Annotated in this window: 49 protein-coding genes, 2 tRNA genes and 1 riboswitch; of the genes, 13 read left to right on the forward strand and 38 right to left on the reverse strand. The window is 44.2% G+C overall.

The features are described 5' to 3' along the window. Positions 1-938: 938 nt before the first annotated feature. The 4 genes from HL061_RS07865 to sdhC form a co-directional block, all read right to left on the reverse strand. Positions 939-1,649 (reverse strand): succinate dehydrogenase iron-sulfur subunit, encoded by a 711-nt coding sequence (locus HL061_RS07865; RefSeq protein ID WP_058023969.1) that lies wholly within the window; start codon positions 1,647-1,649, stop codon positions 939-941. 206 nt (positions 1,650-1,855) lie between these two features. Further along, positions 1,856-3,706, reverse strand: a complete 1,851-nt coding sequence (sdhA, locus tag HL061_RS07870) for a succinate dehydrogenase flavoprotein subunit (protein WP_071002571.1) — start codon at positions 3,704-3,706, stop codon at positions 1,856-1,858. Positions 3,707-4,060: 354 nt separating this feature from the next. Next, positions 4,061-4,447 carry a succinate dehydrogenase, hydrophobic membrane anchor protein gene (sdhD, locus tag HL061_RS07875; RefSeq protein ID WP_227511562.1) on the reverse strand — a complete coding sequence of 129 codons (387 nt, stop codon included), beginning with the start codon at positions 4,445-4,447 and terminating at the stop codon, positions 4,061-4,063. 20 nt (positions 4,448-4,467) lie between these two features. Further along, positions 4,468-4,854, reverse strand: a complete 387-nt coding sequence (gene sdhC, locus HL061_RS07880; protein WP_083328899.1) for a succinate dehydrogenase, cytochrome b556 subunit — start codon at positions 4,852-4,854, stop codon at positions 4,468-4,470. A gap of 1,029 nt (positions 4,855-5,883) precedes the next feature. Between sdhC and gltA the strand changes: the two genes are divergently transcribed. After that, positions 5,884-7,164, forward strand: a complete 1,281-nt coding sequence (gltA, locus tag HL061_RS07885; protein WP_071002573.1) for a citrate synthase — start codon at positions 5,884-5,886, stop codon at positions 7,162-7,164. Positions 7,165-7,298: 134 nt separating this feature from the next. Here the strand turns inward: gltA and HL061_RS07890 are convergent, their stop codons facing one another. Both HL061_RS07890 and HL061_RS07895 read right to left on the reverse strand, forming a co-directional pair. Beyond that, on the reverse strand, positions 7,299-8,195 hold the full coding sequence (locus HL061_RS07890; RefSeq protein ID WP_071002574.1) for a hypothetical protein: 897 nt from the start codon (positions 8,193-8,195) through the stop codon (positions 7,299-7,301). Between the two features lie 84 nt (positions 8,196-8,279). After that, positions 8,280-8,813: a type IV secretion protein Rhs gene (locus HL061_RS07895; RefSeq protein ID WP_071002575.1), complete on the reverse strand. Its 534-nt coding sequence runs from the start codon at positions 8,811-8,813 to the stop codon at positions 8,280-8,282. A gap of 415 nt (positions 8,814-9,228) precedes the next feature. Here HL061_RS07895 and HL061_RS07900 point away from each other — a divergent pair, with 415 nt between their 5' ends. Together HL061_RS07900 and ribBA are read left to right on the forward strand one after the other, a co-directional pair. Further along, a complete protein-coding gene (locus HL061_RS07900; protein WP_071002576.1) occupies positions 9,229-10,518 on the forward strand; it encodes a replication-associated recombination protein A in 1,290 nt (429 codons plus the stop codon). Between the two features lie 310 nt (positions 10,519-10,828). Beyond that, positions 10,829-11,941, forward strand: coding sequence for a bifunctional 3,4-dihydroxy-2-butanone-4-phosphate synthase/GTP cyclohydrolase II (ribBA, locus tag HL061_RS07905; protein ID WP_071002577.1), 1,113 nt, complete (start codon positions 10,829-10,831; stop codon positions 11,939-11,941). Positions 11,942-12,073: 132 nt separating this feature from the next. On the opposite strand, the gene HL061_RS07910 is transcribed toward ribBA, so the two are convergent. From HL061_RS07910 to HL061_RS07935, 6 genes are all read right to left on the reverse strand, one after another. Continuing rightward, positions 12,074-12,553 carry a thioesterase family protein gene (locus tag HL061_RS07910; RefSeq protein WP_156771010.1) on the reverse strand — a complete coding sequence of 160 codons (480 nt, stop codon included), beginning with the start codon at positions 12,551-12,553 and terminating at the stop codon, positions 12,074-12,076. Positions 12,554-12,615: 62 nt separating this feature from the next. Further along, entirely contained in the window at positions 12,616-13,653 is a 1,038-nt protein-coding gene (locus tag HL061_RS07915) for a hypothetical protein (RefSeq protein ID WP_186475291.1), read from the reverse strand. 168 nt (positions 13,654-13,821) lie between these two features. Beyond that, a complete protein-coding gene (locus tag HL061_RS07920) occupies positions 13,822-14,811 on the reverse strand; it encodes a uroporphyrinogen-III synthase (protein ID WP_252962701.1) in 990 nt (329 codons plus the stop codon). Between the two features lie 95 nt (positions 14,812-14,906). After that, on the reverse strand, positions 14,907-15,950 hold the full coding sequence (gene hemC / locus HL061_RS07925; RefSeq protein ID WP_071002580.1) for a hydroxymethylbilane synthase: 1,044 nt from the start codon (positions 15,948-15,950) through the stop codon (positions 14,907-14,909). Between the two features lie 204 nt (positions 15,951-16,154). Beyond that, complete coding sequence (locus tag HL061_RS07930; RefSeq protein ID WP_252962702.1) at positions 16,155-16,892, reverse strand: LytTR family DNA-binding domain-containing protein; 738 nt, start codon at positions 16,890-16,892, stop codon at positions 16,155-16,157. A 274-nt stretch (positions 16,893-17,166) separates the two neighbouring features. Continuing rightward, positions 17,167-18,318 (reverse strand): sensor histidine kinase, encoded by a 1,152-nt coding sequence (locus HL061_RS07935; RefSeq protein WP_252962703.1) that lies wholly within the window; start codon positions 18,316-18,318, stop codon positions 17,167-17,169. Positions 18,319-18,431: 113 nt separating this feature from the next. On the opposite strand from HL061_RS07935, the gene argH reads away from it, so the two are divergent. Both argH and HL061_RS07945 read left to right on the forward strand, forming a co-directional pair. After that, positions 18,432-19,805, forward strand: coding sequence for an argininosuccinate lyase (gene argH / locus HL061_RS07940; RefSeq protein WP_252962711.1), 1,374 nt, complete (start codon positions 18,432-18,434; stop codon positions 19,803-19,805). 573 nt (positions 19,806-20,378) lie between these two features. Next, positions 20,379-20,669: an oxidative damage protection protein gene (locus tag HL061_RS07945; RefSeq protein ID WP_071002583.1), complete on the forward strand. Its 291-nt coding sequence runs from the start codon at positions 20,379-20,381 to the stop codon at positions 20,667-20,669. An 83-nt stretch (positions 20,670-20,752) separates the two neighbouring features. Here HL061_RS07945 and phoU read toward each other — a convergent pair whose 3' ends face one another. From phoU to pstS, 5 genes are all read right to left on the reverse strand, one after another. Beyond that, a complete protein-coding gene (phoU, locus tag HL061_RS07950) occupies positions 20,753-21,535 on the reverse strand; it encodes a phosphate signaling complex protein PhoU (RefSeq protein ID WP_058023580.1) in 783 nt (260 codons plus the stop codon). A 100-nt stretch (positions 21,536-21,635) separates the two neighbouring features. Next, entirely contained in the window at positions 21,636-22,406 is a 771-nt protein-coding gene (gene pstB / locus HL061_RS07955) for a phosphate ABC transporter ATP-binding protein PstB (RefSeq protein ID WP_227517206.1), read from the reverse strand. Between the two features lie 227 nt (positions 22,407-22,633). Beyond that, positions 22,634-23,509: a phosphate ABC transporter permease PstA gene (gene pstA / locus HL061_RS07960; protein WP_071003721.1), complete on the reverse strand. Its 876-nt coding sequence runs from the start codon at positions 23,507-23,509 to the stop codon at positions 22,634-22,636. A 90-nt stretch (positions 23,510-23,599) separates the two neighbouring features. Further along, the gene (pstC, locus tag HL061_RS07965; RefSeq protein ID WP_071002585.1) at positions 23,600-24,553 is read right to left on the reverse strand and encodes a phosphate ABC transporter permease subunit PstC; all 954 of its coding nucleotides are present in this window, start codon (positions 24,551-24,553) and stop codon (positions 23,600-23,602) included. A 209-nt stretch (positions 24,554-24,762) separates the two neighbouring features. Next, a complete protein-coding gene (gene pstS / locus HL061_RS07970) occupies positions 24,763-25,935 on the reverse strand; it encodes a phosphate ABC transporter substrate-binding protein PstS (protein WP_071002586.1) in 1,173 nt (390 codons plus the stop codon). Between the two features lie 292 nt (positions 25,936-26,227). Further along, positions 26,228-26,383, forward strand: a riboswitch (TPP riboswitch). A gap of 246 nt (positions 26,384-26,629) precedes the next feature. Here pstS and thiC point away from each other — a divergent pair. Beyond that, positions 26,630-28,756 (forward strand): phosphomethylpyrimidine synthase ThiC, encoded by a 2,127-nt coding sequence (gene thiC, locus HL061_RS07975; protein WP_227517128.1) that lies wholly within the window; start codon positions 26,630-26,632, stop codon positions 28,754-28,756. A 74-nt stretch (positions 28,757-28,830) separates the two neighbouring features. Here thiC and HL061_RS07980 read toward each other — a convergent pair whose 3' ends face one another. Beyond that, positions 28,831-29,721 carry a fructose bisphosphate aldolase gene (locus HL061_RS07980; protein WP_058023584.1) on the reverse strand — a complete coding sequence of 297 codons (891 nt, stop codon included), beginning with the start codon at positions 29,719-29,721 and terminating at the stop codon, positions 28,831-28,833. A 177-nt stretch (positions 29,722-29,898) separates the two neighbouring features. Then, positions 29,899-30,747, reverse strand: a complete 849-nt coding sequence (locus HL061_RS07985) for a hypothetical protein (protein ID WP_071002587.1) — start codon at positions 30,745-30,747, stop codon at positions 29,899-29,901. Between the two features lie 361 nt (positions 30,748-31,108). Here HL061_RS07985 and HL061_RS07990 point away from each other — a divergent pair, with 361 nt between their 5' ends. The 3 genes from HL061_RS07990 to HL061_RS08000 are packed head-to-tail and all read left to right on the forward strand — an operon-like array spanning position 31,109 to position 34,588. Then, positions 31,109-33,022: an ABC transporter ATP-binding protein gene (locus tag HL061_RS07990; protein ID WP_071002588.1), complete on the forward strand. Its 1,914-nt coding sequence runs from the start codon at positions 31,109-31,111 to the stop codon at positions 33,020-33,022. A 37-nt stretch (positions 33,023-33,059) separates the two neighbouring features. Beyond that, positions 33,060-33,950: an alpha/beta hydrolase gene (locus HL061_RS07995; RefSeq protein ID WP_071002589.1), complete on the forward strand. Its 891-nt coding sequence runs from the start codon at positions 33,060-33,062 to the stop codon at positions 33,948-33,950. Positions 33,951-33,970: 20 nt separating this feature from the next. After that, positions 33,971-34,588 carry an alpha-ketoglutarate-dependent dioxygenase AlkB gene (locus tag HL061_RS08000; RefSeq protein ID WP_252962704.1) on the forward strand — a complete coding sequence of 206 codons (618 nt, stop codon included), beginning with the start codon at positions 33,971-33,973 and terminating at the stop codon, positions 34,586-34,588. Between the two features lie 32 nt (positions 34,589-34,620). Here HL061_RS08000 and HL061_RS08005 read toward each other — a convergent pair whose 3' ends face one another. The 5 genes from HL061_RS08005 to HL061_RS08025 form a co-directional block, all read right to left on the reverse strand. Further along, a complete protein-coding gene (locus HL061_RS08005; RefSeq protein ID WP_083328900.1) occupies positions 34,621-35,109 on the reverse strand; it encodes an EcsC family protein in 489 nt (162 codons plus the stop codon). A gap of 6 nt (positions 35,110-35,115) precedes the next feature. Further along, positions 35,116-35,442 (reverse strand): hypothetical protein, encoded by a 327-nt coding sequence (locus HL061_RS08010; RefSeq protein WP_071002592.1) that lies wholly within the window; start codon positions 35,440-35,442, stop codon positions 35,116-35,118. A gap of 226 nt (positions 35,443-35,668) precedes the next feature. Continuing rightward, positions 35,669-36,694, reverse strand: a complete 1,026-nt coding sequence (locus tag HL061_RS08015; protein WP_071002593.1) for an NADP-dependent oxidoreductase — start codon at positions 36,692-36,694, stop codon at positions 35,669-35,671. A 178-nt stretch (positions 36,695-36,872) separates the two neighbouring features. Continuing rightward, positions 36,873-37,628: an endonuclease/exonuclease/phosphatase family protein gene (locus tag HL061_RS08020; protein ID WP_071002594.1), complete on the reverse strand. Its 756-nt coding sequence runs from the start codon at positions 37,626-37,628 to the stop codon at positions 36,873-36,875. A 204-nt stretch (positions 37,629-37,832) separates the two neighbouring features. Continuing rightward, positions 37,833-38,945 (reverse strand): hypothetical protein, encoded by a 1,113-nt coding sequence (locus tag HL061_RS08025; RefSeq protein WP_058023597.1) that lies wholly within the window; start codon positions 38,943-38,945, stop codon positions 37,833-37,835. A 704-nt stretch (positions 38,946-39,649) separates the two neighbouring features. Between HL061_RS08025 and HL061_RS08030 the strand changes: the two genes are divergently transcribed. From HL061_RS08030 to HL061_RS08045, 4 genes are all read left to right on the forward strand, one after another. Continuing rightward, positions 39,650-41,851 carry a M3 family metallopeptidase gene (locus tag HL061_RS08030; RefSeq protein ID WP_071002595.1) on the forward strand — a complete coding sequence of 734 codons (2,202 nt, stop codon included), beginning with the start codon at positions 39,650-39,652 and terminating at the stop codon, positions 41,849-41,851. Then, positions 41,852-42,109, forward strand: coding sequence for a YheV family putative metal-binding protein (locus HL061_RS08035; RefSeq protein WP_071002596.1), 258 nt, complete (start codon positions 41,852-41,854; stop codon positions 42,107-42,109). Between the two features lie 142 nt (positions 42,110-42,251). Continuing rightward, complete coding sequence (locus HL061_RS08040) at positions 42,252-42,800, forward strand: hypothetical protein (RefSeq protein ID WP_071002597.1); 549 nt, start codon at positions 42,252-42,254, stop codon at positions 42,798-42,800. Positions 42,801-42,828: 28 nt separating this feature from the next. Next, positions 42,829-43,392 carry a hypothetical protein gene (locus HL061_RS08045; RefSeq protein WP_071002598.1) on the forward strand — a complete coding sequence of 188 codons (564 nt, stop codon included), beginning with the start codon at positions 42,829-42,831 and terminating at the stop codon, positions 43,390-43,392. Between the two features lie 113 nt (positions 43,393-43,505). Here the strand turns inward: HL061_RS08045 and pnp are convergent, their stop codons facing one another. From pnp to tpiA, 14 genes are all read right to left on the reverse strand, one after another. Continuing rightward, positions 43,506-45,608: a polyribonucleotide nucleotidyltransferase gene (pnp, locus tag HL061_RS08050; RefSeq protein WP_071002599.1), complete on the reverse strand. Its 2,103-nt coding sequence runs from the start codon at positions 45,606-45,608 to the stop codon at positions 43,506-43,508. A gap of 723 nt (positions 45,609-46,331) precedes the next feature. Next, positions 46,332-46,598 carry a 30S ribosomal protein S15 gene (rpsO, locus tag HL061_RS08055; RefSeq protein WP_058023603.1) on the reverse strand — a complete coding sequence of 89 codons (267 nt, stop codon included), beginning with the start codon at positions 46,596-46,598 and terminating at the stop codon, positions 46,332-46,334. A gap of 374 nt (positions 46,599-46,972) precedes the next feature. Further along, positions 46,973-47,149 (reverse strand): hypothetical protein, encoded by a 177-nt coding sequence (locus HL061_RS08060; RefSeq protein ID WP_167669387.1) that lies wholly within the window; start codon positions 47,147-47,149, stop codon positions 46,973-46,975. A 126-nt stretch (positions 47,150-47,275) separates the two neighbouring features. Next, on the reverse strand, positions 47,276-47,437 hold the full coding sequence (locus HL061_RS08065) for a hypothetical protein (RefSeq protein ID WP_156770984.1): 162 nt from the start codon (positions 47,435-47,437) through the stop codon (positions 47,276-47,278). Positions 47,438-47,529: 92 nt separating this feature from the next. Further along, on the reverse strand, positions 47,530-48,054 hold the full coding sequence (locus HL061_RS08070) for a type 1 glutamine amidotransferase domain-containing protein (protein WP_071002600.1): 525 nt from the start codon (positions 48,052-48,054) through the stop codon (positions 47,530-47,532). A 335-nt stretch (positions 48,055-48,389) separates the two neighbouring features. Then, entirely contained in the window at positions 48,390-49,478 is a 1,089-nt protein-coding gene (gene truB / locus HL061_RS08075; protein WP_071002601.1) for a tRNA pseudouridine(55) synthase TruB, read from the reverse strand. 9 nt (positions 49,479-49,487) lie between these two features. After that, the gene (locus HL061_RS08080; protein WP_071002602.1) at positions 49,488-49,877 is read right to left on the reverse strand and encodes a ribosome-binding factor A; all 390 of its coding nucleotides are present in this window, start codon (positions 49,875-49,877) and stop codon (positions 49,488-49,490) included. 202 nt (positions 49,878-50,079) lie between these two features. Then, the gene (gene infB, locus HL061_RS08085) at positions 50,080-52,815 is read right to left on the reverse strand and encodes a translation initiation factor IF-2 (protein WP_071002603.1); all 2,736 of its coding nucleotides are present in this window, start codon (positions 52,813-52,815) and stop codon (positions 50,080-50,082) included. A 151-nt stretch (positions 52,816-52,966) separates the two neighbouring features. Beyond that, positions 52,967-54,451, reverse strand: a complete 1,485-nt coding sequence (gene nusA / locus HL061_RS08090) for a transcription termination factor NusA (RefSeq protein WP_071002604.1) — start codon at positions 54,449-54,451, stop codon at positions 52,967-52,969. 137 nt (positions 54,452-54,588) lie between these two features. After that, positions 54,589-55,089, reverse strand: a complete 501-nt coding sequence (gene rimP / locus HL061_RS08095; protein WP_058023609.1) for a ribosome maturation factor RimP — start codon at positions 55,087-55,089, stop codon at positions 54,589-54,591. Positions 55,090-55,532: 443 nt separating this feature from the next. Further along, positions 55,533-55,609, reverse strand: a tRNA-Met gene (locus HL061_RS08100). A gap of 124 nt (positions 55,610-55,733) precedes the next feature. Continuing rightward, a tRNA-Leu gene (locus tag HL061_RS08105) sits at positions 55,734-55,817 on the reverse strand. Positions 55,818-55,959: 142 nt separating this feature from the next. Then, positions 55,960-56,268 carry a preprotein translocase subunit SecG gene (gene secG / locus HL061_RS08110; protein WP_021814138.1) on the reverse strand — a complete coding sequence of 103 codons (309 nt, stop codon included), beginning with the start codon at positions 56,266-56,268 and terminating at the stop codon, positions 55,960-55,962. Between the two features lie 215 nt (positions 56,269-56,483). Further along, positions 56,484-57,296 carry a triose-phosphate isomerase gene (gene tpiA, locus HL061_RS08115; protein WP_240365721.1) on the reverse strand — a complete coding sequence of 271 codons (813 nt, stop codon included), beginning with the start codon at positions 57,294-57,296 and terminating at the stop codon, positions 56,484-56,486. Between the last annotated feature and the right edge of the window lie 375 nt (positions 57,297-57,671).

Here is a 57,671-nt window from a genome sequence, read left to right on the forward strand (position 1 = left end):
AATAATCGTCTATTTGATAGATAAATGAATGGAATCGTGCTTATTATGGTGTCAGTCGTTGTATGCTAGGCGTTTAGACAATTCGTCATACCCCATTGAATACAGTTCGATAAAACCCTTTATCCCTAAGTATTGCCGTCACTATAGAATATTGCTGTCATTGTCTAAAAGAGCAAGTAATGCTAAATAGTGATAACAAGTCTTATTGCAACACCTATGTTAAAAATAAATTTATTTGTGAACACTCAGTTTTCTGATCTGGCTCGTTTCACAACATTAATTTATATATACTTCTTTTAGCCATAACCAATTCATCAATGATAAATTATTAATAAATGGTCAATCTTTCAGCTAGCCTATAAACTGGCTATTATCGCTGAAATATCCGCTATTTGCTAACAAATCTTATTGTTTCAGATAAACATGCATTGCTGTATAGCATATCATGAGCGTTTTTTGCGATATAGTTTGTTTGTTCAATACTAAGTATTTACGTAATGAATATCTATTATCAATTATAGAAGCATCGTTATTGTATACATAACGTTTTATTGTATTAATGCAATAGCCCGTATAAATGCTACTTTTAATGCATTGGAAACAAACTTCGCAATGTTTGATCAAGTTCAGGATGTAATTATACCAAACTTTACGTGTATCTGATTGTATAGATTGACTGTTTATACAATATGTCTTCTTGCATATGACTAACGTATCGCCCGTACGGATTTACGGATAGACTAACGTTCTATTATTCACCAGTGTACTAGGCTTCTTGTTCTACCTATCCGGCAGGATTATTCATCGCTACCAATAGAAGCCCACTTCAAACAATAGTAATCAGAAAATTAATACTACTATAATCAGTGATTTTGACTAACAAAAACACCACCTAATGAATAGGTGGTGTTTTTGTTAGTCAATAATAATCAAAACAATTAACCAGCTTGATCAATCAACATATTACGTAAATGACCGATTGCTTTGGTTGGGTTCAAGCCTTTTGGACAAACTGACACACAGTTCATGATACCGCGGCAACGGAATAAACTGAACGGATCGTCTAAACGCGCCAAACGTGCTTGCGTGTCACCGTCACGGCTGTCAGCCACAAAGCGATACGCATGTAGCAACGCTGATGGACCTAAGAACTTATCAGGGTTCCACCAAAAAGATGGGCAGCTCGTTGAGCAGCATGCACACAGAATACACTCATACAGACCATTTAACTTTTCACGCTCAGCAGGAGACTGCAGACGCTCAGTTGGGGGTGCTGGCTGATCATTGATTAAGTACGGATGTACTTTTTCGTATTGCTCGTAGAATTGGTTCATATCAACAACCAAGTCACGAACCACTGGCAAACCAGGTAACGGACGAACGGTTACTTTTTCTGGTAGCGTGTTCATGTTGATTAGACATGCTAGACCATTTTTACCATTGATGTTCATGCCATCAGAACCACAAATACCTTCACGGCAAGAGCGGCGGAAAGTGATTGTTTCATCTTCTTTCTTTAGGCGTAATAACACGTCAAGCAACATACGATCTGAATCAAGTAATTCAATCGTATAAGTTTGCATGCGTGGGGCTGCGTCCACATCAGGATCGTAGCGATAGATTTCGATGGTGCGAGTACCTCGGCTCATAATGCTAAACTCCACACGTAGGTGATGGCGGGCATACAAAGATTGCAACATATGAGTGCTGGCTACTAATCACTACTGATAATTGAATATCAATTAATAGCCTAGCAGCACTCCTATGAGCATGTAGCTGGCGGTCACCTTTTTAATAAATGAATAAGGGATAAAACGTTTAAGCTTTCTGTTTATATCGAGCGCATAGTCTAGGATTAATAGACGCGAACTTTTGGTTCGATATAGTCAACAGTCAGTGGCACTTTGCGAACTGGTTTGTAAATGATACGGTTGCCTTCAGAATACCATAAAGTATGCTTCATCCAATCGTGGTCATTACGGCCGTTTGGTGCATAGTCATCATCTTCTGGACGATCATAATCAGAGACACTATGCGCGCCGCGGCTTTCGTGGCGGCTCGCGGCTGATACCATCGTCGCTTTTGCTACTTCGTATAGGTTTGCCACTTCAAACGCTTCGATACGAGCAGTGTTGAAGACTTGTGATTTATCACCCAAATGGATTTGTTCGACTTTCTCACCCAGCGCTAAAATTTTCTCAACGCCTTCATCCATCATGGCTTGCGTACGGAATACACTGGCGTGTTTCTGCATCGTCGCACGAATCTCATCAGCCACGTCTTGTGCATTGTAGCCTGATGTTGATTGCTGCAATTTGTTTAAACGACCAACCGTGATATCAAGTACATGCGGATCAAGTGGTTTGTAGTTATGATCATTTTGATGGAACTCATCAACAATGTGCTTACCAGCAGCACGACCAAACACAACCAAATCAAGTAGTGAGTTGGTACCTAAACGGTTGGCACCGTGTACACTCACACAAGCGCACTCACCAATAGCGTATAGTCCTTTAACGACGTTACCATTAGCATATAAACCGTCTTCATCTGTACCTGCCTCTAGATCCGGCACGATTACCTGACCATGGATAGTGGTTGGAATACCACCCATCATGTAGTGAATGGTTGGGATAACTGGAATAGGTTCTTTAGTAATGTCAACGTTGGCGAAGTTTTTACCGATCTCAAATACTGACGGTAGACGCTTCATGATAGTGTCGACACCCAAATGGGTCATGTCCATGACGATATGGTCAGCATTAGGGCCACAACCACGACCTTCTTTAATTTCTTGGTCCATAGAGCGCGATACGAGATCACGTGGTGCCAAATCTTTAACGGTTGGGGCATAACGCTCCATGAAAGCTTCGCCATCCTTGTTACGCAAGATAGCACCTTCGCCGCGGCACCCTTCGGTCAATAGTACACCTGCACCATGAACGCCCGTTGGATGGAACTGCCAGAACTCCATATCCTGTAGTGGGATACCAGCGCGAACTGCCATACCAATACCATCACCAGTGTTGATATAAGCGTTGGTAGAAGCGGCAAAGATACGACCTGCACCACCTGTTGCTAGAACAGTAACTGGTGCTTGGAATACCGCAACAGTACCTGTCTCTTGCTCAAGAGCGATAACACCGTTGATGTTACCCGCTTCGTCTTTGATCAAATCAAGCGCAATCCACTCGATAAAGAACTCAGTGCCTTGCTGTAAGTTTTTCTGATACAGCGTGTGTAGCAATGCGTGACCTGTACGGTCAGCAGCAGCGCACGCACGTTGTACCGCTTTTTCGCCATAGTTTGACGTATGACCGCCGAATGGACGCTGATAAATCGTACCATCTTCGTTACGGTCAAACGGCATGCCCATGTGCTCAAGCTCATAGACTACCTTTGGTGCTTCACGGCACATATACTCGATAGCGTCTTGGTCACCTAACCAATCTGACCCTTTTACGGTGTCATAAAAATGGAAGTGCCAGTTGTCGTTACTCATGTTGCCCAAACTTGCACCGATACCACCCTGAGCGGCAACCGTGTGCGAACGTGTTGGGAATACTTTGGTCAGGACTGCAACCTTCATACCCGCTTCCGCTAAGTGCAATGAAGCGCGCATACCTGAACCACCGCCACCAACGATAACTGCATCGTAGTTTAGGGTCTTAATATTACTAATGGTATTGTCTTGTCTAGTTGCCATTACGGTTTTCCTAATGCCTATTAATGCTTATAAGTAAATGAAAAGCGTGTTTTAAAATCTTCTTATTGCAGGTTTAAGGGCTTTTATTTGGCCATTACATGCACTTATTAAAGAAGAGGATATAACAGTCTTTGACCACTTAATTTGCATATCTATCGTTATACTGAACCAAACCTGCTCAACCTTGTTGCTCATTCAGCGACAATCTAAATAGTGGGCGCTGTTGGTCCAATGCTATGACTATTTTTGGCTATCAACGGATACTTTTAAACTACTCTATCAGCTGACATACCAGCTGCGCGCATCCGTTATATATAGATGCTTATATCAATACTAAAGCTGGTCACTCAATCATTAAACAGCAACGACACTAAAGCCGTTACCCCAAAAAATCATGATGCCCCAAAATAGAAATACTAAAATAGCGATAATCATCAATGACTGTAGCACTAAACGTAAACCTGCTGCGCTTGAGCCCAGTTTGCCTGTCGTAATATAGTCAGTAAATACTGTCCACATTCCCACCCAAGCATGGCCAGCTAATGCAAGTACAGCAACTAAGCTAAATAAACGCATTGGCAGGCTAGTCATGAATGATGACCACTCAAGATACGTGACATCGCCGTGGGTCAAAAAGAAACCCAGCAACACCACACTATAAACGGCTAAAACAACAGCACTAATACGCTGAATAATCCAATCGCGTGAGCCTGAACCTGTCAGACCAGTAGCACTTTTGATTCCTGAATCATTTTTAATCATTAGAACATCACCCATATAAATGACGCGACAACTAAAATCGCTGCAATTACAAAACTGACCATAGAGGCAGCGCGGCCAGATTTTAGCTCTTCGTTCATGCCCATATCAGCAAATAAATGTTTGATACCCATCACGAAGTGATATGCAATGGCGGCAACAAATATCCATGCCAAAAAGCGCACAAGTACGTTGTCAAATACGGTCTCAAAACTCTCAGGCGACGCCAATGAGTTCTGTAATAGCCACAGCATAACAGGAATTAATAAGAATAAAATAATGCCAGAGATACGATGCAAAATAGAGGCGATTGCGATCGGTGAGCGATTAACGCTAATCACTTGGCTTAGAGGCAGATCAATAGGTCGGTTGCTTTTCACAGCGGGCATCCTTTTTGCGGTTATACTCCTGTATCTGCTATCAACGCTTGACAAAAATGGTATCAGTTGAGCATCGAGCAACACACGAGACGAATAAAGTAAGGAAGAGCTAGCTGACTTCTTTTAGTTTGTGCTAAATATGAAGAAAGAATCATGTATATAAGGTATTGATAAGCTGTTTAGTGTCGCTTGTCGAGCTGACAGGCCTACAAAACAACCTATCTATTATACAACAAAGAAAATAAACATGAGTAAGATCGACTAACCAGTCTATTTTTATTGGTCGTATGAATAGCCAGACAACGTTAATATGTCTTCTCTATCAAAATAAACCTTGTACTGAGCACTAAATACTGGTGCTGAGCATCTAAAAATAGAGCAGTTAACAAGAACATTTAAACCACAGAATTCGGTTTGGTTTATCAAAATACCAGACAATCGTAAATAAGCATGTATAAAGTAAGCTCTAGGCGACACTATATCATGACCACTTATCAATTCGCACAAAGCTAGTGCCAGTCAATTCCTGCAATTATAAAATGACTGGGCGATAATTACAAATTTATCCCTAAAGTAATAAAGTCACACACTTAATTAACAAACGAATAGATATATGCAATACTGAATGTGGAAAACGCTTACCTCTGACAATTATGCTCGACACTTAACTTGTCTACTGCTCATGCCCTGTCTGTTTGTAGCCTCGTTTTTTGCGAAAATCCTGCTGCGTTTTTGCGACAAACCCCAAAATATAACGTCAATATTGACGTTGTAAACATGTTTAATAAACAGAAAGTTTGGCGCAAAATAACCAATCAGACATATTTTGATACAAAAATTACAGCGAACAACCACCGCTAGGCCGTGCCAATTGGACCCACGGTCAATAAAAGTTTTTTCAAATCACAAGTAATTGCTGCTAATATACCTTGCGTATTAAATGAGTGAAACGGATTTTGCCGTTTGACAGATAACGACGTGAGGTATGCGTCTGTAGTAATTTTATTCTAACGAATCAAAAACAATGGAGAGCAATTTATGGCTGACACTAATGCCAAACTAACCGTGAATGGTGAAGAATACGAACTTCCTATTATTGAAGGTACTTTAGGGCGCCCAGTTATCGATGTTGCTGCTTTGCAAGAATCAGGATTTTGGTCTTATGACCCTGGTTTTAAAGTAACTGCTCCCGTTGAATCAAAAATTACTTATATCGATGGTGGCAAAGGCGAATTATTACACCGCGGCTACCCTATCGACGAGTTAGCAAACCATGCTGAATATCTAGAAGTGGCATATGCGTTGCTAAATGGCGAGCTACCTAACGCTGAGCAAAAGGCAGATTTCTTTGAAAAAATTCGTGAACATACGGCTGTTCATGATCAATTGCGTAAATTCTTTGAAGGTTTCCGCCGTGACGCGCATCCAATGGCCATTATGGTTGGTGTCGTTGGTGCGTTATCAGCGTTCTATCATGACAACCTAGACCTAAGCAACGAAGAGCATCGTGAAATCACAGCTATTCGTTTGATTGCTAAGATGCCTACGCTTGCGGCGATGAGCTATAAATACTCGCAGGGCGAACCGTTCATGTATCCACGTAACGACTTTAGCTACGCTGAGAACTTCTTGTACATGATGTTTGCGACTCCTGCTGATGTGGACTATGAGCCAAACGACGTCGTCACCCGCGCCATGGACAAAATCTTCACCTTGCACGCAGACCACGAGCAAAACGCCTCGACTTCTACTGTGCGCCTAGCCGGCTCAACGGGTGCCAACCCTTATGCCTGTATCGCTGCTGGTATCGCAGCTCTTTGGGGTCCATCGCATGGCGGCGCCAACGAAGCTGTACTAGAAATGCTTGATGAAATCGGTACGGTTGAAAACGTGCCAGCATTTATGGAAAAAGTGAAAAGCCGTGAAGTGAAGCTAATGGGCTTTGGTCACCGTGTCTACAAAAACTTCGATCCACGTGCGAAAGTCATGAAAGAGACTTGTGATGAAGTATTAGAAGCACTTGGTGTCAACGATCCTAAACTTGAATTGGCAATGGCACTCGAAAAAATTGCACTAGAAGACCCGTTCTTCATCGAGCGTAACCTATATCCAAACGTTGATTTTTACTCTGGTATTATCTTAAAAGCCATCGGTATCCCAACATCAATGTTTACGGTAATCTTTGCACTGGCTCGTACTTCAGGTTGGATCAGCCATTTGTTAGAGATGCACAGCGCCCCATACAAGATCGGTCGTCCACGTCAGTTATATACTGGTGAAACGCGCCGTGACTTTGTCAAGGTTGAAGACCGTAAGTAATCAAAAATAGTATCTTTACAATAAAAAATCCCGCCATCGTGCGGGATTTTTTATTGCTATGATGGGATAGATACTATTGGATATACTTCATCCAATTATTGGCAAACTCGTTACTATGTGTATCATTTAAACCGTTATTGAAACTCTTTTAACGTCTGCTCATATTTAGCAATCTGCTCGTCATATCCTTTAATCGTATCGTTGAATTTGGCCATGAGCGTTTCAAATTCTTGCTGCTGTTGTTGCTTCATTTGCTGCATATCAACCACTTGCTGCGCTTCTATTTGCTCCCATACTTGGTGCTGAATAATCAACCGAGCCAGCGCAGGGCTTTTTGCACTGACCCTTCCTGCAATCTCTGCATGCTCAAATAACTGAGGAACTAAGGTCGCTATGTTGATTAGCGTATCCGCATCTTCTGCACTAAGGGGCGTGGTCACAGGCTGATATAACGCTGCCATCGTTTGCTGATATCGCTCGATGATCTGCTCTTCCGTCAATATAATCGGTTTGCGCGGCTCAAGGCTAATACGTTTTAATACCGTTAAGTCACGCTCTCCAACTTCCGTACTTGTATTCATCTCTGTATCCGAACCTTCCTCACTGGTAGCGTTAGCTTCTACTGGACTATCAGCTGGTAATGGTTCGGAATTGGCGCTATTCGCATTTTCTGTAAGAGTAGCTGAATCGTTAGTCGCTCCATTGAGTAATAGCGACTCTTCGCTATCTGAAGTATCTGCCGCTTCCAGTGACTCATACTCTGCTTGTAGTCGACGCTGTAGCCCTTGCGCTTGCGCAACGTATATAGGCTGAAACTGCTCTATACGCGCCGCAGCAGAATCACTTTGCTGCATAGGTTGACTGTCTTCCTCACTTGTTTTTTCAGTTGTCTGAGCCTCATCTGATACAGGCGGTGCGTCAGCTTGCTGCTGACAGCCGGTCAGAAATAGCACGCCCGTTAGCGCTACTGCGGCCAGAGCTGAGCTAGCAGAAGTATCAACATTAGGCTTTACTGGCAAAAGTCGAAACATAAGCGTAAATATCCTTTAATAAGGCTAAAATATAAAAAGCTAAAATGGTGATGCACGTAGGCTTTTCGCTTACTATGAGGCAGTTTAAATAGTAAAATTGCTGTTGGCGCGTTTTTTGTCAGTCATGTCGTTTACTGTCAAAAATGGTATACAGGCTTCTAAATCCTGACAATCCTGTCCTTTTTGACGGCGCACAAAATAATCTTGAACCATTCGCGCCTGCTGCTCGATACCGTATTTAAAAAAGGACTTACCCGTCTCTAGCACATAATCATATCGCCGATCGATAAGGGCACCGCGTACCACTTTCAAGCCTTGCTGTAACTGCCACACATGGGTGAGCTCATGGATGAGCCAGCTTTGCTTGCCTAACGAGGCCACACTAAAATCTGTGATCCAATCGGCGGGATTAAAGTAAACATTACCATTCGGACTCACCGCATAACTTTTGAGAACCCACCAAGTGGTTTTTAGTCGCACTTCATCTAATCTGATACTGTCACCGAACACTGAGCGTGCCAACGCGATCTCACCAACTGTCAGACAACGCGACTGCTGCTTTTTTGCAATATTACGTGAGTATCGGTTCAATAAACGCTTGAGAGGTGGTCTCATCATAGTCAGTGCAATACCTTATCGTTGATAGGCCAGTGATAATAAATGGTGTTTGGTCAATCATTCTGATCGTTACCATTGAACCGTTAGTAAGGATGAATGATTAAAAATAAAGTGCTGGGGACATAAGCTATACGCTTCGTTAGCTTTCATTAACATGTTTTTGCGTTAGCCTAGCGTGTATTGCTTATAGCAAGTACCATACTTATAAAGTAGCCTACTTTGACTGCTGATGTCTAATACTCATTGTCATAGTAAAGTTGCTGCGAGAATCATGCCAAGCAAACAAACGCTTTTCACTTCAATAGAAATGATAACTATAGACGAGTATGTCGTTATTTAGATTTGACTATAAAATCTCTCAATGGCCGCCACTTTAGCCAATAGACCGTTTTTTAATTTTTCAATAGAGAACCTTATGCCGCCTAACTTTCATGCCGACACCCCTCTTGCTCAGCGTATGCGCCCTGCTTCTCTCGCGGCTATTATTGGCCAAGAGCATCTTTTGGCCACTGGCGCACCTTTACAGCGTTTGGTCGAACAAGGGCATCTGCCCTCTATTATTTTGCACGGCGAAGCAGGTATCGGTAAGACGACCATCGCAATGCTATTGGCTGATGCGGTCAATCGACCTTTTCATGCGCTTTCTGCATTGAATACTGGGGTCAAGCAGTTGCGCGAGGTGCTCGATAGCAAAGACTCACTGGCATTTGAGTCACCAGTGGTCTTTATCGATGAGATTCATCGGTTTAATAAGGCGCAGCAAGATGCATTATTGGGCGCGGTAGAGTCTGGTGATATTACACTGATTGGCGCCACGACAGAGAATCCGTCGTTTAGTGTGAATAACGCGCTGTTGTCACGTTGCCAAGTGTATCGTTTAGAGCCATTAACGCCTGAGCAAATCAGTGCGGTATTACGGCGGGCACTCTCGGAAGACCATATACTCAAAAAGCTCACCATCGACTTGCAGGCACAAGACACCATCAGCCAACTGGCCCACGGCGATGCCAGAAAAGCACTAAACTTGTTAGAGCTGGCGATTCAAACAGCGGATGCCAAGCAATCACCGATTGTCATCGATGACGAACTGGTCAGCCGAGTGGCGCAGACGGCATTGGTACGTTATGACAAAGATGGCGAGCAACATTACGATATTATCTCAGCCATGATCAAATCAGTGCGTGGCTCAGATCCTGACGCGGCGCTGTACTGGATGGCGCGAATGCTGGTGGGCGGAGAGCCAGCTGAATTTATCGCGCGCAGATTGGTAATCTTAGCCAGTGAAGATATCGGCAATGCCAACCCAAACGCCCTACTCCTCGCTGATGCAGCCCTGCGCAGTGTGCAATCCATCGGTATGCCAGAAGCGCGTATTATCCTAGGGCAAGTGGTGGTCTATTTAGCCACCAGTGCAAAGAGTAACAGCACGTATAAAGCGATCAATGCAGCGATGGCGTTAGCAGAAAAAGACGCCTCGCCAGTACCACTACATCTACGTAATGGCGTGACCAAACTGATGCGCAATCAAGGCTATGGTCAAGGTTATGCTTACCCGCATGATTATCCCAATCACTACTACCCTCAAAGCTATTTGCCAGAAAACTTAGCAGGCACGAGCTTTTATGAGTTTGCCGATAACCAGCGAGAACAGCATAGCAAGCAGTTTATGGCGTGGCTAAAAAGCCAAGCGGCCAGTAACGACTGATCTATTGACCCACTGGATCAAAAGGTTTGAAAGTTAGTTGCATATACTATTGGTAAAACTGAACCCTGTTTTTAAAAGACTAAGCGTTATAGTTCAGCTTTGGGTCAGCACGCTGAGGCAAAAACCGTTAAAATACCTATCGTCATGATGAATAAGAATCATGAAACATTTTCATATTTGGTTGCTACGATGATCAAACGATTTGCTCAACGGCAACAGCACGTGTTACCAACTACTGCTACAATGAGCCGACAACCCTTTATATTACAAACCACACATATTTATTAATAATAAAATATTGAGATTTACTATGAGTTTAAATACGATTCCTGAGATTATCGAAGACATTCGTGCTGGAAAAATGGTCATCTTGATGGATGATGAAGACCGCGAAAACGAAGGCGATATCATCATGGCGGCGACCCATGTTCGTCCTGAAGACATTAACTTTATGATTACCCACGCGCGCGGCTTGGTGTGTCTGACGCTATCACAAGCGCGTTGCCAGCAATTGGCATTGCCGCTGATGTCAGATCGCAACGAGGCAAAATTTAGCACCAACTTTACAGTATCGATTGAGGCGGCTGAAGGCGTGACCACAGGTATCTCAGCGGCTGACCGTGCTCGCACTATTCAAGCCGCTGTATCTTCGGCAGCCAAACCAGAAGACATCGTGCAGCCTGGGCATATTTTCCCTATCATGGCACAAAACGGCGGCGTTCTACACCGTGCAGGCCACACAGAAGCAGGGTGCGACTTGGCTCGCCTAGCGGGACTGGAGCCTGCAGCGGTGATTGTAGAAATCATCAACGCTGATGGCACCATGGCACGTCGCGATGATCTTGAGATATTTGCCAAAGAGCATAACATCAAGATGGGCACCATTGCTGATCTCATCAACTACCGCATCGCCAATGAGCAAACGGTAGAGGAAATCGAAACTCGTCCTTTTGAAACAGAACATGGCACTTTTACCTTGCACCGTTTCCGCGAGTTCGGCGCTGAAGAAACTCATATCGCCTTGGTAAAAGGAGATGTGAGCGAAGGCGTGAGTACCGTACGTGTCCACGGTTTCCACCCGCTGCGTGATTTATTTGCCGCCAAAAATGATATGACTGGTCGTAGTGGCTGGAGCGTCCAATCAGCGCTAGAAGAGATTAGCGCCTCAGAGCGCGGTGTGTTGGTTTGGGTCGGCAATCATCAGCCGGTCGATCTAGGAGATGCATTAGATAAAGCCTTGGACAATGAGTCACAATCGACCATCACCCAGCAGCCTTATCGCAGTATCGGCGTTGGTGCACAGATATTACGTCATTTAGGCGTCCGTGATATGCGTCTACTGTCATCGCCCATGAAGTTTTATGCGTTATCAGGTTTTGATCTCAATGTGGTGGATTTTGTGCACGCCCCGCAAGAGAGCTAAAATCTACTTGGAAAATGGCCTGAGAAAAGTCATGAAAAAAGGCACGCTACGATAATGTTAGCGCGCCTTTTTTATTTTTGATGGTTATATAACACTATCCGAGATAGGTCATCAACGCAGCTAAAGCCTATTCTAATATTCAGGGGTATGACCAAATTTTGCCTCTAATGCCAGTAAGCGCGCACGTTCTTCTGCTGTCCACGGTAACTTACCTTTCCCATCACTATCGAGACGCACTACGACGGCATCAGCGGTCGCAACGATTTTGTTTTGTGCTGTACTATAGTAGCTATATTCCATCGCAATACTGGTATTGCCCAGACGCTGACAGCGAACGCCCAATAACAAAGTATCAGGATAGGTCACTGGGTGCAAATACTGGCAGCTCGACTGTGCTAAGACGGTGACCATACTGCCATCGAACATATCTAACGCATGTAAATAGCCAATGCGCGCTGACTCAGAATAACGATAATACACCACGTTATTTAAATGGTTAAAGGCATCCATCTCACCCCAATGAATCGGCTGATAATGAATCACTGGGTAATGCGCCAGTACTTCAGGTCGATCACTTGCTACCTCAGACATAAAATCTGGCTTTTCACTCATATTGGTCATAACTTACCTTGTGTCTCATGTTGTCTATATATAGCTGTTTCGAACCGTATCGATTAAGGTTGTGGCTTATCCAAAATCTGTGTGGTTAACAAGGGTGTTGGCTTAGGAGCATTGACAATCAGTTGGTCAAGCCAGGCAATGACCTCTGGTATATCATTTGGCGACTGCATGGTCTCTAGGTTGTTGTCCGTACCCTTTGGCTTTTTGTCGGATGGAGCAATGCCAATGGCGCCAACTTGCGCGGAGTTTTTGCCATTGCTAACCGATGATTTAGGTAGTAAGGTTTTTAGCTGTTTGCGCGCTTGGGTCAAATAATTGATCAGTTGATCCTGCTCGCGCATATTGCTCGCTTGGCTCGCCAAATTCAACGTCATGATGACTTCATGAATCGTCAGTTGTCTACGCGTTAATGTCATATCGTTACGCACTGACGTTTGAGCAGGCGGGTTCGCTACTGCACGCTTTTGGTCACCCTCAGTTGCAGCATCAACTAGCTCTCGGCGCTGGATATCAGTACCCTCGTAACTCCCAAGGCGCTCATGACTGTGCAAAAACTCTTGGATGTTTTGAATCGCAAGATTTTGTATTTGCCATGGGCTAGGTTGTGAGCTTTGCGCTTGTAATCGCTCGATGTCTTTAAGCAAACTTTGCTTGATTACGACGGTCAATGCAGGTGCAATCTCGTTGCTACTTTGTGCCAATTGCCAATGCAAACCTCGCAACAACTCGATCGCGGCACTATCATTGTTGTCTGCTAGCAATCTGTCAGCGGCTTTTATTTGAATACGTAGTAAATCCAGCTGGTTTTGCGCTTGGCTACTGGCTTTGATTCTAGGCTCTGGCAATGTCTGTTGACTCATGGCAAATAAACGATCGTCCATCTCATTTAGACGACTGACAACCTGCTCATTGCTCTGCAACCGCTCATTGACACTGTGCTGAAAACGCTGCTGACTAATATAGAGCCAGAGTAATGCCGCGATAAGCAGCAAAATGACCAACCACTGCATCCGCAGCAGCAAGATATTTGCTTGCCGACGCTGCTGTATAGCAGAAGGATCCTTAGATAAAGACTCAGAATTCATTGGCATAAGACAGTACCGTGATGGGTAGGTATAAACATATTTAAATCAAATAGAAATTATAAAATTAGGGCATGTCCCCAATTCAAACGTTTGTCACTAAATGGGCTAAAAATGGCTAAATCTTTGACGCTGTTTGCCTGTGATTTATCACCATTTTTAAAATAGGGACACGCCCTAAGTATCGGTAGTGATGGCTGAAAGAATGGTGTCTGGCGCCAAATCCTCTACACGCCAATAGCTCAGGTGCTGCGCTGCAACCATATTTGCTAAGCGCTCACCCAATACGACATAAGAAAAGTCCGCTAGCGTGAGTGGCAAATTATCTCTTGCATCAGTCATTATGTCATTACTACGTTTTGGTTCTGACATTTTTTCTCTTGCACCTTGGACGATGCTCGTCCAATGCTCAAAAGCAGCGCCACTACTCACGACGACGATAGGTTTTGCTTGCTTTGGTGTTGTATTTGTCGTTTGATTACATACAAAAAAATCTTTTTGCCACTGCTGATACTGAGTCATTGCCTCGGTAGGCATTGTACGCTTATACCACGCAATACTATCGATATGTACACCGCGTGCTTGTAAAGTATCGACCAATAATCGTCGCCCGCCCAGTCCGCGCCATATCAAAAGCTTATCACCCGCCTGTAAACGCTCTATCTCAGGCATTGCTAGCATACCTTCATTATTGGCAACTTCAGGCTGTCGTACTTGGTAGTTTGCCGCGTCTATATTGGCTTGAGTCAATGCCGTAGCGGTTGCTTGACCCACTGCAATGATTTGACTTGGGGCTACCAAAGCTTCAGAAGCTATGTTGGCTGCTTTATTGTCCGGTTGCGCATAACTACTATCGTCATGCTCACTGTACACAAGCGACTGCCAAACATTCAACCCAGAAGTGGCCGCCGTTGGGCTTATGATGACCAGAGCCTTATATTCACCTGCTAGCCACGCACGCATCAATGCTAGGTCATCGCCAGTCGTTGGGCGCGGCTGCAACGTCAACATCGGTATCTCAACCACCGTGAACCCTGCTGCTCGCAAATGATTCGTCAATGGCGCAGCGCGTGCTATCGGCCGCGTATTGATGACAATTTTTGGCACCGACCCATCAGTGGATTGATTTTTATGAGTAGACCTAGCTTTAGTTGACGTTGATGACATAGATGTACCACGACAAAAGGCTTGTAGAATGGACTGAATCATCGACCAAACAGTGGATATGTGGATCAATGACTCAGTATGACAAAGTGAATACGCTATTCAGCGTGATAAATCGCTGACAAGATAGCCCCTGCACCATCAGCAAGTAGTATATTGGCAACATCAATACCGAGCTGATTTGCCTGCGACTCTTGCTCGTCTTGTGTACCAACCAATGTCACTCGCTTTTCTGCTTTTAACAGCTTACTACCATCCGCTTTACCCACTCGACCACGTAACCACAATACATTACCGTTATCGTTGTTATCGTTGTTGCCGTTTTCACCATTGTCATCGTTATTCGCACTGGTTTCATCCGCCATCTGCAACACTGCGTAGGCTGCAATCGGGACTTGGCAGCCACCCTCCAAGTGACGGTTAAGCGCACGCTCAGCGATAAGGCGAATACGCGCTTTATCATCGTTCAATGGCGCTAGTAATTTCAACACCTCGTCATCACCTTCACGGCATTCAATGGCTAACGCACCTTGACCAACGGCAGGCAAGCAGGCATCAATATCTAGCTGCCCACGTATCCGCTCATCTAATTCAATACGCTGCAAGCCACTGGTCGCCAAGATAATGGCATCATACTCGCCTGCATCTAATTTTCCCAAACGCGTACCGACATTGCCGCGCAAGGTTTTGATCTGTAGATCTGGGCGGTAGGCTTTGATCTGACATTGACGGCGCAAACTTGAAGTCCCAACAACTGCACCTTGCGGCAATTCATCAATACTATTATAAGTATTTGAGACAAAAGCATCAGTTGGTGAAGCACGCTTGCAATAGACACCTAGTGTCAAGCCTTCAGGCAGCTGCATCGGTACGTCCTTTAGCGAATGTACCGCAATATCTGCTTGCTTGTTATACAATGCTTGCTCGAGCTCTTTGACAAATAAACCCTTACCGCCAATTTTGGCCAAAGGTGTGTCCAAAATCTTGTCACCCTTAGTGACAATTTTTAGTAACTCAACTGTCAACTCAGGATAGAGCGCCAGTAAGCGATCACGAATATGCTCCGCTTGCCATAGAGCCAAAGGACTCTGTCGCGTGGCGATGGTTAAGGTAGTCAAAGCAGGTTGCTGCAGATTGCTCATAAAGGGCCTCAATAAATTCGGTACTATAATCTAAATGCTACAATGTCAGTGCTAAGTTGGTGCTAAGCGATTAGGAAAACTTGCCACAAAAAATGATCGACTCACATCAGAGATAGTAAATGCTGGCGCAAAAAAATACCCCTATTTAAGCATAAATAAGGGTTTGATGATATGGGATGATTATGTCGCTCTGAAAACATCCTATTACATGCTTTGGATTTTGTCACGTAAGGCTGGCAGATGACGACGACTCACGGCTAACGTCTCATCGATTCCTTTAAAACGTATCTGATATTGTCCAGCGTCTAGGGTTTCTAAAAAGTCTAAAAAATTCAGATTGATAATAGCGTTGCGATGCACACGGAACAAACGATCATCAAACTCTCGCTCTCGCTCTTTTAGGGTCTCATCAATCAATACCATACCATCTTTGTGACGTACTTTGACGTATTTTTGATCTGCCGCAAAATAATAGATATCTTTGAGCTTAATCAATTCGACCCCGCGATGGGTACGAGCAGCAATATGCTCGCGTATCGGACGCGCCGCTGGATTTGCAAGCTTGCGAATTTCGTTCAATTGCGCCGCGTTTAGGTTTTTTGCTTTGTTCAGTGCTTCTAATAGCTCGTCTTTGTTTGCCGGTTTCAACAGATAACCAATTGCATTGGCTTTTAGTGCCGCTATCGCATAATGATCGTAAGCGGTGACAAATATAATGGCTGGTGGATGATCAAGTTTGTCCAGCTCTTGGGCACAGCGCACCCCATCCATCTCAGGCATACGAATGTCTAATAATATAATGTCAGGCTGCTGAGTTTTTACGGCGACAATCGCTTCTGCCCCTGTGGTAGCTTGAGCAACCACCTCATGACCTGACTCCTGTACGATTCTGACCAAACGCTCACGCGCTAAAGGCTCATCATCACAAACTACAATACGCATGTAAACTCCCACCCCAAACTCTACTGAATATGTTTCGATGGTATGACGAATGTACTGGCCAGTTCAATATGGTGAAATTTTCTGCATCATATTTTTGATAGTAACCACTCATTGTCAATAATTGCCAGATAAAAATCGCAATAACCATATAGATATAAAAGACATAGATATAAAAGACATAGATATAAAAGACGATGCAATAAATATGCCACAACATCTTATAATAAGAATATAGTGTCTGAGAACATCATAAAAAATGGTAAAAGAGGAAAGATTATAAACTGACGTCTTGTAAGGGATAGTCAATAATGGTAGTAATGTGGTTACCAGTCACTGTGCTTTGGATATCAGCACTTTGACCAAAGTACGCACGTAATCGATCCGCTTGAATATAAAAATCCATATGCTGACGCAAATCATGGTTAATGATTAAGGTCTTTGTAGGAAGTTCCACGTCGATCTGAATAGCTACTCTGTGCTGCTCCCAAGTGACTTTAATATTAAAATGGATGGTTTCAGTGGTCATCTCAACCACATTGAGTAGCATTTTCTCCAGTACGCTTTGTAAGGTTAACGCCGTAATCACCATATCATACATAATATCTTCATCAGGCAAATCCCAATGGACCTCGAGTTTGTCTGCCAAACGGCTAGACTCGATCGCTAGATAATGCTCACACAGCGCAACTTCTTCTTCAAAGCTAATCTCACGTTCGCCGCTAAAACTGGCACGATATAAGACCGAAACGTTTTGTAATAAAGCAGAGGCTTTTGACGGATTGGACTCAATGAGTGAGACCAGTGTGTTGATGGTATTAAAGAAAAAGTGCGGCGCGGTGCGGGCTTTTATTAAGTCATTCTGTGCAGTCAACTTGTATTCAAACGATAGCTTGAGCGCATTAAGCTCACGGTAGCTACGCAAAAAGTACAGCAAAAATACAATGGTAAAACCGCCCGTCAGTACGGTATTGAAAAACAGATTGGTCATAAAAGCTTGGCGATCATATTCCATCAAACCCATATTAATCAAAACCAAAACGACTAAAGCCATAGAAACCGTAGCGGCAAACATCATCAGCATGACGATACGCACACTCACACTCGGAATACTGGCATTTTTGAAGACAGGGCGCAGATAATCTACCAAATATAATGCAGGTATAACGGTCAAACCGTTTTGTATGGTTCGCGCAACAAGCTTGATGATAAAGTCCGACCAACTGGACAGACCATGACGCTCAATCACTGTGAGAAACAGTGACCAAAAAGCAATATATGTCAGCCACTGCCAAGGCCTCATGATCTCCATGAGTTTTGGAATAAAAAACTCTAAGCGCGTAGCTAGTAAGGCAACCTCATCATTTGCTATACTTGAGTTCTTACTCTCTTGACTTGTCTTGTACCAATATGAACGCCAATTCTTCAAACCTTAGTAATCCTGAATCAAGTAAAAATTCATCTGCTTCTGATTCTAGCACGAATGTCTCAGTAACAAACAAAGATGCACAAAACAGCCCTACCAGCACTCAGGGCCAGCAGATGTGGGGTGGACGCTTCAGTGAAGCGACGGACAGCTTCGTGGCTGCCTTTACCGCCTCTGTCGGCTTCGACCAACGCTTTGCTCGTCACGATATTCAAGGATCGATTGCCCATGCAACGATGCTCAAAGAATGCGATATCTTGACTGCTGATGAAGTGGCCACCATTATCGACGGTCTTCAACAAGTATTACGCGAGATCGAAGCAGGTGAGTTTAGCTGGTCAATCGCCCTCGAAGACGTGCACATGAATGTCGAATCACGCCTCACTGATATTATAGGCGCTGTTGGCAAAAAACTACACACGGGTCGTAGCCGTAACGATCAGGTCGCGACCGACATTCGTTTGTGGTTACGTGAAGAGATCGATAATATTATCGAGCTGCTCATACGCTTACAAAGTGGCTTGCTTGACCTGGCTGACCAACATACCGATACCATTATGCCTGGTTTTACGCATTTACAAACCGCCCAGCCTGTCAGCTTTGGTCACCATGTGATGGCCTGGTTTGAGATGTTGTATCGCGATACCGAACGTTTGATTGACGCCCGCCGCCGTATCAATCAGATGCCCCTTGGTAGTGCCGCACTCGCTGGCACGACGTTCCCGATTGATCGTACTATCACCGCTGAGCTATTGGGTTTTGAAGGTATTTGTCAAAATTCGCTCGATGCGGTCTCAGATCGTGATTTTGCGATTGAGTTCACCTCCGCCGCCTCGATTCTGATGATGCACATGTCACGTATGAGTGAAGAGATTATTCTGTGGATGTCAGCGCAGTTTAACTTTGTGCAGATACCCGATCGTTTCTGTACTGGCTCATCGATCATGCCACAAAAGAAAAACCCTGACGTGCCTGAGCTGGTACGCGGTAAGGCGGCACGTGTCTTTGGTCAGCTAATGACATTACTCAGCCTGATGAAAAGCCAGCCACTCGCCTACAACAAAGACAATCAAGAAGACAAAGAGCCTTTGTTTGACTGTGTCGATACACTGACAGGCTCACTACTTGCCTTTGCTGATATGCTGCCCAACATCGTCCCAAACAAAGAAAGTATGCGTGCTGCGACAATGAAAGGCTATGCCACTGCCACTGACCTAGCAGATTATCTGGTACGTCAAGGCGTTGCATTCCGTGATGCGCATGAAGTCGTGGGTAATGCGGTCGCACTCGGCATCAAAGAAGGCGTTGATCTCAGTGACTTATCCTTGGCACAACTACAGCAATTCAGCGATGCCATCGGTGAGGATGTCTTTGACTATCTCACGCTAGAGGGCTCACTAGCAGCTCGTGACCATCTGGGCGGTACTGCGCCAAACCAAGTCAAGCAAGCAGTGGTCAGTGGCCGCGCTCGTTTAAAAGCCTTTGCCTAATCAGACCCTTTTCAGCCAGAGCTAACTTATCGCTATATATCTGACACCCGCTATTGATGCGGGTGTTTTTTATTTATAGTCAATCCCCTATAAAAGAGCTACAGCGTTAACCTCACTTGAAGTATCACAGTTACATCTGCGCTCGGTTGTCTTATATCTCTTTTAAACTGAATTAACTATAACTTACTATCAGCTACCCGCCCTTTTTTCGCGCTTTCTTTGTCTATCTGATATGAAACGATAAATCAGAATAAAGGCAAGACGTGCTGATAACACCTTATAGATTTGTGTCTGTTTAATAACAGACACGAGATACCCTTTGCTAAATTGACCAAGAGCGTTATCATAGGCTCATATGATTATTTAATTTGCCTGCTAGGGCATATCATCATTTAGATAGCGAGGCTTAAAATAAGATAAATGGTAGTCAAACAAGGAAAAAACTGCAGAGAATATCGGTATATTCACAAAGTTTTTGACGATGTTTGACAAGATGTAGCCATTTTAAGACCGCTAAATGATTTAATGGGCTAATTGATGGCATGGCCTAATATGATAAATAAGGAACACCTGATGACTGAGACTTTTAATCCCCAAGACAATACCGTGTTTTGCCGCAAATACAAGCAAGAACTACCAAAAATGCCGCATCCGCCCTTCCCTAACAAAAAAGGCCAAGAGCTACAAGACACAGTCTCTGACAAGGCATGGAAAGAGTGGCTAGAACATCAAACCATGCTTATCAATGAGAATCATTTGAGCATGATGGATCCTGAAGCTAAAAAATTCTTGACCGAGCAACGTGATAAGTTCTTGGATAATGAAGACTATGAGCGCGCTCAAGGCTGGACGCCAGAAAGCTAGGCTGAGACCACTGCATTACGCCCATAAAAAACGCGCTATAGTAAGCGCGTTTTTTACGTAAGAAGACTATTTTGCCTGCGTTATTAGTCGTCATTACTTTCTAAAGCTTCGTAGTCGTCGACTGACATCGTGCTCACTTGACGAGCAGCCAGACGATCATTGGCTTCTTGCACTGCTTTTTCGACCATGGCATAGTCTGAATGGCGTACATCTTGACCACTGATATAGTTGATGACCAGCTCCGCCACGTTTTGCGCATGATCGCCGATACGTTCAAGCGAGCGCAAAATCCACATGATATTGATAACCTTTGAGACTTGTCTTGAGTCTTCCATGATATAGGTCATCAACGCGCGAATGGCAGATTGATATTCGTTATTGACCACACTGTCATTGCGCATGACCTCAAACGCCTGCTCAGCATTTGATTGACTAAAGGCTTCTAGTGCGTTGTTAAGCATCAGTCTTACCTGATTGCTCAAATGCTGCACTTCAGCATAGCCGTAAGACGATTTGCCTTGTGCGGCAATTCTGCTGGCCATTTTCGCGATTTTTACCGCCTCATCGCCAATACGTTCCAAATCTACCACGCCTTTACTGATCGACATAACCAGACGCAAATCTCCTGCGGCAGGTTGACGCTTGGCAACCAACAATAAAATATGTTCATCGAGCTCAACCTCCATGCGGTTGATATCAAAGTCCATCTCGATGACCTCTTGCGCCAGTGTCTCGTCTCTATCAATAAGTGCATGAATCGCTTTGGCCACTTGGTTGGCAGCACTATCACCCATGTATAAGAACAAACGGATGGCTTCATCAAGATCTTGGTCAAAACTTTTGGAGATATGCTTATCACTTTGCATAAGAGGTATTCCCTGAAATCTATATTTTAGTAGCGCGATATGCTGATTGAGTGAAACGACCCAACTTCAGTATTAGCTCTTCAGTACTAATTAATCGGCCCTAGCCATAGCGACCAGTAATATAATCTTCTGTCGCAGTTTGGGTAGGTTTGGTAAAGATCTGATCGGTCTCACCCATCTCGATCATATCGCCTAGATACATATAGACGGTATAGTCTGATACCCGCGCCGCTTGCTGCATGTTGTGGGTAACAATGGCGATGGTATAGTCATTTTTGAGATCTTCTATCAGATCTTCGATAGCGCCCGTCGAGATAGGGTCAAGCGCAGAGGTTGGTTCATCGAGCAGCAATATTTCAGGCTTGGTTGCGACACTACGGGCAATACACAGACGCTGCTGCTGACCACCTGATAGCGACAGGCCGGATGCTTTTAGCTTATCTTTCACTTCTGGCCATAGCGCCGATTTTTTTAGTGCCCACTCCACGCGATTATCTAGCTCGTCTTTGCTGAGCTTCTCATAGAGTTTGACACCAAAGGCAACATTGTCATAGATCGACATGGGAAACGGGGTTGGCTTTTGAAATACCATACCGACCTGCGCGCGTAGCAAGTTGACATCGATGTCTTTGCCCAAAATATTGCGCCCATCAAGGTTGATAGCGCCCTCTGCACGCATTCCTGGATACAGATCATACATGCGGTTAAAGGTACGTAGCAGCGTCGATTTGCCGCAACCTGACGGACCAATGAACGCCGTTACTTTCTTTTCTGCGATATCGATATTGATGTTTTTTAATGCCTGAAAATCATCGTAGTAAAAGTTAAGATCGCGGACTTCCATTTTTGCTTTGGGCATGTTTTTGGGCATATCATGAATACTTTGCTTGGTGAAGTCAGCAGTATTGGGTTGCTGCGATTGCGCACTATGAGACGTGGTTCTATTTAACAAGCTGTCTGTTGTACTGTTAAAGCGATCAGCCGTTGTTTCTGTGCGGGCTTTGCTTACGACATCATTCATAATATTATCCAACCTAGCTTAGTGTATTTCGTATAAATATAAGTAAATACTTGGTATCTTTGCAGCGATATCTGTCTTTATTTGACCTGACCGCGATTGCCAATAAATCTTGCCAAAATATTCAATACCAAGACCGACGCTGTGATCAGCAGCGCGGCTGACCATGCCAGTGTGTGCCAATTATCATAAGGACTCATCGCAAACTGATAGATGGTATTGGGTAAGTTGGCAATTGGCTGACCCATATCGGTACTGAAATACTGATTATTGAGGGCGGTAAATAGTAATGGCGCCGTCTCACCAGTGATACGAGCAAAAGCCAAAAGTACCCCTGTCGTCAGTCCCGCTTTGGCAGCCTTGATAGTCACTTGCGTCACCATTTTCCACTTGGGCGTGCCAAGTGCATAAGCCGCTTCGCGCAAGCTATTGGGTACCAGATTCAGCATATTCTCTGTGGTACGTACGACGACTGGAATGACAATCAATGCCAATGCCAATGCGCCTGCCCAACCAGAGAAACTTTGACCTTTGACCATTAAAGCATATATAAACAGACCAATGACAATGGATGGTGCCGATAATAAAATATCGTTCAAAAAGCGCGTCACTTGGCCAAGCATACTGCCTCTAGAAAACTCAGACAAATAAATACCAGTCATAAGCCCGATGGGTGCGCCGATGAACAACCCTGAAAACGCCAGCATGGCAGAACCCACGATCGCATTGCGCAAACCACCTGGACTCATCGGCGGTGGCGTGTCAGCGGTAAAAATTGGCAGCTGCACCATGCCTTGGAAGCCTTCAATAAACAGCGTCACCAAGATCCATGATAACCAAAATAAGCCAAACACCATGGCTGACATGGCAAACCCCAAACCCAGCTTATTCATCCAGCGACGTTTGTTGTACAGACTCTTGTTGTAACGCCCCACGCTGCTTGGCTTGGTGGTCATGGGCGCATTCATCGCATTGTTAGCAGCCATACTATTTATTTCCCATATCTTTTATCAATATCAATCGAGATCCAATAACCATGCTTAGGCTTATCGGTTACCTGCTTTGTGATCCATGCGCATGAGCATCAGTTTGGCCAACGACAGCACGATGAAGGTGATAATAAACAAGATTAAGCCCAGATGTAGTAAAGATGCTAGATGCAGCTCACTTGACGCTTCGGCAAACTCATTGGCCAATGCTGAGGTGATGGTCACACCAGAAGTAAATAGACTTGGGCTGATATTGAACGCATTACCGATCAAGAAAGTCACTGCCATGGTCTCACCGAGCGCACGACCCAGTCCCAAAATCACGCCGCCAACGACACCCGCTTTGGTATAAGGCAAGATAATCTTGAACATCACTTCCCACGTCGTCGCACCCATACCGTAGGCCGACTCTTTGAGTAGATCTGGCACCACAGAGAAAACATCACGCATGGTGGCAGCGATAAAAGGGATAATCATGATGGCAAGTACCAAGGACGCGGTAAACATCCCTAGTCCCATGGGTGCGCCTGTAAACAGCTTACCGATGATAGGTAGCGGGCCCACATGCTCAATAAACCATGGCTGAATATGCTCACCAAAGAAAGGCGCAAAGACAAACAAGCCCCACATCCCATAAATGATAGAAGGAATACCTGCCAACAGCTCAATGGCAATGCCAAGCGGTTTTTTGAGGAACTTTGGACACATTTCGGTCAAAAATATCGCAATACCAAAACTGACTGGTACAGCGATAACAATCGCGATAAATGACGTCACCAAGGTGCCATAAATAGGCGCGAGTGCCCCGTACTCATTGGAAACCGTATCCCAATTATTACTGCTATAAAACCCCAGACCAAACTCTTGGATACTCGGCCACGCCCCAACAATCAGAGACACCAAAATGCCCCCTAACGATAGGAGGACGAGTATGGCAAACGCTTTGGTAGAATTGACAAATAAAGCGTCGTAACGTTTTTGTTTAGCCAGTTGGGACCTTAAGTCTGTCATAAGTGTCTCAGCATTGAATGGGTGAATTCAAAAAATCAGGGTGTTCATTTCGTTTTATGACAGCAAACGCAACTTGACTAATGATTATCGTGAAATATAGCGATTAGTGTTTTGGTCAAATTTGCTGTGATAAAACCTCTCAAACCACTACCGGAGAATAGTGGCTTAAGAGGAAATCAAAAAGTCATTAAGCAGCTTGTACAGATCGTTTATTGCGCTGGCTTATAAACAGGCTGTCCATCGCTACCTTTGACCTCATTCCATTTCTCTTTGAATAGAGCCACTGCTGTATCAGAGAATGGGACATAGTCTAGCGCCATGGCATCATCATCACCTTGGGTATACGCCCAGTCAAAGAAGTTCAACACGCCAGCGACTTGCTGAGGATTCTCTGGTTGCTTGTGTACTAAGATGAAAGTAGCAGCAGCGATTGGCCATGCTTGATCCGTCTCAGAGTTGGTGATGACTTTATAAAAGCCTTCTTGTTGTGACCAATCGATGTCACCAGCGGCGGCAAAGGTTTCAGCAGATGGCTGCACGATATTGCCCGCGGCATTTTTAAGCGCGGCATGTGACATGTTGTTTTGCTTGGCGTAGGCATACTCCACATAGCCGATAGAGTTTTTCATGCGGTTGACGTAGCTTGAGACGCCCTCATTACCTTTACCACCTGCACCAGTCGCAGAGGTTGGCCACTTGACCGTTTTATCAACCCCAACGCTGTCTTTCCAATCTGGTGATACCTTGGCGAGATAATCGGTAAAGTTAAACGTCGTACCTGAACCATCTGAGCGGAATACTGTGGTGATGGCGGCATCTGGCAAAGTCAAATCTGGGTTCAAGGCTTTGATCGCAGGATCATTCCAGTTATTGATTTTACCCAGATAGATATTGGCTAAGGTTTCACCATCTAGCTTCAACTGACCTGGCTCAACGCCATCGATGTTAACGATTGGCACAACGCCACCAATCACGGTTGGGAACTGGATAAGACCAGACTCTTCAAGCTCTTCAGGTGTTAATGGCGCATCAGAAGCACCAAAATCGACGGTTTTTGATTGGATTTGTTTGATACCACCAGATGAGCCAATAGATTGATAGTTGACTTGGCCACCTGTGGCAGCGTTATAGTCAGAAGACCATTTGGCATAGATCGGCTGCGGGAATGATGCGCCTGCACCTGTGATATTCATGGCAATGTTTTCAGCAGATTTGAAACCCGTGTCAGCAGAAGGCGTTGCCTGAGTCTGCGTGGTGGTTTCAGCCGTGGTAGCGGCGCTACTGGTCGTATCAGCAGCTGGTTCTGCCGTTTCTGTTGACTTATTACACGCCGTAAGCATTAATGTACAACTAACGGCCACTGCTAATAACGAATAACGCATGTAGGACTCCTGAAATTTAACAACGATATAAAAAAGCATTGTTTGTGACATGAGCGTTATCTTGCCAAATCTTTATGACAGTTTAATGACAACCTCTCAAATCCTGCATTCGCTTTACACAATATTTAGCAATCGCCTCTAAGTATCAGTAATATCAAGGAATTTTAATTACTATCAATAACTCCTGTTCTTTGTATCCATGCTAAATAGCAAAATAAGCGCCTGATATTTTCATCCAAATTCCATTAGCCGTTAACGCAGAATTTTGTTAGTATGAAGAAGATTTACAACACTGACAGACTCGGGGTGCGATGTAGCATTGGCCTACTTTATTAAACGTTTATAGTTAAACATTGATAAAAGTAGCCACCTATCTACATTCGCTGAGAGATCACCCGCCGAACCTGATGCGGTTAGTACCGACGCAGGGAAGTCTTAAGCACGTTGTTATTGATGACAACGGACGCGTAAAAATACTTTTTTATCATCGCTATTGTCTAACGATGCACGCCGCATACGTAGATAACGAGAGAAGATAGAAAGCGGCGTCCACTATTTGATGACCATTAACCGCGACAATTTCTTTGCTCGCTGTTAGGTGTTGATAATATAAATTTGTCTGAATGACGAGTGTTTGCCCCGCAGCTACTGGCGGTGTTGCTTTTATTCAAAAACCAACACGCTAGGACAGCATATGACTATTTCAAACAGCAGCTCTTTTGACAATGCCTCTTTAGACAGTGCCTCAGCGCCATCACAAGTCCAAACGCACAACCCAGCCGATAACATACCTCTCGTATCAGACACCAAAGCCGATAAAAAAGCCGACGCGCTAAAGACACCTGCCCACCGCGCCGCCAGTGATGCACGCTTTGAAGAAGACGCGCGCGACTTACACCGTATCCTACCCGCCTCGCGCAAAGTCTATATCGAAGGCTCACGGCCTGATATTCAAGTACCGATGCGTGAAATCAGCTTAACGGATACGCCAGTTGGCGGTACGGGTGATAAGGATGGCGAGCACAATCCGCCTTTTTATGTGTACGATACTTCAGGCGTGTACACTGACCCCAATGTCGAGATTGATCTGACCCGCGGTCTACCCAAACTGCGTGAAAACTGGATCGCCGAGCGCGGTGATACCGAGCAACTAAGCGGTCTGTCTAGCTCATACGGGCAAGCACGTGCTCGTGATATCAGCACTGCCAACCTCAGGTTTGCTCATATTGACAAACCGCGCCGTGCCAAAGCAGGGAAAAACGTCACTCAGATGTACTACGCGCGTCGCGGCATCATTACCCCTGAGATGGAATATATTGCGATACGTGAGACGCAAAAGCAGCATGAACTGACTGACATGCGTCAACATGAGGGTGAGAGCTTCGGTGCCAATATGCCCAAAATTATCACCCCTGAGTTTGTCCGTGATGAAGTAGCCGCTGGACGTGCAATTATCCCCAACAACATCAACCACCCTGAATCTGAGCCAATGATTATCGGGCGCAACTTTTTGGTAAAAATCAATGCCAATATCGGCAACTCAGCGCTCGGCTCATCGATTGATGAAGAAGTCTCCAAAATGACATGGGCCACGCGTTGGGGCGCGGATACCATCATGGATTTATCGACGGGCAATCACATTCATGAAACTCGTGAATGGCTAATCCGCAACTCTCCTGTGCCGATTGGTACCGTACCGATTTATCAAGCCTTAGAAAAAGTCGATGGCGTCGCTGAAGATCTGACGTGGGAGATATTCCGTGATACCTTGATTGAGCAAGCCGAGCAAGGTGTGGATTACTTTACCATTCACGCAGGCGTCCTGCTCCGCTATGTACCGCTCACCGCAAAGCGTTTGACAGGTATCGTCTCACGCGGCGGCTCTATCATGGCGCAGTGGTGTCTGGCGCATCACAAAGAGAGCTTTTTATACACGCATTTTGAAGATATCTGCGAGATTATGAAGCAATACGATGTGGCGTTCAGTCTAGGTGATGGCCTACGCCCCGGCTGCTTGCAAGATGCCAATGATGAGGCGCAGTTTGGCGAACTACGTACGCTTGGTGAATTGACCAAAGTGGCATGGGAGCACGACGTACAGGTGATGATTGAAGGCCCTGGACACGTGGCGATGAACCGTATCAAAGAAAACATGGACTTGCAGCTTGATCTGTGTGCGGACGCGCCTTTCTATACCTTGGGCCCATTAACGACTGACATCGCCCCGGGTTATGACCATATCACCAGTGCGATTGGTGCGGCGATGATTGGCTGGTTTGGTACCGCGATGCTATGCTATGTCACACCAAAAGAGCACTTAGGGCTACCAAACAAAAAAGACGTCAAAGACGGCATTATTACCTATAAAATCGCTGCACACGCCGCCGACCTTGCCAAAGGTCACCCTGGTGCACAGGCGCGTGATAATGCGCTATCCAAAGCGCGCTTTGAATTCCGCTGGGATGATCAGTTCAATCTGGCGCTCGACCCTGATACCGCGCGCGAATATCACGATGAGACCTTGCCAAAAGATGCGCATAAATCGGCACACTTTTGCTCTATGTGTGGTCCGAAGTTTTGCTCCATGAAAATTACGCAAAACGTGCGTGAGTATGCAGCAGGACTGGACAAAGATGCCGCCAATAAAAAGGTAACGCCGCAATCAGGCGACTTAAGCGATGATGATCATTTGATCAAAAAAGTCGATACAGAACTGGTCGGACAAGTAGGCGAAGCCAGTGCTGAAGAAGTCCGTCAAGGCATGGCTGAGATGATGGAAAAATACAACAAGGAAGGACGCCAGTTATACAAAGAGGTATAAGCTTTTTACTATAATAAAAAAGCCCAAACCTGACTATCAGGTTTGGGCTTTTTTAGTTTATGTATTTAGTAATATCAAACCTTCGACGCCTGATAAATCTCCTCAATCGACGTATTGATGGTATCGGCAAACTCTTCATCGCTTTGCTGCTTACTCAACCCTTCGGTAAAGGCGCGCGAGAAGCTGGCAATCATACCGGGGTTTTGTTTGAGCTTCGCGCACGCATCAGTGCGGCTATAACCACCAGATAGCGCCACGACTTTGAGCACTTTTGGATGGTCGACCAGTTCCTGATAAAATCCTGCTTCTTCGGGCAATGTCAGCTTGAGCATTACTTGCTGTTCGTCATTTAAGCGTTCCAGATTACGCAAAATATTGGCTTTTAATAGCACTTCGCAATCATGCTTTTGGGCACTATCAATATTGACCTCTGGTTCAACGATTGGCATCAAGCCTTTTGAGATGATTTGCTTGGCCACATCAAATTGCTGCTGTACAACGAGCTCAATACCATCGACATTTGGCTCATAAATGACTGAGCGCATCTTGGTACCAAATACTGGATAGTTCTTGGCTTTATCTAGCAACAGATCTAGATTAGGCATCGGCTTCATGACTTGGACGCCGCTCATCTGCTCCGCCAAACCTTTATCTACCTTCAAGAATGGAACGATTTGCTTGTCTTCCCACAAATAGTTGGCGGTCGACTTACCATTGACGTCACGCTCCATGGTATCTTCAAATAAGATCGCACCAAGCACACGCTCATTGTCAAAACAGTCGCACGTCATGATACGGGCACGCATCTCATGCACCAAATCAAACATGGCCTCATCATTCTCATACTCATCGCCGCTGATGCCGTAATTCTCTAAAGCCTTTGGTGTGCTGCCACCACTTTGGTCGAGCGCAGCGATAAACCCTGAACCGTCTTTTATGCGCTGCAACTGATTGTCGTATTCCATTGAAAGTACATCCTATTTTTATTGAGTGAAATTAAACATTATAAATCAAGCTTTCTATCACCTATATAAGGTCTGCTATTTGTAGATGACCTTATCATAGGATGATAAGTATGCCTATATAGAAAACGTGACAACTTTGCTAAAAATTCTACTTTATCCTTCCTTGGACAACTTATCTCACGCCAAAAATAAGACGCCCACACAGCATACTGCAAGTAGCAACCCCACCAAATTGATGCGATTGAGTCGTTCTTTAAACGCGCCCACTCCGATCAATGTGGCGACTGCGATGACACCCACGTTCATCCCCGTAAACACAATACTGGATGAATCGGAGAGCACTTGATGGGCTCTGACATAAGCATAAATATTACCCATGTTGAGCGCGCCAAGTAGCAATCCAGCGACAAGGGCGTCTGCCTGCCAGCGCACCCGAGTGACGAGCAGATAGACGAGTAATAATAAACCTGCGACTCCAAAGCTCACAAACAGTGTCAACGGAAAAGCAGTACCCTGCTTGGCAACCTGCTTAAACAAGATATCGATGATGCCGTAACCCGCCCATACACCGAATAACCACAGCGGTGTGTATTTTGTTTGCTTAGGGGTATCTGTCTGCTGTGGTCGATAAACCAGTGCTCCTAGTGCCAAAAAGCCAAGTGCCAATCCCAGCACACGCGTACCTGTCAGCACCTCACCAAATAGCAAAAAAGCGGCAATGATCGGAATAATCAATGATAAGCGCTGGGAGGCATCCGTTGCCACCATACCCACCGCCTCAATAGCACGTCCAAGGATAATAAACACGGCCGGTAGCAAGATCCCAAGCGCGATGATGATGCCCCAAGCACTGTCTAGCGCATGTATGGCGCCGACATCGGGCTTTAATAAAAGCCAAGTCAGTAAAAAAGCGACGGGATAACCTGCGACAATGGTCTGACGAATATCCATTTTCTTTTGGCGTAGTATTTTTAAAAGCACTGAAACAGCGACGCTACACAGCACCGCAATGGTTAGATACATCATTAAGGCCTACCTTTTGAACCCTAGTACTGGGTATTTATTATCCATACACTGGTGGCGCAGCATCAAGTAAGCCGCTTTGTATTCAACTGATTTCATTAAAAAATATGATTACAACGCTCATCATTCGATCAACTAAGCCAGTTGCGGTCTAGAAGGTAGCAAAATATATTTTTGACAGCAATCTATTTATCCGTATTTCCACGCGCGTTATTGGCAATAACGTATCAACCAAAAGCACTATGCATGGATCAATTACAATTTACTGCACGCCTGATTGCCAAGTTTTGATAAAATACCCTGCTATTTTATTAACATAAGTAACGACTCAAAACCGCTCTGTTTTGACGTATTATTGCCGCCTATGAACGCTCTCTTTCGTTTTTTTGAATCCCGTCTTCCTGCCTTCCCAGAAACGCCCATGCCATTGCCTCGTAAGGGGTTGTTGAAGTTTTTGTGGGCCTGTACTCATGGTTTGCGTGGCTGGCTGTTCTTATTTATGATCCTCTCCGCAGGTGTTGGGGTCTATGAGGCCATGTTGTTTGCATGGATTGGTAACTTGGTGGATTGGCTGGGTGCTTATACCCCGCAGACACTGTGGGCAGAAAAAAGCGACATGCTACTGCTGATGTTTGCTGTGTTAATCCTCAGCCCATTTTGGATTGCCTTATCGTCATTGGTACATTTTCAAGTGATCCAAGGCGTGTTTCCGATGCAGATGCGCTGGCGTTTTCACCGCCGAATGCTTGGGCAGTCGATGCAGTTTTATCAAGATGAGTTTTCAGGACGTGTCTCAGCAAAGGTGATGCAAACGGCATTGGCCGTGCGTGATACAGTGATGACCATCACCGATATGATGATGTATGTGGTGGTGTATTTTGTCACTACTGGGGTGATTTTGTTTAATCTAGACAGCTTGCTGCTCATTCCATTTGCGGTTTGGTTTGTACTGTTTGGGCTTTCCATGTGGTACTTTATTCCGCGCCTCAAACGTACGGCCATTGTCCAAGCGGATGCCCGTGCGTTGATGACAGGACGCATCACCGATGCTTATGCCAATATCATGACCGTCAAGCTGTTTAGCCACTCGCAGCGCGAATTGGGTTATGCCAAATACGCGATGAATCAGTTTTTGGGTACGGTACACGCACAGATGCGCTGGGTCAGCTATCTTGAGGTCGTCAACCATGCCATCAGTGTGACTTTGATTGGCTCGACTGCAGCTATCGGTGTATATTTGTGGCAACAAGGTGATGTTGGTGTTGGTGCGATTGCCGCAGCGACTGCTATGGCACTGCGCTTAAACGGTTTGACCCACTGGATTATGTGGCAGACCACCAGTTTGTTTGAGAGTATTGGTACGGTACAAGATGGTATGCGTACTCTATCAGCCCCGCAAAAAATCGTCGATAAACCTAATGCGCAAACACTAACGGTCACTGATGGTCGTATTGTCTTTGATCATATTGATTTTGGTTACGAAGAGGATATGATCGCTGCCGATGATGAAGGCGCGCGCGTCGATGAGGCGCACAATGCAGGTACCGCACTGGCGAGCAACCGTGTGAAGCTGCTAGATGACTTTTATTTGGACATCAAACCAGGTGAAAAAATCGGTCTGGTCGGACGCTCTGGGGCAGGCAAATCAACCTTGGTGAATTTACTACTACGCTTCTTTGATGTCGATAGTGGCAAAATCTTTATTGATGGACAGGCAATTGATGAGGTCACTCAAGAGTCACTGCGCCAGCAAATTGGTATGGTGACCCAAGATACCTCATTATTGCATCGTACCATCCGTGAAAACATTGCTTATGGTCGTCCAGATGCCACCGATGCTGAAATTATTGAAGCCACTAAGCAAGCCCAAGCATGGGACTTTATCAAAGACTTAAGCGATGACAAAGGCAACACCGCCCTTGATACCCAGGTCGGTGAGCGCGGCGTCAAACTCTCAGGTGGTCAGCGCCAGCGTATCGCCATCTCCCGCGTAATGCTGAAAAACGCACCAATTTTGCTGCTTGATGAAGCCACGAGTGCCCTTGACTCTGAAATCGAATTTGCTATTACTGAAAGCTTAAACGACATGATGACTGGCAAAACCGTGATTGCCATTGCCCACCGTTTATCAACCATTGCGGCACTGGATCGACTAGTAGTGATGGACAAAGGGCGTATTATTGAACAAGGCAGTCACGAGGCGCTGCTCGCACGCGATGGCGTCTATGCTAAATTATGGCAACGTCAAAGCGGTGGTTTCTTAGGTGAAGACAACTAAGACCCATCAAAATAAATCACAAGGAAGTGTTTATTTTATGGAAGCATTTACAAACAGCATCAATCTTGATGGTAAAAAAGCACGTTACTATCATCTTAGCCAGCTCAATCAGTCAGTTCAAACAGATAACCATCGCCGCACACCCGCGCATTTTTATGGTGGTAATAGTTTCACCGTTGGTACCTATACGCCATTGCTAAATGAGCTGGCAACTGAGTTTGATATCAGCTCACTTGCCCTGCGTGGCTATTGGTATGACAAACCGCACAGCCGTCGTCTAACGCGTGAGCAAGATGCTGACCTGCTTATTGAGTTTTTAGAAAAAACACAAGATAAGCCTGTCGTCGGTATCGGACATTCACAAGGCGCAACCGCCACAGCCATGGCAGCAGCCAAACGTCCAGAGCTGTTTTCGCAGCTATATCTGATAGAGCCTGTCACATTCACCAAAAACCAAGCTATTTTGTATAATCTGTTACCGCGCTCTATCCTGCTGAGTCGTGAGCCTTTCAAAAGCACAGTAAATCGGCAATCTACGTGGCCGAGTGTCGATGCTTATTATGACAACTTGCGTGCGCAGCGTGCTTATAGACGCATCAGTGATGAACACTTGCAGATATTTGCCGAACAGAGCTTGAGCAAAAATCCAAATGGAAGTTACAGCTTGATGTTTGCTCCAGAGCAAGAGCTGGCCAACTATTTTAGCGCACCTCATATCGATGCCGCGCTCAAAAAACTACGCTGCCCCTATACGCTGATTACCGGTAAGCCTACTTTATTCATCAATGATAAGGTACGACAACAATGGCAAAAATTTGTGCCTGATAGCAGCATCATCTCATTGCTAGACTATGGTCACCTACTGCCAATGGAAGCGCCCAAACTGTGTGCTCAGATCATTCAAGAGCACTATCAACGCAGCAAATAATGAGAGATAACTATTGATCTATGACTGACCTTTTTGCCCCAACACCTACAGATAATTTATTGCCCTATGATGGTAATGTAAACGATCTAGGCATAGTCATAAACGATGCCAATGTCCTCTATAATACGTTGCTAAATGGGTTGCCTTGGCAATCGGATATAGTGACGTTATTTGGTAAAACTCATGTGACGACTCGCCAAATTGTCTGGATGGGAGACACGGATGCAGATTACCAGTATTCAGGGCATACGCGACAGACAATACCATGGTCAGATATAGTGTTCCACGTGAAACAATATGTAGAAAAAGCGTTGGCAGACATCGGTATTGCAGCACATTTCAACACCTGCTTGCTCAACTATTATCCAACTGGCACTGATGGCATGGGCTATCATGCCGATGATGAAAAAGAGCTCGGTCATCAACCAATCATTGCATCTCTCTCCCTTGGTGCCACCCGCAAATTTGTCTTTAAGCACAAAAAAACTCAAGAAAAAGTCGCGCTTTATCTTGAGTCTGGACAATTAATTGTCATGCATGGGGACACACAGCGCTTTTGGAAGCATACAATCACGAAAACAAAAACAGTCGATACTGGACGGATTAGCCTGACATTTCGTCAAATGCTTGCAAACTAAAATTGCCATGGTCAGGTTGAGTAAACGATTACCTATGCAATGCGATCTAAAAAACGTTCACGGTAGCATTGATACGCCGCTTCACAGACATTGGCCGTATAGTTGGCATTGACGCCACCTGCCACTACTGCACCCACCGCAGGAATGATTTGCGCGGCTTTCGTTTTGACCATATTGGTGGCCACTTTGGTTGCTGTCTGACGCAGTACCCGCGACATGACCTCTTCATTAATCTGATTAAATGTCTGCGTTTCTGGATCTTTAATCATCGCACGGGTATCATCCAGTGCTGCTTTGCGCGCTTCAGCAGAGGCAGAAGTAGCCACCGCCAACAAAGACATGGCAAACAACTGCTCGCCTTTATCATTCATGTCAAAGCCATAGTAAGTCGCATACTCTCCGATAGCGCGTAGATTGGTAGTGATAAGACCCACCACATCGGCTGGAATACCTACCCAGCCAACCACCCCTGTCGTCACGCCTTGCACACTGGTGAGCGCGACATATTTACTTTTGAGCAGCTTGACTTATTTATCGACAACCGCAATTGGTAGATGTTTAATATCAGAAAGCGTCTTGATTGACGAGCCTTCAAAATCAGGCTCCTCTTGATAGCTCTCGATAACGCCTTGAGTGTTCAATGTCCAATTGGCGGCATTACTCAAAGTACTGATGGTTTGCTCAGTTGCTTTTTTTAAGGCATCGCCGAATTGCGGCACATCCATTAATGCATCACCTGCCGCGACAATAGGCGTATTAAGGACCACAAAAGCTTTGTCCAAAACGCCTTTATCAGGGTTTTTCCATGCTTCTATTTCTTCACGCACTTGCGCTTCATAGGCGACATGATCCATGACTTTTTTGTCTGTTTTTTATTCTCTGTAACTTTATTTTCAATGTCTTTATTCATAGTCATAGAACATCCTTTGTTATTACTTCATTTATCAGCGTGTCTCTCACTATCCTACAGCAGACAACATTAGAGAGTAGGCCTGTTGTGTTGTCAGAGACACCATTCTTGTAGAGCTTTATGAAGTACGTAAAGGATCCTATGATTTTTAAAAAACTGGTTAGCGCCCCTTATTCAGAAGCAGCAAGGACAATTTTTCCGAATGCATCGCCCTTTTGTAGCTCATGGTGCGCGGCTACCACTTCTGATAAAGGATAGATTTTTTGGATTTTTAAGGTTAATTGACCATCAGCGACTTGCTGTAAAACACGCGCCATATCATCACCACTACGCTGCGCTTTATACCCTGATACTTCTAAGCTTTTTTGCTCGCCTGCTTCTTTGAGTTTATCGACCCAAATGGTTGGCAACACATTCACGCGCGCGCCCGATTTGAGCACACTCAGGGCGCGCACGCCAGCATCATCGCCAACTAAGTCAAGTAGTACGTCGGCTTGCAAGTCAGGGAACGCTTCGTCTTTGGTATAATCAATCCAGCCTGCCAGCTTGTCAGTATCGATAAGCTCACCGAGCTTGGCATATTTTTCTGGTGAGCAAATAACTGTGACCTTAATATCATCACGGCTTACTTTGTCCATTAATAGCTGTATTAATAAGTGACCGACGCCGCCTGCTGGTGCATTGATTACGACATGCTCACCCTCTTTGATATCTGCAAATTCCACAAACTGTAGCGCTGTTTGCCCAATGCACGGCAATGCCCCTGCCTGCTCTAATGTCACATTCTCTGGCACTTTGGCAAGCATTTTGGTGTCTACCGCCACGTACTGCGCATAGCAACCACCAGTAAAGGTCAAGGCGGCAACGCGATCTCCAATAGCGAACTCATCGCTGCTGCTATCAACCACTGTACCTGATACGTCAAACCCTAAAATAGCAGGCTGGTTATTGTCGAATTTTTGTTTTTGTATATTTTCTGCGCCCCACCCTTTGCCTTGGCGGGTTTTATAATCGACAGGGTTGATACCGGCATAGGCGACTTTGACCAATACCTGATCGTCCTGTAATTCAGGGATGTCGACACCATCCTGATATATCATTACTTCTGGTTCACCGAATTCACGTATCAGGGCAGCGTGCTGGGTATTGGGGAGTTGAGGTTGTTGGTTATTGTCGTTAGTAGATGGCGTTGCCATAGTGATATATCCTTATATTTTGTTTATTAGTTAGTGCTTACTATTTATTTCAAGTTAGATGACTATTTCATAAGGGGCGATTTTAGTCGATAGTATTTTTGCTAAAAAGATGTTTTAGTCTCGATAGATTATCAAGGCAGTGCATCCGAGCACATCACCACCAAGTATTAAGAAAGTATTAGGGCAGCATCAGCTTTGCACTAATCGGCAAATGATCCGACAATGATGACCACGGCTTTCCACCATGTACCCATGCGTCTTTGACAACCAAATTACGCAGATAGATACGATCTAAACTGAGCACTGGCAGTTTTGCGGGGAATGTCGGTAGCAATTTGCCATGACAATGTCTAAATGCTTCTATCATACCAAGCTCAGTTGCCAGTTTGTCGCAAGACATCTTTTTCCAATCGTTAAAATCGCCTGCCAAGATGAGCGGTTGATCAGGTGCAATCTCATTTCTTACATAATCGCTGATAGCCTGATACTGCTTAATACGGTCACGCTCAAACAGATTTAGATGCGCGCACAGTACAACAACTGGTCTGTCCCAACCGATAGGCTGCACTTCACAATGCAGGACGCCGCGCTGCTCTAGCCTATTGACGGTAATATTGACATTGTGCTTTGGGTCTAATGGGAACCGGCTTAATACGGCATTGCCGTGATGACCATTCTCGTATTCTGAGTTTTTGCCATAGCTATTTTCTAAATCCAAAAATTCGCCAAACCATTCATGCTGAGACTGATTGGGATATTCGTTATATTGCATATTGCGTTTAAGGTTTTGCCCTTGCACCTCTTGCAAACATAAGATGTCGGAGCCCACCGCTTCTAACGCTTGAGCAATACCTTGCATTTTCACCTGACGGTTTAGTGGTGACATGCCTTTATGAATGTTGTAGCTGGTTAAAACAAAAGAGGTGGTAGTCATAATTTGATTAATTGTACGCTCAATATTTATGGAGTAAAAATCAATAGCTCAGCTACGATAACACCCAGAGTGATAGTAATGAAAGAAATAAAAAGAGCACTGGCTCATATCGAACCAATGCTCTCATATTACACCTATCCATTATTAATGGCTAATTCATAAATGAATATCGCACGTAGGTGTCATTGTTAGATCATCGTTAAATTAGTAACGAGTAACTAACGCGATTGGTTGATCTTCACCCATGATATCTTGTGGCATAAATACAGCTTTACCACCATTATGGATGACATGCTCGATGATTTCACCGATCGCATCATCAGTCACGCCTTCTGCGCTAGCGTCGCTTACAAGGCTTAGAGTTTGCGCTTTTTCATCAATTTTGGCAGATTGGATATAGCCACGACGTACGTAAAGGGTCTCGCCGGCGCCTTGGAATGCACTACGGTATACTTCCTGCAGATCAGTTTGCAGCATATTTGCACCGCGGGCTTTATCGATTTCGCCCAAAGCAGCATGATGTAATGATGTACGGTATTCTTCTACCGCTTCTTGTACACTATCAACGATATGCTGAGCGCTGCCATCTTCTAAATTAGTAACATTTGACACGGTAGCAATGATGTTGTCTGGACGGTCGCAGACTTCTTTATAGTAACCGATGTTTTTGGCGTCACCAACGATCACGAGTGGCATTTTGTGCTCACCCCATAGCTCTTGTACGCTTTTATCGACTTGATTAAAGTATTCTTTTAAGTGGCTGCTTTCATTATTTGATGAGCGATCTGACCCACCGTCACCTGTGGTATATAGCCCGTTATTTTCAACAGGAAACTGGATATTTTCCATGTTATTTTGTATGTCGTCATCTTTATCAAACTCTCTAATGACGCGATCATTTGATGCTTCAATCAGACGAGAATTATCGCGGGTTAGGACAACCGTATAGTAATGTACCGCACTGGCCATATCACGCACCAAATCACGAGTGGCAAAGCTGTCTGATATGACAACGCGCTCGGTCGTATCGATTGGCATACGGACGATTTGCACATCATCTGTACTAGCAAATATCGCTAAAGTATCGAGATTATAGTTATGATTTAATTCTTTGGTCTTTGCATGAATATTATCTAAAATAGTCGTCGCTGTACTCTTATCATATTCTTTATTTAGGCGGTCTTCGACAACTTTCAACTGATTTTTTAGAGCGATAGGATCTTGCTCGTTCGCCGGATGTGCTCGGTGGGTCTTAACAAAGATACTTACCGCTGGATTGGCTTTGGTTTCACGTAAGCTTTTAAGAGTCGCTTTCATATATTGCTCCTTGTTTTATTATCATTTACTTTCGATTTTATACATTCTTTTATGAGTACAATGTCAGGGCATCTTGCCTTATTTATTATTAATAGCAGCTCTAATCATTGTCGGTAAACAACGAATTATACTGTCAATTCATCAATATTTTTTATCCATTGTCTATCTGTACGCCTGATCGGCGTACAATTTTTAAATTCCTTTATATTGATGCTAACAGCTACCCTAAGCTCGCTATAGGGTTAATTTGCAAGCAAATGATAGCCCTTTGTAAGTAGAGCACTCTGTATTGTTAAAGATTTCTACTATAGTCAGTCCTAAATAAAACAGATACATTATATATCTAGGTGGAACTGGTCTAAATTTTCCTTGCGTGCTGTGCCTACGCAGACAGAGGCTGCGAAAAACTTATCCCAGTCCCACTGTATCGTTTTTATACTGAATTCACTATATCTCAACTTACTATATTATTTATTATTTGTCGTTTCCTTTGAGCATTCACTTTTAGTTTAAGCATTCACTCTTAGTTTATAAGTACTCAGGTTGTATTTTGACTAAATGAACCCATCTTTTATATAACTAAATATAAATTTTAAATGGCGCGAGTCGTAGTACATCGCAAAGTTAGCTCGTATCAAGCGCGATTTAAAAGCTACGTTTGCCTAATCTTTCTTTCATAATAATCATTAATATCGGATACCTTTATGTCTCTTCCTTCTTCAGATTTGCGCCTTGTTGATTTTACCAATGCTGCGCCAAGTACATTACAAACCCAAGTCATCAATGCTATCGACGATGCCAATAGTTTCTTAGATAACTTGACGGCGGGGGCTGACAATAGTACTGGCATTGCAAAATTAAGCGCTGAGCAAGCACTGGCAGATGTGATGCAGTTTGATCATATCAATCTAGCGCTGGATCGTAGCTGGGGAATCTTGTCTCATCTCAATGGCGTGATGAGTAACGATGAGATTCGTCATGTCCACCACGAGCTACTGCCCAAGTTATCGGCTTACGGGACGCGGGTTGGTCAACATCAGCCACTTTTTACCCGCTATCAAACGATCGTCGATGATACCGAGTTTTTTGCGGCACTTGAGCCGGCACGTGCGCGGGCGATCGAGCTGGCACTACGTAGCTTTGAGTTATCAGGGGTGGCATTACCTAAGACTGAGCAAGATAAATTTGCTGCTATTCAAAGTGAGCTATCTACCTTATCTGCGACATTCTCAGATCGTATCTTGGATGCAACCCAAGCCTTTGCATTGCCTCTACAACCAAATCAGCTAAAAGGCTTAACAGAGAGCGGTTTGGCGCTATTGGCAGATGCAGGTGAACAGTTCAAGACTCGTGAGCTTGCTAATGGCACCCTGAGTCAAACAGATATAGACGCGCTTCCGACGCCTTATTATGTCGCAAGCTTGAACATTCCTATATATCTAGCGGTTATGACCCACGCTGATGACCGCAGCTTACGGGAAACGCTGTATCGCGCTTATGTCACGCGCGCCTCTGAATTTGATACGCATACCAATGCTAAAGGTGAGTCATTAAATAATGCTGACATCATGAGCCAAATTCTCACCTTACGTGAACAAAAGGCCAAGTTATTAGGCTTTGATAATTATGCTGAAGTATCCCTATCGACTAAGATGGCAGACAGTGTCTCAGAGGTAGAAACGTTCCTGCGTGACTTGGCCACTCAAGCGACCCCAGCCGCGCAGAAAGATTTAGCAAAGTTACAGAGGTATGCGCAGGATTATGGCATTGATGAATTGCAACCTTGGGATAGCGCCTACATCGCTGAGAAAGTAAAACAAAGTGAATTTAGCTTGTCACAAGAAGAGATTCGTCCGTACTTTCCATTGCCAAAAGTGACGAGCGGTTTGTTTGCCATTGTCGAACGTCTATATGGTATTACAGTACAAGAGCAAAGCTATGAGGGTGCAGATGATCATTCTGTATCACGCTGGCACGATGACGTACGTTTTTACCAACTGTTTGATGCTGATGATCAATTGATTGGCGGATTTTATTTTGATTTGTTTGCTCGTAGCGGCAAGCGCGGCGGTGCTTGGATGAGTGGTTTTCAATCTCGTTACAGTTACGAGGAACAAAACCATCAGCAGCTACCTGTTTGCTTCATGGTTGGCAATTTTACGCCCGCACTTGATGGCAAGCCAAGCTTATTGACCCATGATGAGGTGCTGACCTTATTCCACGAATTTGGTCACGGCTTACATCATTTGTTAACTCAAGTGACCGTTGGTGATGTCGCGGGTGTCAATGGCGTCGAATGGGATGCCGTCGAGCTTCCTAGTCAGTTTATGGAAAACTGGGCTTGGGATGCTGAAGGCATTGCCCTTATTAGCAGTCATGTCGACACTGGCGAGCCACTGCCTAAAGACAAACTTGATGCACTATTGGCTGTCAAAAACTTCCAAAGCGGCCTACAAACGCTGCGCCAGATTGAGTTTGCGCTGTTTGATTTGCTGATTCATGCCCATACACCAGCACTTAATTATGAGGGTATCTTAGCGACTTTAAATGCCGTGCGTAGCGATATCGCTATCATGCAAACACCTGACTATAACCGCTTTGCCAATGGCTTCAGCCATATATTCGCAGGTGGCTATGCTGCAGGTTATTACTCGTATAAATGGGCTGAGCTGCTCTCGGCAGATGCGTTTAGTAAGTTTGAAGAAGAGGGCATTTTTAACCCAGCAACAGGTAAAGCTTTTCGTGAGTCGATCCTGTCTGTTGGAGGTAGTTTTCCAGCCAAAACCAATTTCGAAAACTTCCGTGGCCGTAGTGCGAACATAGATGCCTTGCTACGCCATAACGGTTTCACTGATGCAAAGAATACTGATGCTGCAAATGCTCAAACAACACGCGAGGCTATCTAAATGCGCTATCAGTCATCAAGCCCTAAACGTCGATTTTTAGCAGGAGTGCGCTGTCCAAAATGCCAGGAGATGGACGCTGTGGTACAGATAAATATTGTTACGCCAACGCCAGATGAATACATCGAATGCACAAAATGCGGACATTCGGAACATCGCCCTGACCCTGATGCCATCAGCGCCAAAAACCATCTTGAGGATCAGCTTGCTCGCGATGCCATGACAACAGGCACCAGTGGTACAGTCAAGTTCAAACCCTAGTTATCCAGTGTTGTTTCTAGACTACCACCTAAGCAACTCACTATTTCATACTGACTTAAGCCTATCTATCAATAGATAGGCTTTTTATTTTGAGTTTGCTATAGTAGGTCTACTTATATTCTTGACACAAATCGATCATAATATGAACCGTAAAAAAATGCGCCCTTTATCGACCAAGCCTTCTAGGGCAACATCTGCGACAGCTGGCCGACGAGTTTGGATTATCCTTATTTTTGCGGTGATACTCATTGCTGTTGGTTACTTACTTTGGGTAAAACCCGAGCCAGAAGTGGTTTCACCTATCATTCAATCAACTACGATGAATAAGCAAACCGAGGCTGCTCAAGCGGCTTCGACTCCACACATCATAACTGATGAGCCTGACACTGTACTCACTGACAGCAGTTTCACTGATGAAAGCGCCAGTGCAGACGACAATAAGGGTGTTGAAACGCGAAACCCTAAAGCTATCTTAAATGCACCGCTGCCAAAGACGGACAGCTTAGCCAAAGAAGAAATTGATCGTTTAGAAGATGAACGTAAACGCTTAGCTGAACAAGAAAAGTTGGCTGCTGAGCAATTGGCAATGAATAAACAGCTAACCGATATGAAAGCAGAACAAATCGCTCTACTTGAACAGCAAATAGCACAATTAGAAGCGGATAGCTCTACTAGTACAGAGACACAATAAACGTAGGATTTTCACAAAGAGGTCTATAATGGCGATTCTGCAACTTACGCATGCCTCTATTTTAAATAGCAATGCACAGCTGCTTGTTTTACCTGTCAATAACGCTGGTGTCATTCTAGACCCTGTGCTCACGCGAGCCAAAACATTGTTTCCTGATAACTATCATCATTATCATAGCGTGTGCCGTGATGGCAGTCTGAGTGTTGGCAGCTGCTTACTGTATAAGCGCACACGTGAGCAATCTGGTCTTGGCATCAGTAGTAACGGCAATCAACCAAGTTATATCGCCAACCTTGCTGTATCAAACCACCCATACCATCCTGCGCGGTCGCGTTGGCTCATCGCGGCTTTGATTGACCTACAGCAGAAATTAATTCCGCTCATACGCTATCAGGGTATCCGTAGGGTTGCGCTACTCGCTCGTCCGCTTATCTCCGATAATCCTCGCGATCCTATATCTAATAAAAATGGGAGTATAAATTCGCTACCTCTAGATTGGCAGACTGATACGTTGCCATTATTGACCACGTATTTACAAGACCTACCAAAACTGCGTATCGATATACATATGCCCAAAAGCATTGATTTATAAATGGCTCTCTAGCCAGTCATCACTTTTTTGCGCCCATAAAAAAACCGCCTTGGGCACTCATAAGAGCATCCCAAGGCGGTTTTTATGAATCAAACTACATCAAATACTGAGCCTTAGTTCTGCTCAACACCTTTCATCGTCAGTTTGATACGGCCGCGGTTATCAACGTCTTGCACAAGCACTTTAACGACCTGACCTTCTTTCAGATAATCAGATACATTTTCTACGCGCTCTTCTGCGATTTGTGAGATGTGCACTAGGCCATCAGTGTTTGGTAATAGGTTAACAAACGCACCAAAGTCGACGATACGAGCAACCGTACCTTCATAAGTTTTGCCAACTTCAACTTCAGCAGTTATTGCTTCGATTTTACCGATAGCGGCTTTAGTCGCTGCTTTGTTTTCACCAAAGATACGAATCGTACCAGCGTCATCGATATCGATAACCGCACCAGTCTCTTCGGTTAGCTGACGGATAGTTGCGCCGCCTTTACCGATAACGTCACGAATTTTGTCTGGGTTGATTTCGATAACGGCATAGTTTGGTGCATGAGCGTTGATTTCAGTACGGCTCTCAGGCAATACTTGGTTCATTGCGTCCAAGATATGGATACGACCAGCGTGGGCTTGCTTAAGCGCTTGCTCCATGATGTCAGGGGTAATACCTTCAATCTTGATATCCATCTGTAGTGCAGTGATACCGTTTTTAGAACCGGCTACTTTAAAGTCCATATCACCTAGATGATCTTCGTCACCTAAGATATCTGACAAGACAGCAAAACGCTCGCCTTCTTTAACCAGACCCATCGCGATACCAGCAACTGGTGCTTTTAATGGTACGCCTGCATCCATCAACGCCAAGCTTGCACCGCAAACAGACGCCATAGAAGATGAACCGTTTGATTCAGTGATTTCTGATACCACACGGATGACGTATGGGAAGCGTTCGCTATCTGGAAGCATCGCTTGTACACCGCGGCGTGCAAGGCGACCATGGCCGATTTCACGACGCTTTGGCGCGCCTTCACGACCCGTCTCACCTACTGAAAAGTGTGGGAAGTTGTAATGCAGCATGAAATGGTCGCGAATCGTGCCACCTAGTGAGTCAATCATATTGACATCACGGGTGTTACCAAGCGTGGTTGTCACCAATGCTTGCGTCTCACCGCGGGTAAACAGTGCTGAACCATGTGTATATGGTAGAACACCCACTTGTACGTCAAGTGCACGAACCGTCTCAAGATCACGACCATCAATACGCGGCTTACCTGACAAGATATTGTCACGCACGGTGCGGTATTTTTGTTCTTCATAGATGTCTTTGAGCTCAGACACTTTGTCACTGTAGTCGTCCGCTTCAGCATCACCTGCTAGGCTCTCAATGATGGCTTGCTTAATCTCATCAAGGGCCGCGTAACGCTCTTGCTTTTCAGTGATGGTGTAGGCTTCAGCGATTTTGTCGCCGAACTGTTCTTTTACCGCAGACTCTAGCTCAGCATTGGCAGCAGGCGCGGTGAATTCTTGCTTTTGTGTGCCCACTTCTTCAGCAAGGGCAACGATGTTGTCGATGACGATTTGTTGCTGCTCGTGACCGTACAAGACTGCGCCTAACATTTGGTCTTCTGACAGCTCTGCTGCTTCTGATTCAACCATCAATACTGCTGATTTGGTGCCCGCAACCACAAGGTCAAGGTCACTGGTTTCTAGCTGCTCAAGCGTTGGGTTTAGCACGTATTCGCCATCGATAAAGCCAACGCGTGCGCCAGCGATAGGACCGTTAAACGGCGCATCTGAGATTGCCAATGCCGCTGATGCACCAATCATCGCGGCGATGTCTGCGTGCTGCGTCTTGTCTGATGACACGACGGTGGCAGTAATTTGAATCTCGTTTACATAACCTTCAGGAAATAACGGACGAATCGGACGGTCGATTAAGCGAGAGGTCAGCGTTTCAAACTCGCTCGCACGGCCTTCACGTTTGCCGTAAGCACCTGGGATTTTACCCGCAGCGTACATTTTTTCTTGATAGTTTACGGTCAATGGAAAGAAGTTTTGACCTTCTTTGGCTTCTGATTTTACGACTGCTGCGACAAGTACGGTCACGCCACCCATATGTACTAATACAGAGTTTGCTTGACGGGCAATTCGGCCTGTCTCGATAACGACCTGCTGATCGCCGTACTGAAATTCACGCTTAATGGTATTAAACATTGTCATATAATCTTCCTAATGTTGACTGACAAAAGTGATATCAGCTTTGAAAAACCTGATATCTGTCATTAAAATTCTGTGTATATGGTCATTAACTGACAATCTCTCTATTAGAAATCATCTCAATCAATGCCAATAACTTTACCTAATTATTTCATATATCTTTTCGTGCTAGACATCGTACTATTATGTATATTTGGTCGTTCAATTTTGGCTTTACTATAAATACTATCAAACAGACATTAAGTCAAAAGACTTCGGCGCTAAAGACCGTCCAGGCTATGTCTACGCTCTCAAGAATCAGCTATTTACGCAGTAAGCTAAGAGACAAGTACTTTATCAGTAGTCGCTATATATTCAGTAGATATACTATCGAACTCACAAGGCATTATTTTACAGTGATTTATAGCCATTGACCAATTAATTGCAGAACAGAGCCGTTATCGATAGAAAATACTGATTTTAACGCCCAATCAGCATCATTATCATTATTTTTGGTAGCTGATGTTTGTCGACATTGATGTGTTTTAGACAAATGGTGCTATCTAAACATAGCTTTCAAAATGAATAAGCATAAAAAAACGGCGTGAAACTATTCCACACCGTTTTTAGAAAAATCTATTTTATCGATAACAACAAACAAGTTCCAAGCGGTTAGCAAAAATTTTAAGATTCTGCCATATAATGGCGTCCTTTGTTTTACCACCCACTCGTATTATTGTCGTTAGATTAGCGACGTAGACCTAACTGACTGATAAGAGTGGTGTAGCGACCAAGATCTTTACCTTTTAGGTAATCAAGCAATTTGCGACGCGTGTTAACCATACGGATAAGACCGCGACGGCTATGATGGTCAGCTTTATGTTCTTTGAAATGATTCTGCAAATCGTTGATACGAGCGCTCAACAAAGCTACTTGAACTTCTGGGGAGCCAGTGTCGTTTTCGCCACGTTGGTATTGAGCGATGATTTGTTCACGATCGGTATTAGTTAGCATAAATATCTCCGGCAATGCTAAAAACTTTAAAAACGGACTACAATTTGAGTCAGATTAAAAGCAGTAGAATAGTAAATAAAATAACTTGCGCGCCATTCAGGACAACCCTGCATTACTAGAGTTGACCTAGTGTACGACAAATTCAGTTAAAGATAACGACCATTTAACACGTTTGAACGTATGCATTATATTTATCAACGTCAACACCTAGTTAAGGTGTGGATCTAACTAACATACATTATTCAAAACCTGATTTAAATGTGAGGGCAATTATAACAAAAAACTGCTGAACTATCAGCAGTTTTTCATAAAACTTGTAAATTTAGATCTGGCCTTAATGGGAGGACAGTTTATCAACAGATGACAATGTTTGCTTATTTGTTAATATCATCTTGTGTTGCATTGCCACCTAGCTCGTCATCGTCAAGTGGTGACGCTGTGGTGGCTTCTGCCAAACTATCAGGAGTAGCATCCTCACCAGGATCAATGTCTTCTGATAATTGCTGAATTTTTTTTTCTTGCGCATCCATATTATCTGTTGAGTTACTCATGTTAGCTCCTACATTATTATTTTTCAAAATATCTATTTTACAGTTACCAATACTAAGATAATTATTGCTACTAAGCTAAAGCCAAATGCAGCTGTACCATTCTAGGCTGAATGACACACAAAGATACTATTTGTCTTCTTTAGCATCTTTTACATTACTAGCAATGCGGTCTGCTGCTGCTTCGCTGTTTTCAGTATGGTTGTCTTCAGTTTGACTCTTAAGAGCGGCCGTTGCCGATTCAGCACGTTGTTGCTCAAGTTCAGTATCATTTGGGTTAGAGTTAGACATAATATTTTCCTTAATTGTAATTATATCTTTAATTGTAATTATAAATAGTTGAGAATTTTTAATTTTTCATCTTTCAATAAATAAAGCAAAATTTAAGACAATGCTTTGTCGATAGCATCGACAAAATTACTGATATCATCTGGATTACGTGAAGTAATTAAATTGCCATCGACTTGTACAGTCTTATCGACGTACGTCGCACCAGCATTTTCTAGATCGGTTTGCAGCGTATGATAGGCGGTTAGTGTTTTGCCTTTAGCAATGCCCGTGTTGATAAGTGCCCAAGGTGCATGACAAATCACAGCTAATGGTTTACCTGCGTCGTTAATGGCATTGATAACCTTATGAGCGTCTTTGTTACCACGAATAGTATCAGCGTTCACTGTACCACCTGGCAATACCAATGCATCATAATCGGAAACATTTGCATCTTTTACGAAGATATCAGCAGTAAAGGTATCACCTTTATTTACATCCTGCTGCATGGCTTGGACTTCTTTAGCATCGTTCGTAGTGATCAGTAGCGTCTTATAACCTTTGTTTTTTAGCTGGTTATTCACATCTTCATATTCTGCTTGCTCGAAGTTATTGTGTAGTAAAAAAGCGATCGTTTTCATAATATTTCCTTTTGTATTTAGCATTGAGTTTGTATTAATTCATTTGTTTTAATATTTTTATCATTCATTAATGTTATACATCGTTAATAGTCTTCCCTTGACTGGTTTTATACTTATTAGAAAATGTCCTTGGTTATAATTCTATTTTTTGGTTATTATTGTCGTCCATTTTCATTTTATGCAGCTGTCCTTAACTGGTATATACACTGTATAAAAAAAACAGGTTTCACCATAGGCGAAACCTGCAATAAAATGTGACGGTATGTGATTAGTGTAAACCATTAGTAAAGCAGACAAAAACCGTTGCCTACTGATCAGCATTTATTAATACAGCCTCAACGTTGGATAAGCTTTTTGGGCTGTAAGCGTCCATTGAGGCTAATGGCGCCCAATCCAAGAAATGCTCCTTGCTCATTTAGCAAGCGTATATCAACAGCTAACTCGTGCTGTAAAGGCTGCGAGATGTCCATGCTGTCTTCAGTACCGATATCAGAACCAGCAATATTGGTTTCTGCTTCACTGGCATGGGATATTTGATGAGCAGCATTGCTTGCAACATAATCTCTAAGCTTACCTATCAAGCTATCGGATACGTTTAAGCGCTGTCCCATATGTACGCGCGCGCACTGTTCTTCGGTCAGTACCAACTCAGCATCGATATCAATACACGCATCGACAGGCAATAACTGAGAGTGTCGGCTATCTAAGTCTTTGTCTTCTAAAGCCGATAGTGCAATAGAATCATCAATACTAAAATTACCGACTTGCGTGCGACGCAATGCCGTTAAATGTCCAAGCGTTCCTAGCTTTTTTGCAATATCCTCTGCTAATACGCGTACGTAAGTCCCTTTGGTACAAGTGACTGTCAAACAAATCTGTATATCATCAATCGCATGCAGCTCAATCGCCTTAATAATGATATCTCTCGGTGGCCTATCAATTTCAATACCAGCGCGGGCATACTCATACAGTTTTTTGCCATCTTTTTTTAATGCTGAATACATCGGTGGTATCTGCTGCTGAGGGCCCAGAAATTGCTGTGCGATAGTAGCCAATGAAACATCATCAAATGTTGGAATAGATGATTGTGCCACCACTTGACCGTCTGCATCACCCGTATCGGTTTGACTACCAAGCAAAATCGTTGCTTGATAAGACTTGTCAGCATCCAGTTGATAATGACTAAACTTGGTCGCTTCGCCTAGGCAAATCGGCAATAAACCAGTTGCCATCGGATCAAGCGTACCAGTATGACCAGCCTTTTTGCTATCGTGTATCGGTGACTTAAACAAATACTTCACTTTCGACACAACTTGCTGTGAAGTCATACCTTTGGGTTTGTCCACCAAGATAACCCCTGAAACTTTTATTTTTTCAGGTGCTTTGCTGGCTTTTTTATCAGGTTGCTTAGACGTTATAGACATAATAATAACTTACTCGTCATTCTCGTTTTGCTCAGTTTTGTTGACGGCTTTATTAATCAAGTCCATCATGTAGTTACCACGAGCAGTCACTTCATCATAGTGAAAGCGTAGGCGCGGCGTAGTACGTGTTTTTAGGCTATGGCTCAGCTCAGTACGCAAAAACCCTGCTGCTTTATTTAATACTTTGACGCTTTCTTCGTGATTGGTCTTAGTCATGGCATCATTGAGCTCAGGCTCCATGATAGTGACATAGATATCTGCATAGCCTAAATCTGGGCTCACTTTGACACTGGAAATTGTGACAAAGCCTGTTAGACGAGGATCATTGACTTCATCACGAATAAGAACAGCAAGCTCACGCTGGATCTGATCGGATAAGCGTTGTAGACGTTGGTTCATGTTGTTACCTTACTTTAATGGGCTTATTGTTATTAATATATAGAACTGTTTGCTAAAAAATGTAGTAATGATATTTGCTAAAAAAGGCCTAGCAGGGTGTACCTGATAGGCCTAAGTACCGCTGAATATCGACAGAGTATCTAGCATGCTCAGCACATTTGGCATATTGCATTGCTACATACTCTGTTATCGAACAGCGGCTTTAGATAGTACGGGCGAACTCTTGAATTTCAAAGACTTCGATCTTATCGCCAGCTTCGACATCATAGCCACGAACGGCCAGACCACATTCCATACCAGTACGTACTTCATTGACGTCTTCTTTATAACGACGTAATGATTGCAATTGACCAGTAAAGATAACTTGGTCATCACGTAATACGCGGATAGGTTTGTTGCGATAGATTGTACCTTCAACCACCATACAACCAGCAGCCGCACCAAACTTACTAGAGCGGAATACTTCACGAACTTCTGCAACACCAAGGATTTTCTCACGATGTTCAGGAGCAAGCATACCACTCATTGCAGATTTCACATCATCAATCAAACCATAGATGACACTATAGTAACGAATATCCATGTTAGCTGTATCTGCTTTACGGCGTGCGGTGGCATCTGCACGGACGTTAAAGCCTAACAATACCGCTTCGCTAGATTCTGCAAGTGTTACGTCAGACTCAGAGATAGGACCAACACCTGAACTGATAACTCTGACTTTTACTTCATCAGTAGACAATTCATTTAGGGCAGCTAGTAGTGCTTCAAGTGAACCACGTACGTCTGTCTTCAATACAATGTTCAAGAATGACACATCGCCTTGACCCATCTGATCGAACATGCTTTCTAAACGCATGGCATTTTGACGCTCAAGTTGACGCTCACGCTCACGGTTGGTTCTAAAGGCCGCAACTTCGCGCGCTTTTTTCTCGTCCGTTACTACTAAGAATTCACTACCAGCCGCAGGTGTTTCAGGCAGACCTAAAATCTCTACAGGAATAGAAGGGCCAGCTGATTTAACACGTTGACCATTCTCATCCGTTAGTGCACGTACTTTACCGTAGTGCTCACCAGCTAGAACCAAGTCGCCTTGTTTCAACGTGCCTTTCTTAACTAGAACACTAACCACAGGGCCACGACCTTTTTCCAGTCTTGATTCAATAACCACACCCTGTGCAGCACCGTCTAGTGGCGCCTCTAACTCCATTAACTCAGCTTGCAAGCTAATAAACTCTAGTAAGTCGTCGATACCTTCGCCTGTCTTAGCTGAAATACGGGCCATTGGTGTGTCGCCGCCCCATTCTTCTGTGACGACTTCTTTCGTTGTCAATTCATTGAGAACACGGTCAGGATCAGCATTTGGCTTATCCATTTTATTAATAGCAACAATGATTGGCGTACCAGCAGCACGTGCATGATCAATCGCTTCTGCCGTTTGTGGCATCATGCCATCATCAGCTGCGACGACAAGTACAACAATATCAGTTGCCTGAGCACCGCGTGAGCGCATTGCGCTAAACGCTGCGTGACCGGGAGTATCAAGGAAAGTGATAACACCACGATCGGTTTCTACGTGATAAGCACCGATATGCTGAGTAATACCACCTGCTTCGCCAGTCGCTACTTTGGTCTCGCGAATCTTATCAAGCAATGAGGTCTTACCATGGTCAACGTGACCCATGATAGTGACGACAGGTGGACGGGTTTGCACGTTACTGCTGCGCTCATCGACAGCATCTTGTAGATCGTCTTCGACCTTGGTATCACTGACAAGGACAGGGTTGTGACCCATCTCTTCAACGATCAGACTTGCTGTCGCTTGATCGATGGTATCTGATTCGCGAGCGATTTCACCCATTTTCATCAGTAATTTAATGACTTCACGAGCCTTGACTGCCATACGCTGTGCAAGATCTGCAACTGAAATTTGCTCACCAATCTCAACATCATAGACGATTTTTTCGACAGGTTTTTCAAACTTGTGCTGTGAGGCTTGTGTTGAACGCAAACCGTTTTTACGGTTTTTGATTTCACGCTCATCTTGATTCTTACGACGACGACCACGAGCACCCGTGCTGTTTGCACCGCGTTTGATTTCGCGACGTTCTTTTTCAAATGACTCTTCTAATGCATCACCGACCAGGCCTTCAGCCAATGGTTCATCTTTACGCACTTCTGCCACAGGCTCACGATCGGTATATTTACCAGCCATTTTACGCATTTGCTCAAGCGTACGCTTTTGCGCTTCTTCTGCTTGCTTGCGGCGTGTTTCTGCCTCAATTTCACGTAAACGTGCTTCCTCGGCTTCGCGTGCTTCACGAGCTTTACGCTCAGCAGCTGTCTCAACTTTAGGTTTAGTAGCAGCAACCTTTTTCTTCGGCTGCTCTTTAGGCTTGACTTCAACGGTGGCTTTGCTCGCTTTACCGCCTTTTTTGACGACAACTGACGTAGAAATATCATCGTTTTTGTCGTCTGATTTTTTGCTAGAGCCTAAGCTTGCACGCATTGCAGCTAAAGTTGCCGCTTGGCGCTCTTCTGCTTTTTTCTTGGTCGCAGCACGTTCTTCTGCTTCTTTAGCAGCACGCTCTTGAGATTCAATGAGAGCCTGCTCTCGCGCGGCTAATTCTTCAGCTATTTTCTTTGGATCCGGCTTCTCAAATACTTTCTTTTTGCGTACTTCAACATTAACGCTCTTAGATTTACCCGAAGAGCCAGTCACACGAGCGGTACTCGTTGTCTTAGATTTGAGACTAATACGACGCTTTTCGTTTTGACCATGACTTTGTTTTAAATACGTCACCAACTTCTCTTGCTCAAACTCGGTGACTAGGTCATCCTCTGCGCGAGCAGGCAGGCCAGCATCTACCAGTTGCTGCTTTACAGCACTTGTAGTTTTGCCTACCATTTCTGCCAGTTCTTTGACGGTCTTATCTGCCATTTATTATCACCTACTGTCTATTATTTGCTATATGTTCAATTCAGTTGTTGGCTACAAATGATTGGGTTAAGGCCAGTATTTACAGTATGTAGACACCAGCACTTTATTCTCAATAGCATATCACCAAAAGACAGCGATATGCAGTTACCGCTTATTCATCGAACCAAGATTCCCGAGCTTTCATGATGAGTTTTCCTGCAGTTTCGGAGTCTAATCCTTCGATATCTTCTAGATCGAAGACGGCTTGTTCTGCCAAATCATCCACGGTAATAATATCTTTTTGTGCCATTTTATAGGCCCAGCTGACTGTCATACCTTCAAGCTCTTGAAGCTCTTGACTTGGCTCTTTCATGTTCTGTTGTTTGACCAGCTCATCAGCAATGACGACGTCTTTAGCACGTTCTTGAATCATGTCGATTGCTTCATCGTCTAACCCTTCAATGTCATAGAAGGTATCGACTGGCACATAGGCCACTTCTTCGATACTGGTAAAACCAATATCAACCAGCGCCTGCGCTAGATCTTGATCAACTTCTAGGCGATCATAAAATAATTCAATAAATGCTTTTGATTCGTTTTCTTGACGCTGTTTGTACTCTTCTTCGAGCATCATATTCAGCTTATAGCCAGTCAACTCAGAGGCCAAGCGTACGTTTTGGCCTTGTGAGCCAATCGCGCGTGCCAGTTGATCGTTGGTGCTAAAGATAATATCTGCTGTTTGAGTGTCTTCATCTAAGATGATGCTGCTGACATCAGCTGGTTCTAAAGAGCTGATGATGAACTGAGCTGGATCATCTGACCAAACCACAACATCGATACGCTCACCATCTAGCTCTTGCTGTACTGCTTGGATACGTGTACCACGCATACCAATACAAGCCCCAACAGGATCAATCCGATGATCGTTGGTCTTCACGGCTATTTTAGCACGGGTGCCCGGCAAGCGAGCGACGTTACGGATTTCGATAATTTGTTCTGCAATCTCAGGTACTTCTTTTTGCATCAATGCTGATAGCATTTCAGGATGCGTGCGAGATAACAATAGCTGTGCACCGCGGTTTTCACGGTTTACATGATATAAGATGGCGTTGATACGTGATTTTGGACGTAGCTGCTCACGTGGCAACATTTGATCGCGTGACAAGTAGCCTTCAGCATTGTCGCCTAAGTCGATGATATAGCCATCACGTGTCTGTTTCTTGACTTCGCCATACATCATTTCACCAACACGCGGCTCAAAAGCGTCTGCCACAAGTGCGCGCTCAGCTTCACGGATTTTTTGGATGATGACCTGCTTTGCTTGAGTGGCTGCAATACGACCAAATTCAATCGATTCGATTTGCTCTTCTTTGATATCACCAATTGACCATTCTTCTTGATCAAGATCTGTGATAGCAAGCTGACAAGCAGGCATTTCATGGTCTTCATCTGCAACCACGGTCCAATAACGATAAGTGTCATAATCGCCAGTTGCACGGTCAATAGCTACTCGCACAGCCACTTCTGGCTGCTCAGTATATACTTTTTTCTTGGTCGATACCACCAAAGCGTCTTCTATGGCTTCAAAGATGTCTTCAGGATTTAAGCCCTTTTCATTACTGACAGTTTCTACTACCGTTAAGATTTCACGACTCATGCTATACCTGTCCTATCATTTTTTGATTGACTTAAATTTTATAATTTGGGTGTTGCTATCATATAGTTACTATAAGCCACATAAGCTATTTGAAGATGACACTGCTGATCTATGAGCAGCTGCCTAATAATATGTCGTTAGGCATCTTCGTAAACTAAGTTGGCTTTATCAATATTACTTAATGCAATCTCAAACTGCTCACCATCGCTTGACGTCAGTTTTAAAACTTTATCATCGATACTATCTAATGTACCTGTTGCTTTACGACGTTTTTGATCACCTGTGCCGATAGCTTGAATCAAACGTAAGCTTACTGTTTGACCCACATAGGCATGCATCTGCTCATCTGAGAAAAATGCACGGTCAAAACCAGGTGAAGACACTTCTAAAATATATTCACCAGCGATAGGATCATGAACTTCTAAGATACCGCTTACTTGATGGTTCACTGCGGCACAGTCTTCGATAGTAACGTGCTTATCTTGGGCTTGCTCTTCTGGCAATGCCTCAATATAAATACGCAATAAAGAGCGACGGCCTTGTGGCGCAAATTCTATACCCCATAGCGACACATCGCAAGCGGCCACAGCAGGGGCAATAATATTAGTCAGTTCTGCAACTTTAGTCGAAAGCTTCATAATCTCTTTGTATTTTCCTATTCGCTTATCTATCGTACTTAGTAAACCGTATCAAAGCTTTGCTCTTTTCGTACTTATATATAGTAAGAATTACGGTCATTATATAATGGTAAACCACAAACATATAACAGATGTTGTGCGTTTATATAGGGACGAGCCTAAAAAACATCAAGCTCAGCCAAACAATGCTTTTATTAGTTATAAAGCACTACTATCGATAAAAGCGTGAGGAATAAAAGATAGTGTTGCTTAAGGAGCATCGTGCCAGTGGCGGCCGATGATGACCAGTGACGAGTAATATCGTACTCTATAGACCTAGAGCTTAGCATAAGTAGGATAGATACCGCGATAACACTGACCTTCAGATACAAAAAAACCCACAAACATTATGGTGGGTTAATCGGTACTGACAAATTTAGTGTACAAGACATCAGTATAAAAAGTGGTAGCGGGGGCTGGATTTGAACCAACGACCTTCGGGTTATGAGCCCGACGAGCTACCAGACTGCTCCACCCCGCATCAATCTAGAACGCATATTATAGGGAGATAATGTAGAAGTGTCAACACTTTATTTAAAATAATTATAAATTAAGTGGTTGCTACTAAAAAATCCAACCTGACGCTATGCGGCGTCTGTGAAACTTGGTGCGATTGGGGGGACTTGAACCCCCACAGCTTTCGCCACCACCCCCTCAAGATGGCGTGTCTACCATTCCACCACAATCGCATTTTACCACCCTGTTCTCTAACTTCCTATCTACTATATATAATGCGTAAGGTAGGCATTAATAGATAAGGACTTGCGAAAACAGAAAAGCATTGTAAATGTAACCTACCAAAATAGCAAGCGCTGACTACTCAAAAGCCACTTATTCAGGATTTTGCGTCAATGGACGCGGCGTTTGCGGTGCTGAAACTGGCGCATCTAGACGAAACTGATCTTCAGCCTGCTTACGGGCATGCACCGCCAACGTCATACTGGTAATAAAGAATATGACCGTCAATACTGCAGTCGCACGCGTCAAAAAGTTAGCAGTTCCCGCCGCGCCAAATACGGTACCTGATGAGCCGGCACCAAAAGAAGCCCCAGCATCTGCCCCTTTACCATGCTGTATCAAAATCAAGCCGATCATGGCAATGGCCACGATAATATGCAGGGCTAATATAAACGTAAACATGGTGGCCTCTTTTGCCGCGTAATGACGACTGATAACGGAAAATAAAACATAAGGTTAATAAAAATAATGACTAGCATCTGATGATACCAAATCGATTATATAAATAAGGCGCATTGTACACGATTGCAAGGGTACTGTTAAACCTACTTTTACCAACTGATAAAACCATACTGTCTATCAGCTATGATACTGATATCTGAGCGTTATTTATTCGATTAAGCATTCGCTTGACTAAAAGCATCAGCGATCGCTAAGAAGCTATCTGCTTTCAATGAGGCACCGCCAACCAATGCGCCATCAATCATAGAGTCAGAAGCAAAGCTATCAGCATTATCAGCATTAACGCTACCACCGTATAAGACGGTGACTGTATCGGCCATATCAGCAAAGCCCGCAACGGTTTGCTTGATATGTTGATGAGTCTTACTCACTTCTGCCACAGTCGGTACTTTACCTGTACCAATTGCCCAGACAGGTTCGTAAGCGACGAGTAGCTTTTCAGATAACGATGCTGCTAAATCTGGTTGCTGAACAAGCATATCTTTAATCACTGAGAGTTGTTCATTGATAACGTCAAGTGTTTGACCATTATCATACTGTTCTTGCGTTTCGCCGATACAGAACACCACACCAAGATTTTGAGAAAACGCATGAGACAGTTTATTTATTAGACAGTCATGAGATTCTTTATGATACTGGCGACGCTCAGAGTGACCAAGTATCGTCCAAGTAGCTCCTGTATCTGCGACTTGCTGTGCTGAGCAGTCTCCGGTGTAAGCGCCTGTTCTTGCACTATGAGCGCTCACGTCTTGAGCGGCGCTGACTATTGAAGTATTTGCTAAGCGTGCACTGACTGCGGCCAAATGAATACAGCTTGGTGCTACCATCAATTTGCATTGACTACTAGAGGTTGGCGTTTTAGCTTGATTTTTAGCATCAACCTTAGTCAGCAGGTCATTTAACAGCGCATCAACATCATGGCTAGTTGCTGGATTCTGCTTCCAATTACCGATCACCCAAGCTTGCATACTTATTTACCTTGTCTCATGTATTCGCGCCAATTCGGCTCATATGCGCGCCAGTATAACAAATAATTCGTAAGTGCTATAGTAGTGTGCTGCCAGAAGCAGCGGTGCTTTTCAATACCTATGTTCAAAAATGACAACTAAAAACAGAGATTTTGATGTATTGATTGTTTAATCATTTGTAGAAAGCCTTTAAACTAAAATAAAGTCAAGTCGTATATTGTGTCTAACAGAAATTAAAAATTATTAAATGCTCTCTAAGTTATTACGAAAGAAGTAGAAATAACTTGCTGAATCAAAATACGTATCCATTACCGCAAATATATTAAAGCATATATAGTAGTCTGTATTCTAAAGCGGTGTGCAAACCCTTTATCA

Source organism: Psychrobacter sp. PSP, from assembly GCF_024085615.1.
GTDB lineage: Bacteria > Pseudomonadota > Gammaproteobacteria > Pseudomonadales > Moraxellaceae > Psychrobacter > Psychrobacter pacificensis.

Coding starts and splice junctions, on each gene's coding strand:
- HL061_RS07865 (WP_058023969.1), bottom strand. CDS start 1,649: ATGAGCCGAGGTACTCGCACCATCGAAATCTATCGCTACGATCCTGAT.
- sdhA (WP_071002571.1), bottom strand. CDS start 3,706: ATGGCAACTAGACAAGACAATACCATTAGTAATATTAAGACCCTAAAC.
- sdhC (WP_083328899.1), bottom strand. CDS start 4,854: ATGCCCGCTGTGAAAAGCAACCGACCTATTGATCTGCCTCTAAGCCAA.
- gltA (WP_071002573.1), top strand. CDS start 5,884: ATGGCTGACACTAATGCCAAACTAACCGTGAATGGTGAAGAATACGAA.
- HL061_RS07890 (WP_071002574.1), bottom strand. CDS start 8,195: ATGTTTCGACTTTTGCCAGTAAAGCCTAATGTTGATACTTCTGCTAGC.
- HL061_RS07895 (WP_071002575.1), bottom strand. CDS start 8,813: ATGATGAGACCACCTCTCAAGCGTTTATTGAACCGATACTCACGTAAT.
- HL061_RS07900 (WP_071002576.1), top strand. CDS start 9,229: ATGCCGCCTAACTTTCATGCCGACACCCCTCTTGCTCAGCGTATGCGC.
- ribBA (WP_071002577.1), top strand. CDS start 10,829: ATGAGTTTAAATACGATTCCTGAGATTATCGAAGACATTCGTGCTGGA.
- HL061_RS07910 (WP_156771010.1), bottom strand. CDS start 12,553: ATGAGTGAAAAGCCAGATTTTATGTCTGAGGTAGCAAGTGATCGACCT.
- HL061_RS07915 (WP_186475291.1), bottom strand. CDS start 13,653: ATGCCAATGAATTCTGAGTCTTTATCTAAGGATCCTTCTGCTATACAG.
- HL061_RS07920 (WP_252962701.1), bottom strand. CDS start 14,811: ATGTCATCAACGTCAACTAAAGCTAGGTCTACTCATAAAAATCAATCC.
- hemC (WP_071002580.1), bottom strand. CDS start 15,950: ATGAGCAATCTGCAGCAACCTGCTTTGACTACCTTAACCATCGCCACG.
- HL061_RS07930 (WP_252962702.1), bottom strand. CDS start 16,892: ATGCGTATTGTAGTTTGTGATGATGAGCCTTTAGCGCGTGAGCGTTTG.
- argH (WP_252962711.1), top strand. CDS start 18,432: ATGTGGGGTGGACGCTTCAGTGAAGCGACGGACAGCTTCGTGGCTGCC.
- HL061_RS07945 (WP_071002583.1), top strand. CDS start 20,379: ATGACTGAGACTTTTAATCCCCAAGACAATACCGTGTTTTGCCGCAAA.
- phoU (WP_058023580.1), bottom strand. CDS start 21,535: ATGCAAAGTGATAAGCATATCTCCAAAAGTTTTGACCAAGATCTTGAT.
- pstB (WP_227517206.1), bottom strand. CDS start 22,406: ATGCCCAAAAACATGCCCAAAGCAAAAATGGAAGTCCGCGATCTTAAC.
- pstA (WP_071003721.1), bottom strand. CDS start 23,509: ATGACCACCAAGCCAAGCAGCGTGGGGCGTTACAACAAGAGTCTGTAC.
- pstC (WP_071002585.1), bottom strand. CDS start 24,553: ATGACAGACTTAAGGTCCCAACTGGCTAAACAAAAACGTTACGACGCT.
- pstS (WP_071002586.1), bottom strand. CDS start 25,935: ATGCGTTATTCGTTATTAGCAGTGGCCGTTAGTTGTACATTAATGCTT.
- thiC (WP_227517128.1), top strand. CDS start 26,630: ATGACTATTTCAAACAGCAGCTCTTTTGACAATGCCTCTTTAGACAGT.
- HL061_RS07980 (WP_058023584.1), bottom strand. CDS start 29,721: ATGGAATACGACAATCAGTTGCAGCGCATAAAAGACGGTTCAGGGTTT.
- HL061_RS07985 (WP_071002587.1), bottom strand. CDS start 30,747: ATGATGTATCTAACCATTGCGGTGCTGTGTAGCGTCGCTGTTTCAGTG.
- HL061_RS07990 (WP_071002588.1), top strand. CDS start 31,109: ATGAACGCTCTCTTTCGTTTTTTTGAATCCCGTCTTCCTGCCTTCCCA.
- HL061_RS07995 (WP_071002589.1), top strand. CDS start 33,060: ATGGAAGCATTTACAAACAGCATCAATCTTGATGGTAAAAAAGCACGT.
- HL061_RS08000 (WP_252962704.1), top strand. CDS start 33,971: ATGACTGACCTTTTTGCCCCAACACCTACAGATAATTTATTGCCCTAT.
- HL061_RS08010 (WP_071002592.1), bottom strand. CDS start 35,442: ATGGATCATGTCGCCTATGAAGCGCAAGTGCGTGAAGAAATAGAAGCA.
- HL061_RS08015 (WP_071002593.1), bottom strand. CDS start 36,694: ATGGCAACGCCATCTACTAACGACAATAACCAACAACCTCAACTCCCC.
- HL061_RS08020 (WP_071002594.1), bottom strand. CDS start 37,628: ATGACTACCACCTCTTTTGTTTTAACCAGCTACAACATTCATAAAGGC.
- HL061_RS08025 (WP_058023597.1), bottom strand. CDS start 38,945: ATGAAAGCGACTCTTAAAAGCTTACGTGAAACCAAAGCCAATCCAGCG.
- HL061_RS08030 (WP_071002595.1), top strand. CDS start 39,650: ATGTCTCTTCCTTCTTCAGATTTGCGCCTTGTTGATTTTACCAATGCT.
- HL061_RS08035 (WP_071002596.1), top strand. CDS start 41,852: ATGCGCTATCAGTCATCAAGCCCTAAACGTCGATTTTTAGCAGGAGTG.
- HL061_RS08040 (WP_071002597.1), top strand. CDS start 42,252: ATGAACCGTAAAAAAATGCGCCCTTTATCGACCAAGCCTTCTAGGGCA.
- HL061_RS08045 (WP_071002598.1), top strand. CDS start 42,829: ATGGCGATTCTGCAACTTACGCATGCCTCTATTTTAAATAGCAATGCA.
- pnp (WP_071002599.1), bottom strand. CDS start 45,608: ATGACAATGTTTAATACCATTAAGCGTGAATTTCAGTACGGCGATCAG.
- rpsO (WP_058023603.1), bottom strand. CDS start 46,598: ATGCTAACTAATACCGATCGTGAACAAATCATCGCTCAATACCAACGT.
- HL061_RS08060 (WP_167669387.1), bottom strand. CDS start 47,149: ATGAGTAACTCAACAGATAATATGGATGCGCAAGAAAAAAAAATTCAG.
- HL061_RS08065 (WP_156770984.1), bottom strand. CDS start 47,437: ATGTCTAACTCTAACCCAAATGATACTGAACTTGAGCAACAACGTGCT.
- HL061_RS08070 (WP_071002600.1), bottom strand. CDS start 48,054: ATGAAAACGATCGCTTTTTTACTACACAATAACTTCGAGCAAGCAGAA.
- truB (WP_071002601.1), bottom strand. CDS start 49,478: ATGTCTATAACGTCTAAGCAACCTGATAAAAAAGCCAGCAAAGCACCT.
- HL061_RS08080 (WP_071002602.1), bottom strand. CDS start 49,877: ATGAACCAACGTCTACAACGCTTATCCGATCAGATCCAGCGTGAGCTT.
- infB (WP_071002603.1), bottom strand. CDS start 52,815: ATGGCAGATAAGACCGTCAAAGAACTGGCAGAAATGGTAGGCAAAACT.
- nusA (WP_071002604.1), bottom strand. CDS start 54,451: ATGAGTCGTGAAATCTTAACGGTAGTAGAAACTGTCAGTAATGAAAAG.
- rimP (WP_058023609.1), bottom strand. CDS start 55,089: ATGAAGCTTTCGACTAAAGTTGCAGAACTGACTAATATTATTGCCCCT.
- secG (WP_021814138.1), bottom strand. CDS start 56,268: ATGTTTACGTTTATATTAGCCCTGCATATTATCGTGGCCATTGCCATG.
- tpiA (WP_240365721.1), bottom strand. CDS start 57,296: ATGCAAGCTTGGGTGATCGGTAATTGGAAGCAGAATCCAGCAACTAGC.